The organism is Catenulispora subtropica, assembly GCF_039531675.1.
Classification (GTDB): domain Bacteria; phylum Actinomycetota; class Actinomycetes; order Streptomycetales; family Catenulisporaceae; genus Catenulispora; species Catenulispora subtropica.
In genome coordinates, this window is sequence record NZ_BAAAQM010000014.1 from 114,220 (window position 1) to 171,890 (window position 57,671).

47 protein-coding genes and 1 tRNA gene (2 of these 48 only partly in view) are annotated in these 57,671 nt (G+C 71.1%); 12 read left to right on the top strand and 36 right to left on the bottom strand.

Annotation, left to right across the window (positions count from 1 at the left end):
- The 10 genes from ABD466_RS14635 to ABD466_RS14685 form a co-directional block, all read right to left on the bottom strand.
- On the bottom strand, window positions 1–409 hold the 5' end (the start) of the coding sequence (locus tag ABD466_RS14635) for a GH1 family beta-glucosidase (protein ID WP_344657571.1). The gene continues 980 nt to the left of window position 1, outside the view; the window shows 409 of its 1,389 coding nt (coding positions 1–409); it begins with the start codon at window positions 407–409; the stop codon falls past the left edge of the window.
- A 22-nt stretch (window positions 410–431) separates the two neighbouring features.
- A complete protein-coding gene (locus tag ABD466_RS14640; protein WP_344657572.1) occupies window positions 432–1,427 on the bottom strand; it encodes an ABC transporter ATP-binding protein in 996 nt (331 codons plus the stop codon).
- A complete protein-coding gene (locus tag ABD466_RS14645; RefSeq protein WP_344657616.1) occupies window positions 1,424–2,347 on the bottom strand; it encodes an ABC transporter permease in 924 nt (307 codons plus the stop codon). The genes ABD466_RS14640 and ABD466_RS14645 overlap by 4 nt, the downstream gene beginning before the upstream one ends.
- Window positions 2,348–2,368: 21 nt before the next feature.
- Window positions 2,369–3,349, bottom strand: coding sequence for an ABC transporter permease (locus ABD466_RS14650; RefSeq protein WP_344657573.1), 981 nt, complete (start codon window positions 3,347–3,349; stop codon window positions 2,369–2,371).
- Window positions 3,346–4,437 (bottom strand): ABC transporter ATP-binding protein, encoded by a 1,092-nt coding sequence (locus tag ABD466_RS14655; RefSeq protein WP_344657574.1) that lies wholly within the window; start codon window positions 4,435–4,437, stop codon window positions 3,346–3,348. The genes ABD466_RS14650 and ABD466_RS14655 overlap by 4 nt, the downstream gene beginning before the upstream one ends.
- Before the next feature lie 38 nt (window positions 4,438–4,475).
- Window positions 4,476–6,176, bottom strand: coding sequence for an ABC transporter substrate-binding protein (locus ABD466_RS14660; protein ID WP_344657575.1), 1,701 nt, complete (start codon window positions 6,174–6,176; stop codon window positions 4,476–4,478).
- Window positions 6,177–6,328: 152 nt separating this feature from the next.
- A complete protein-coding gene (locus ABD466_RS14665) occupies window positions 6,329–7,333 on the bottom strand; it encodes a LacI family DNA-binding transcriptional regulator (RefSeq protein WP_344657576.1) in 1,005 nt (334 codons plus the stop codon).
- A gap of 294 nt (window positions 7,334–7,627) precedes the next feature.
- The gene (locus ABD466_RS14670) at window positions 7,628–9,955 is read right to left on the bottom strand and encodes a M9 family metallopeptidase (protein WP_425558648.1); all 2,328 of its coding nucleotides are present in this window, start codon (window positions 9,953–9,955) and stop codon (window positions 7,628–7,630) included.
- Between the two features lie 166 nt (window positions 9,956–10,121).
- Window positions 10,122–11,099 carry a LysR family transcriptional regulator gene (locus tag ABD466_RS14680; RefSeq protein WP_344657577.1) on the bottom strand — a complete coding sequence of 326 codons (978 nt, stop codon included), beginning with the start codon at window positions 11,097–11,099 and terminating at the stop codon, window positions 10,122–10,124.
- A gap of 64 nt (window positions 11,100–11,163) precedes the next feature.
- Window positions 11,164–13,083: a hypothetical protein gene (locus ABD466_RS14685; RefSeq protein ID WP_344657578.1), complete on the bottom strand. Its 1,920-nt coding sequence runs from the start codon at window positions 13,081–13,083 to the stop codon at window positions 11,164–11,166.
- A 162-nt stretch (window positions 13,084–13,245) separates the two neighbouring features.
- Between ABD466_RS14685 and ABD466_RS14690 the strand changes: the two genes are divergently transcribed.
- On the top strand, window positions 13,246–13,671 hold the full coding sequence (locus ABD466_RS14690; RefSeq protein WP_344657579.1) for a pyridoxamine 5'-phosphate oxidase family protein: 426 nt from the start codon (window positions 13,246–13,248) through the stop codon (window positions 13,669–13,671).
- 37 nt (window positions 13,672–13,708) lie between these two features.
- On the opposite strand, the gene ABD466_RS14695 is transcribed toward ABD466_RS14690, so the two are convergent.
- Window positions 13,709–14,176 carry an RrF2 family transcriptional regulator gene (locus ABD466_RS14695; RefSeq protein WP_344657580.1) on the bottom strand — a complete coding sequence of 156 codons (468 nt, stop codon included), beginning with the start codon at window positions 14,174–14,176 and terminating at the stop codon, window positions 13,709–13,711.
- Between the two features lie 90 nt (window positions 14,177–14,266).
- On the opposite strand from ABD466_RS14695, the gene ABD466_RS14700 reads away from it, so the two are divergent.
- On the top strand, window positions 14,267–15,025 hold the full coding sequence (locus ABD466_RS14700) for an SDR family oxidoreductase (RefSeq protein ID WP_344657581.1): 759 nt from the start codon (window positions 14,267–14,269) through the stop codon (window positions 15,023–15,025).
- Window positions 15,026–15,039: 14 nt separating this feature from the next.
- Here ABD466_RS14700 and ABD466_RS14705 read toward each other — a convergent pair whose 3' ends face one another.
- From ABD466_RS14705 to ABD466_RS14745, 9 genes are all read right to left on the bottom strand, one after another.
- Complete coding sequence (locus ABD466_RS14705) at window positions 15,040–15,474, bottom strand: ASCH domain-containing protein (protein WP_344657618.1); 435 nt, start codon at window positions 15,472–15,474, stop codon at window positions 15,040–15,042.
- 5 nt (window positions 15,475–15,479) lie between these two features.
- Window positions 15,480–16,133: a response regulator gene (locus tag ABD466_RS14710; RefSeq protein ID WP_344657582.1), complete on the bottom strand. Its 654-nt coding sequence runs from the start codon at window positions 16,131–16,133 to the stop codon at window positions 15,480–15,482.
- A gap of 18 nt (window positions 16,134–16,151) precedes the next feature.
- Window positions 16,152–17,459, bottom strand: coding sequence for a sensor histidine kinase (locus ABD466_RS14715; RefSeq protein ID WP_344657583.1), 1,308 nt, complete (start codon window positions 17,457–17,459; stop codon window positions 16,152–16,154).
- Between the two features lie 350 nt (window positions 17,460–17,809).
- Window positions 17,810–18,484, bottom strand: a complete 675-nt coding sequence (locus ABD466_RS14720) for a DUF6230 family protein (RefSeq protein WP_344657584.1) — start codon at window positions 18,482–18,484, stop codon at window positions 17,810–17,812.
- Window positions 18,485–18,597: 113 nt separating this feature from the next.
- Entirely contained in the window at window positions 18,598–19,287 is a 690-nt protein-coding gene (locus ABD466_RS14725; RefSeq protein ID WP_344657585.1) for a hypothetical protein, read from the bottom strand.
- On the bottom strand, window positions 19,284–19,790 hold the full coding sequence (locus ABD466_RS14730) for a DUF6114 domain-containing protein (protein ID WP_344657586.1): 507 nt from the start codon (window positions 19,788–19,790) through the stop codon (window positions 19,284–19,286). Before ABD466_RS14730 ends, ABD466_RS14725 begins: the two co-directional genes overlap by 4 nt.
- Window positions 19,784–20,587 (bottom strand): DUF6230 family protein, encoded by an 804-nt coding sequence (locus ABD466_RS14735; protein ID WP_344657587.1) that lies wholly within the window; start codon window positions 20,585–20,587, stop codon window positions 19,784–19,786. The genes ABD466_RS14730 and ABD466_RS14735 overlap by 7 nt, the downstream gene beginning before the upstream one ends.
- 17 nt (window positions 20,588–20,604) lie before the next feature.
- Complete coding sequence (locus ABD466_RS14740) at window positions 20,605–21,243, bottom strand: DUF6114 domain-containing protein (protein ID WP_344657588.1); 639 nt, start codon at window positions 21,241–21,243, stop codon at window positions 20,605–20,607.
- Between the two features lie 91 nt (window positions 21,244–21,334).
- Window positions 21,335–22,027: a hypothetical protein gene (locus tag ABD466_RS14745; protein ID WP_344657589.1), complete on the bottom strand. Its 693-nt coding sequence runs from the start codon at window positions 22,025–22,027 to the stop codon at window positions 21,335–21,337.
- Between the two features lie 308 nt (window positions 22,028–22,335).
- Between ABD466_RS14745 and lepB the strand changes: the two genes are divergently transcribed.
- A complete protein-coding gene (gene lepB / locus ABD466_RS14750; protein ID WP_344657590.1) occupies window positions 22,336–22,950 on the top strand; it encodes a signal peptidase I in 615 nt (204 codons plus the stop codon).
- A gap of 166 nt (window positions 22,951–23,116) precedes the next feature.
- Here lepB and ABD466_RS14755 read toward each other — a convergent pair whose 3' ends face one another.
- Window positions 23,117–23,713, bottom strand: a complete 597-nt coding sequence (locus ABD466_RS14755; protein WP_344657591.1) for a TetR/AcrR family transcriptional regulator — start codon at window positions 23,711–23,713, stop codon at window positions 23,117–23,119.
- 111 nt (window positions 23,714–23,824) lie between these two features.
- Here ABD466_RS14755 and ABD466_RS14760 point away from each other — a divergent pair, with 111 nt between their 5' ends.
- From ABD466_RS14760 to ABD466_RS14775, 4 genes are read left to right on the top strand one after another with little or no spacing between them, the layout of a single operon-like run.
- Window positions 23,825–24,991, top strand: coding sequence for an alkane 1-monooxygenase (locus ABD466_RS14760; RefSeq protein ID WP_344657592.1), 1,167 nt, complete (start codon window positions 23,825–23,827; stop codon window positions 24,989–24,991).
- The gene (locus tag ABD466_RS14765; protein WP_344657593.1) at window positions 24,988–25,176 is read left to right on the top strand and encodes a rubredoxin; all 189 of its coding nucleotides are present in this window, start codon (window positions 24,988–24,990) and stop codon (window positions 25,174–25,176) included. The genes ABD466_RS14760 and ABD466_RS14765 overlap by 4 nt, the downstream gene beginning before the upstream one ends.
- Window positions 25,173–25,361, top strand: a complete 189-nt coding sequence (locus ABD466_RS14770; protein WP_344657594.1) for a rubredoxin — start codon at window positions 25,173–25,175, stop codon at window positions 25,359–25,361. Before ABD466_RS14765 ends, ABD466_RS14770 begins: the two co-directional genes overlap by 4 nt.
- Window positions 25,354–26,577 (top strand): NAD(P)/FAD-dependent oxidoreductase, encoded by a 1,224-nt coding sequence (locus ABD466_RS14775; protein WP_344657595.1) that lies wholly within the window; start codon window positions 25,354–25,356, stop codon window positions 26,575–26,577. The genes ABD466_RS14770 and ABD466_RS14775 overlap by 8 nt, the downstream gene beginning before the upstream one ends.
- Here the strand turns inward: ABD466_RS14775 and ABD466_RS14780 are convergent.
- Complete coding sequence (locus tag ABD466_RS14780; protein ID WP_344657596.1) at window positions 26,556–27,209, bottom strand: hypothetical protein; 654 nt, start codon at window positions 27,207–27,209, stop codon at window positions 26,556–26,558. The genes ABD466_RS14775 and ABD466_RS14780 overlap by 22 nt on opposite strands.
- Window positions 27,209–30,643 carry a response regulator gene (locus ABD466_RS14785; protein ID WP_344657597.1) on the bottom strand — a complete coding sequence of 1,145 codons (3,435 nt, stop codon included), beginning with the start codon at window positions 30,641–30,643 and terminating at the stop codon, window positions 27,209–27,211. The genes ABD466_RS14780 and ABD466_RS14785 overlap by 1 nt, the downstream gene beginning before the upstream one ends.
- A 301-nt stretch (window positions 30,644–30,944) precedes the next feature.
- On the opposite strand from ABD466_RS14785, the gene ABD466_RS14790 reads away from it, so the two are divergent.
- Window positions 30,945–31,035, top strand: a tRNA-Ser gene (locus ABD466_RS14790).
- 168 nt (window positions 31,036–31,203) lie between these two features.
- The gene (locus tag ABD466_RS14795) at window positions 31,204–32,652 is read left to right on the top strand and encodes a plasmid pRiA4b ORF-3 family protein (protein WP_344657598.1); all 1,449 of its coding nucleotides are present in this window, start codon (window positions 31,204–31,206) and stop codon (window positions 32,650–32,652) included.
- A 42-nt stretch (window positions 32,653–32,694) separates the two neighbouring features.
- Here the strand turns inward: ABD466_RS14795 and ABD466_RS14800 are convergent, their stop codons facing one another.
- The 10 genes from ABD466_RS14800 to ABD466_RS14845 all read right to left on the bottom strand — a co-directional run bounded on the left by ABD466_RS14800 (window position 32,695) and on the right by ABD466_RS14845 (window position 49,391).
- Complete coding sequence (locus ABD466_RS14800; protein WP_344657599.1) at window positions 32,695–32,940, bottom strand: toxin; 246 nt, start codon at window positions 32,938–32,940, stop codon at window positions 32,695–32,697.
- Window positions 32,941–32,990: 50 nt separating this feature from the next.
- A complete protein-coding gene (locus ABD466_RS14805; RefSeq protein WP_344657600.1) occupies window positions 32,991–33,242 on the bottom strand; it encodes an antitoxin in 252 nt (83 codons plus the stop codon).
- A gap of 227 nt (window positions 33,243–33,469) precedes the next feature.
- On the bottom strand, window positions 33,470–34,981 hold the full coding sequence (locus ABD466_RS14810; RefSeq protein ID WP_344657601.1) for an FAD-dependent monooxygenase: 1,512 nt from the start codon (window positions 34,979–34,981) through the stop codon (window positions 33,470–33,472).
- A 478-nt stretch (window positions 34,982–35,459) separates the two neighbouring features.
- Window positions 35,460–37,442 (bottom strand): SWIM zinc finger family protein, encoded by a 1,983-nt coding sequence (locus ABD466_RS14815; RefSeq protein WP_344657602.1) that lies wholly within the window; start codon window positions 37,440–37,442, stop codon window positions 35,460–35,462.
- Window positions 37,439–38,587, bottom strand: a complete 1,149-nt coding sequence (locus ABD466_RS14820; RefSeq protein ID WP_344657619.1) for a VWA domain-containing protein — start codon at window positions 38,585–38,587, stop codon at window positions 37,439–37,441. Before ABD466_RS14820 ends, ABD466_RS14815 begins: the two co-directional genes overlap by 4 nt.
- Before the next feature lie 20 nt (window positions 38,588–38,607).
- Entirely contained in the window at window positions 38,608–41,052 is a 2,445-nt protein-coding gene (locus ABD466_RS14825; protein ID WP_344657603.1) for a DUF5682 family protein, read from the bottom strand.
- A 119-nt stretch (window positions 41,053–41,171) separates the two neighbouring features.
- Window positions 41,172–42,299: an ATP-binding protein gene (locus tag ABD466_RS14830; RefSeq protein WP_344657604.1), complete on the bottom strand. Its 1,128-nt coding sequence runs from the start codon at window positions 42,297–42,299 to the stop codon at window positions 41,172–41,174.
- Between the two features lie 38 nt (window positions 42,300–42,337).
- Entirely contained in the window at window positions 42,338–42,604 is a 267-nt protein-coding gene (locus ABD466_RS14835) for a hypothetical protein (RefSeq protein WP_344657605.1), read from the bottom strand.
- Window positions 42,601–45,996 (bottom strand): DUF4132 domain-containing protein, encoded by a 3,396-nt coding sequence (locus tag ABD466_RS14840; RefSeq protein ID WP_344657606.1) that lies wholly within the window; start codon window positions 45,994–45,996, stop codon window positions 42,601–42,603. The genes ABD466_RS14835 and ABD466_RS14840 overlap by 4 nt, the downstream gene beginning before the upstream one ends.
- Window positions 45,993–49,391, bottom strand: a complete 3,399-nt coding sequence (locus tag ABD466_RS14845; protein ID WP_344657607.1) for a DUF4132 domain-containing protein — start codon at window positions 49,389–49,391, stop codon at window positions 45,993–45,995. The genes ABD466_RS14840 and ABD466_RS14845 overlap by 4 nt, the downstream gene beginning before the upstream one ends.
- A 141-nt stretch (window positions 49,392–49,532) precedes the next feature.
- Between ABD466_RS14845 and ABD466_RS14850 the strand changes: the two genes are divergently transcribed.
- From ABD466_RS14850 to ABD466_RS14860, 3 genes are read left to right on the top strand one after another with little or no spacing between them, the layout of a single operon-like run.
- The gene (locus ABD466_RS14850) at window positions 49,533–51,791 is read left to right on the top strand and encodes a putative bifunctional diguanylate cyclase/phosphodiesterase (protein ID WP_344657608.1); all 2,259 of its coding nucleotides are present in this window, start codon (window positions 49,533–49,535) and stop codon (window positions 51,789–51,791) included.
- Window positions 51,788–53,017 (top strand): aminotransferase class I/II-fold pyridoxal phosphate-dependent enzyme, encoded by a 1,230-nt coding sequence (locus ABD466_RS14855; protein WP_344657609.1) that lies wholly within the window; start codon window positions 51,788–51,790, stop codon window positions 53,015–53,017. Before ABD466_RS14850 ends, ABD466_RS14855 begins: the two co-directional genes overlap by 4 nt.
- 20 nt (window positions 53,018–53,037) lie before the next feature.
- Window positions 53,038–53,544, top strand: a complete 507-nt coding sequence (locus ABD466_RS14860) for an MgtC/SapB family protein (RefSeq protein ID WP_344657610.1) — start codon at window positions 53,038–53,040, stop codon at window positions 53,542–53,544.
- Window positions 53,545–53,609: 65 nt separating this feature from the next.
- Here ABD466_RS14860 and ABD466_RS14865 read toward each other — a convergent pair whose 3' ends face one another.
- The 3 genes from ABD466_RS14865 to ABD466_RS14875 form a co-directional block, all read right to left on the bottom strand.
- Entirely contained in the window at window positions 53,610–55,514 is a 1,905-nt protein-coding gene (locus ABD466_RS14865) for an alkaline phosphatase family protein (RefSeq protein WP_344657611.1), read from the bottom strand.
- Window positions 55,515–55,662: 148 nt separating this feature from the next.
- Entirely contained in the window at window positions 55,663–55,950 is a 288-nt protein-coding gene (locus ABD466_RS14870) for a YiaA/YiaB family inner membrane protein (protein WP_344657612.1), read from the bottom strand.
- 60 nt (window positions 55,951–56,010) lie between these two features.
- A protein-coding gene (locus ABD466_RS14875; RefSeq protein WP_344657613.1) for a protein kinase domain-containing protein crosses the window boundary here: on the bottom strand, window positions 56,011–57,671 show its 3' portion. 823 nt of this gene lie beyond the right edge of the window; 1,661 of the gene's 2,484 nt are visible here — the last part of the coding sequence; its start codon lies beyond the right edge, outside the window; its stop codon occupies window positions 56,011–56,013.

A 57,671-nucleotide genomic window follows, 5' to 3' on the forward strand; every position in this document is an offset into this window, starting at 1 on the left:
CGCGGTTCGGCCAGCCTCCGGCGTCCTCCAGCTCCTGCGGCAGATCCCAGTGGTACAGCGTCAGCCACGGATCGATGCCGGCCCCCAGCAGCTCGTCGACCAGCCGGTCGTAGAACGCCAGGCCGCGCTCGTTCGCCGGGCCGGAGCCGGTCGGCTGCACCCGCGGCCACGCCACCGAGAACCGGTAGGTGTCCACCCCCAGCGTCTTGATCAGCGCCACGTCCTCGGGCATCCGGTGGTAGTGGTCGCAGGCGACGTCGCCGGTGTCGCCGTTGTCGATCGCCCCGGGCACGCGGCAGAACGTGTCCCAGATCGAGGGGGTCCGGCCGTCCTCGGCCACCGCGCCCTCGATCTGGTAGGCGCTGGTGGCCACGCCCCACCGGAAGTCGCTGGGAAGCTCGTGAATCATGGTTCTCCTAAACGGGGGTGGGTCAGGCGGCCGGGTGCAGCCAGCAGGCGACGGTGCGGTCGTCGGTGCCGGTCGCGTCGCCCGGGCGCGTCAGCGGCGGCAAGTCGGTGTGGCAGGGGTCGAAGGCCTTCGGGCAGCGCGGTGCGAACGCACAGCCGGGCGGCATGGCCCGCAGGTCCGGCGGCGAGCCGGGGATGCCGGCCAGGCCGCGGCGCGGGCCGTGCAGCGCCGGGAACGAGTGCAGCAGGCCGTGGCTGTAGGGGTGCATCGAGTCGGCGTAGATCTCCGCCGACGGCGCCTCCTCCACGATCCGGCCGCCGTACATGATCGCGATCCGGTCGCTGAACTCGGCCAGCAGCGACAGGTCGTGGGTGATGAAGATGACGGAGAACCCCAGCCGCTGCTTCAGCCGCACCAGCTGCCGCATGATCTGCCGCTGCATCACGACGTCGAGCGCGGTCGTGGGCTCGTCCATGATGACCACGCGCGGCTCCAGCGCCAGCGCCATCGCGATCATCACCCGCTGCCGCATCCCGCCGGAGAGCTGGTGCGGATAGCCGGCCAGCCGGTCCTTGGAGATGCCGACCAGGGTCAGCAGTTCGGCCGCGCGCGCCATCCGCTCGTGCTTCGGCGACTTCGGCCGGTGCTCCTCGATCACGTCGGTGAGCTGCGCGGCGATGGTCGCCACCGGGTTCAGCGAGTTCATCGCGCCCTGGAAGACGATCGACAGCTGGTCCCAGCGGAACGCCCGCAGCTCCGCGGGCGTCATCCGCAGCACGTCCACCGGCTCGCCGTCGTCCGGGTGGTAGACCACCGATCCGCCGGAGACGACGCCGGGCGGCGGCAGCAGCCGGGTCGCGCCGTAAGCGAGCGTGGACTTGCCGGAACCGGACTCGCCGGCCAGGCCGAGCACCTCCCCGCGGCGCAGCGTCAGGTCCACCTCGCGGACCGCGCGGACCGCCTTGCCGCCGAGCCCGTAGTCGACGGACAGCCCCTTGATCTCCAGGACCGGGGTCATCGGCCGCCTCCTTCGCTCGACACATCCGGGCTTTGCGACAGCACCGGCGTGAACCCGATCCGCATGCGCACCTTCCGGCCGTCGGCGGCCTTCACGACCGCGCGGCCGCTGCTGCGCAGCCGGGGGTTCACGATCTCGTCGATGCCGAAGTTCACCAGCGACAGCGCGGTGCCCAGCAGCGCGATGCACAACCCGGCCGGCACGAACCACCACCACGCGCCCAGCGCCAGGGCCTGCTGCCCCTGCGCCCAGAACAGCACCTCGCCCCAGTTCCACTCGGAGATCCCGGAGACCCCGACGAAGGCCAGCGCGATCTCGGTCATCACCGCGAACATCACGGTGCCGATGAACGACGAGGCGATGATCGCCGTCAGGTTCGGCAGGATCTCGAACACCACGACCCGCCACGTCGACTCGCCGCTGGCGCGCGCGGCCTGCACGAAGTCGCGCTGCCGCAGCGACAGCGTCTGGGCCCGCAGCAGCCGCGCGCCCCACGCCCAGCCGGTGCAGCCGATGACCGTGGCGATCGCCCAGTCGCCGGAGTCCGGCACCACGTTGGTGACGATCACGATCAGCGGCAGCGCCGGGATCACGATGAACACGTTGGAGACCGTCGACAGGCTCTCGCCGGCCACGCCGGACAGGTAGCCGGAGGTCACGCCGATCAGCACCGCGATCGCGGTGGCCAGGATCCCGGCGGCGAACCCGACGAACATCACGGAACGGGTGCCGACCAGGATCTGGCTGAAGATGTCCTGGCCCAGGTGCGTGGTGCCGAACCAGTGCTTGCCCGACGGCGCCTGCAGGATGTCCCTGCTGCGCTTGGACGGATCGTACGGCGCCAGGGCCGAGCCGAAGAACGCCACGAAGGTGAACACGGCCAGCAGCGCCAGGCCCACCGTGACCTTCAGGCTCGGCATCCGGAGATGGAAGCGCACGGTTCAGCCCTCCTTCCGGGTGCGGGGGTCCAGGGCCATGTAGGCCAGGTCGGCCAGGAAGTTCGCGGCCAGCACGGCGACCGTGACGACCAGGAACACGCCCTGGATCAGCGGGTAGTCGTGACCGGAGATGGCGTTCAGCAGCTGCAGGCCGACGCCGGGGTAGGAGAACACGTACTCGACCAGGAAGGTGCCGCCGACCACCAGCCCCAGGGCCATGCCGAAGCCGGAGACCGACGGCAGCAGGGCGTTGCGGGCGGCGTAGCGGGTCATCACCCGGCGGCCGGACAGGCCCTTGGCGTGCGCGACGGTGATGTAGTCCTCCGCGGTGACGGTGACCATCATGTTCCGCATCGCCAGAAGCCAGCCGCCGACCGAGGAGACGATGATGGTGGCCGCCGGCAGGATGCTGTGCCGCAGGGCGTTGCCGATGAAGCCGATCTGCCAGCCCGGGATCAGGCCCGGGTCGTAGCCGCCGGAGTTGGGCAGGAAGCTGTCCACGCCGGTGAACCACGCCACCGAGATCAGGCCGAGCCAGAAGTACGGGATCGAGGACAGGAACGACGTGGCCGGCAGCAGCGCGTCCACCCACGTGCCGCGGCGCCAGCCGGCGAACACGCCGAGCAGCGTGCCGATCAGGAACGCCAGGATCGTGGTGGTGCCGATCAGTCCCAGGGTCCACGGCAGCGCCGAGCCCAGCACCGTGGTCACCGGCTCCGGGAAGTTCTGGAAGCTGACGCCGAGGTCGCCGTGCAGGAGCTGGCCCAGGTAGTGGAAGTACTGCGAGGCCAGGCTCTGGTGCTTGTCCAGGCCGAACAGCACGGTCAGCGACTCGACGGCCTTGCTGTCGATCTGGCCCTTGCGCTGCGCGATCAGCGAGTCCACCGGGTTGCCGGGGATCAGCCGCGGGATGAAGAAGTTGATGGTGACCGCGGCCCACAGCGTGAAGAGGTAGAAGCCGAGGCGGCGGACGAAGTACTTCACGACGCGGCCCCCTCTGTCTCTTCGGTCTTCCCGCCCCGCTGGGCCGTCTTCTCGGTCTTCTCGGTCTTCTCGGTCTTCTCGGCGTAGAGCCAGCAGGCGGCCCAGTGCCCTGGCGCGTCCGTCAGCTCGACGCGCTCGGGGACCCGCTCCCCGCAGACCGGCATCGCGTGCGGACAGCGCGGGTGGAACCGGCACCCGCTCGGCGGCTCGATCAGGCTCGGCGGCTCGCCGCCGTCCTCGTCGTCGTCCTCGTCCCCGACGGCGCTGAGCCGCTCGGGGTTCGGCGCCGACTCGACCAGCAGCTGCGTGTACGGATGCGCGGGGCTCTGCGTCACCGTCTCCGAGTCGCCGCCCTCGACCATCCGCCCCGCGTACATCACCAGCGTCTCGTCGGCGAAGTAGCGCGCCGAGGCGATGTCGTGGGTGATGTAGAGGACGGCCAGGTCCAGCCGCTCCTTCAGGTCCCGCAACAGGTTCAGCACCCCGAGCCGGATCGACACGTCCAGCATCGACACCGGCTCGTCGGCCAGCAGCGCCTCCGGGTCGGCGGCCAGAGCCCGCGCGATCGACACGCGCTGGCGCTGCCCGCCGGACAGCTCGTGCGGGTACTTGTCGAGGTACAGCTCCGCCGGCGTCAGCTGGACCCGGCCGAGCAGTTCCTCCAGGGACGCGCCGTCGGCGTTCTTCCCATGGATCTTCAACGCTCGCGTGAGGTGGTACCGCACGGTGTGCACCGGGTTCAGCGACGCGAACGGGTCCTGGAAGATCATCTGGACCCGCTTCGCGTACGCCTTGAACGCCCGGCCGCCCTTCACCGCCGTCGACGTCCCGTCCAGGCGGATGTCGCCACCGGTCCGGGGGTAGAGCTGCGCCAGCAGCCGCGCGACCGTCGACTTGCCCGAACCGGACTCGCCGACGAGCGCGGTCACGCGGCCGCGGCGCAGCGTGAGCGTGACGTCGTCCACGGCGTGCACCACGCGGGGCGCGCGGGTCAGCGCCGCCCTCCCCCGGGCTCGCACCGGGAAGTGTTTGGTCAGTCCCTCGGCTTCCAGGACCACCGCGCCAGGCGGCCGTGCCGTGTCCGACATCTGATGCGCTCCTTACCTACTTCGTCTCGCTCCCCGGGTCAGGACGCGGGGGTCAGGTGCAGGACGATGTCGAGCATCCCCCAGCGGGTCGGCTGCGGCGCCGCGTACGCGTTCTCGGCGGTCGGCCAGCCGGTCCAGTTCTTGGTCGAGTACTCCGCGCCGAGGTTGCCGGCCGAGGTCGGGATCATCGGCATCTGCTCGACGAAGATCTTCTCCAGGTTGTTCATGGCGGCGGTCCGGCTGGCGTCGTCGGTGGCGTTCGCGTACGCCTTCAGCGCCGCGTCGGCCTCGTCGTTCTTGAACCGCCCGAAGTTCTCGGTGGCCGCGGTGCCGATCGGCCGCACCCCGGCCGAGTCCATGATCTGCTGGTACATGTCGTAAGGCGTGGTCCCGGAGTTGGTCCAGTGCAACGCCGTGTCGAAGTCCCCCTTGGCGATGTTGTCGAACCAGGCGTCGTCGTTGGCCTTGTCCACGGTCGCGTCGATGCCGATGGTGGCCAGGTTGTCCTTGATGATCGCCAGGTCGGTCTGGTAGTCGTTCCAGTCCGCCGGGTCGGTCATGGTCAGCGTGACCGGCTTGCCGTCCTTGCCGATCAGCTTGTCGCCCTGGTACGTGTAGCCGTTGTCGGTGAGCTCCTTCTTGGCGCTCGCGACGTCCGCCTCCGGCGCCTTGCCCTTGAAGTCCGGAGCGATGTACGGCTCGCCCTGCGGCGTCGGGATCCCGGTGATGCTCTCGATCTTCGGCTTGAAGTAGCCGGCCTCACCCTGGTTGAAGATGTCGTCCCGGTTGATCACCATGCTCATGGCTCGGCGCAGGTGCGGGTCGTCGAACGGCTTCTTGGTGGTGTTGAACCACAGGCCGTCGGCCGACAGCTGGGCCGGGAAGTAGAGCTTGAAGTGCGCCGGGTCCTTGGCCACGAACGTGGTCTTGGCGTCGGACATGAAGTAGTAGCTCCACTCCGCGGCCCCCGAAGTGAGCGCGGCGCCCATCGTGTCGTTGGAGCTGTAGGTGGTGAAGTTGATGGTCTTCACCTTCGGCGCGCCGTTCCAGTACCCGTCCCGCGCCGTCACGGTGACCGTCGAAGGCGTGGTGCTCTTGATCGTGTACGGACCCGTACCCACGGGGTTCGCGACCGTGTCCTTGCTCGGATCCGCCATGGCGGACCACTGCTTCTTGTTGATGACCTGGGTGGACAGGATCTTCGTCCGGTTCACGTACTGCGACCCGTCGAAGGACACGGTCACCTGGTTCCCGCTGACCGCCACGTCGGTGATCGCCAGCGAGTAGGTGTTGACCTCCTTGTGCTCCTTCTGGATCTGGAAGGAGTAGGCGACGTCGTCCGCGGTCAACGGCGTGCCGTCGGACCACTTCACGCCGTCCTTCACGGTCAGCGTCACCTTGGAGTAGTCCGGCGACCAGTCCCACTTGGCGGCCAGCCAGGGCTTGGGGTCCTGGTCCGGCTTGGCCTCGTCGCTCATCGCCAGCGGCTCCCAGATCAGCCAGGTGTAGCCGAGCTTCTTGGCGAACGACGAGTCCAGGAACGGGTTGTTGTTGGCCGGGAGCGTGGCGCCGTCCGGCATACCGACGTTCAGCACGGTCGCACCGCCGCCGGAGCCGCCGTTCGAGCCGTTGACGTGCTTGGCGCTGCCGCAGCCCGCGGCCAGCGCCACGGTGAGGCCGGCGGCGGCCAGGACGGCGAGCGGACGCCGGGCTGCGGTGCCGGGTGTCGCGAGGGTCATAGCTCCTCCTGAGCTTGGGCGGTCCACCCGGTGCCCACCCCCCACCGCCTGCATGAGGGTGTGCGGCATCGCGACGCGGCGCCTCGCCTCCGACGGCGGGGACGGCGCGCCCGGACGGATCCGGATCTTGGGATCTGCGCTGTCTGAGAGATCTAGGCCTGTGGTGCGGTGGAGCCCCGGACGACGAAGTCGGTCGGGATCACGACGGGCTCGGTCGGGAACGGCTCCCCGGCCAAACGCGCCAACAGCATCCGGGCCGCCAGCACCCCCATCTCCCGCAGGGGCTGGCGGACCGTGGTCAGCGGCGGCGTGGTGAGCGCGGCGAGGTCGACGTCGTCGAACCCGACGACGGCCACATCACGCGGCACCACGCGCCCGGCCTCCCCCAGCGCCTGCATGGCGCCCGCAGCGGAGAGGTCGTTGTGCGCGAACAAGGCGTCGAACTCGACGCCGCCGGCGACGGCCCGCGCCACGGCGGCACGGCCCGACTCCAAGGTGAAGTCCCCGTCGAGCAGCGCCTCGGCCGGCACGGGGAAGCCGGCCTCGGCGAAGGCCTCGGTGAAGCCCTCGGTCCGCTCGGTGACACAGCCGAACCCGGGCGTCCCGGAGACCACGAGCGGTCGCCGCCGTCCCAGCTCCAGCAGATGCAGGGCGGCCTGCCGGCCCCCGGCACGGTTGGTGGTCGCCACGGAGGGGAACTGCGGCCGCGACTCCCGGTCGTCGATCAGCACCACCGGCAACCCGGCCGCGTGCAGCTCCGTGATGTAGTCCAGGGTCCCCTCAGGCTCGATGACCAGCAGCCCGTCGAAGGCCTTGGCATCGACCTGCGACGCGAACTGCCGCATCGACCCGTCACCCTGGTTACAGGTGAAGAGCATGAGACCGTATTTCCCGCTCTCCACAGTGTCGACCGCGCCCTGCAGCACCTGCCCGGTCCACGGCCAGGTCAGCGAGGGCACGAGCATCCCGATCACCCCGGTCCGCCCCCGGGCCAGCGAGACGGCACGGGCACTGGGCACGTAACCGAGCTCGTCGATGACCCGGCGCACCCGCGCCTCGGTGGCCGCGTCCAGCTCACCCCGGCCGTTCAGCACCCGCGACACCGTGGTCTTGCTGACCCCGGCCCGCGCCGCGACGTCGGCGATAGTGATCGGCATGCCCTGGACTCCCCACCCGAGATGACTGCTGGTCGATGACGGTCAGGATTGTGGCACGGTGCCATCCGGCACCGGTTCCGGTACCGGTTGCGAAACCGGTTCCGGGGGAAGAGTCAACACCGCCGGAACCGGTTCCGCAATCACGGAGTGATAACGGATTTCCCAGACGGCCACACGGCCGTAACACGAGCGCCCCGCCGGCCCGTCGCCGCACCAGGTCAGGTAGACAGGATTCTGATACACAAAAAAGAGACGGTGGGGCCGCCCTCAGGCGGCCCCACCGCGGAGTCTGTCTCAGTACGACGTGGTAATCGTCACCCCGCTGAAGGCAGTCTGCCCATAGAGGCTGATGTACTCGTAACCCGACGGCGGATTGCTGATCGTCAGGCTCTGCGTGGTCCCGCTGTTGAACGACCCCTGGTAATACGCACTCGGTGTCGCCCAGTTGTACGGGTTGTAGAGCAGGTACGCGTTGCCGGTGCCCCCACTGGTGGTGATGGACAGGGAGGCGGTCCCAGCCGGAACGTAGATGTAGAAGTAGTCGATCTGACCAGCAGCAGCCGACTCGTCGGTCCGCGAGCAGTTCTGCCCCATAACCCGCGTGTCGGAACCGGGGCAGGACTGGGTCGGCGGCGGATTGTTCGTCTGGCACGCGCCCGCCGCACACTGGTCGAGCCATGCCGTGAAGTCCGCGTCGTACCGCGTCCCGATGCCGTTGTAGACCGCGTAGGCGCCCTGGTAGTCGCCGGTCCGGAACTTGGCCAGCATCGCGTACACATCCGACGCGTGCTTCTCGAACATGTACCGCACCGCGAGGTATCCCCACGGATAAGTCCGCGTCTCGTCACTGTTGTCGTATGTGCTCTGGAACAGAGTGCTCAGCGCATACCGGTGCGTCGAGGCCTCACTGATCGCTCCCGTGTCCGGCACGTTCCGGTAGCTGTACGAGACGTATTCCGCCACGCCCTCGATCCACCAGATGTCCGGGACCGTGATCTGCGTGCTGAAGTCACCCTTCATGTCGTACTCGGCGTCCAACGCGTGCGTGAACTCGTGGTTCAAGTTCCACACCCGGGCCACGAAACCGTTGTCGTTCGGCCACTGGTACATGATCGACCGCACGATGTTGTTCGGATCGGTCGGATCGCCGGTGAGCGTGATGCCGCCGTTGTTCGTGTCGACGCCGTAGATGACGCCGGCGTAGGTCACGTAGTCGTTCCGCGACCCGAACACCGTCAGCACGAAGTTCCCGTCGTTCTGCCCGGGTATCGGACCGCTGTCCTTCACCAGCCCGTGGAAGTACGCGTACTGGCCCAGGATGCTGTTGCACACGGCCGTCAGGTCGGACGAGGTCAGAGCCTGCGAAACCACGGTGTGGCTGGAGTCGCAGTGCGTCGTCGTGGTCAGCACGGCCGCCGTCAGCTTGTTCGCCAGGTCACACACGTTGTAGTAGGAGCAGTTCGCCTGGTCGTAGTAGTCCGCGTTCCCCGCCACCGCGACCCACAGCCCCGCCGTCGGCCCGGTCATCGACGAAGCGTCGAGCAGCCCCTTCATCAACGGCCGGACCTTCGCCTGCAGGGCAGCGTGCTGCACGAACCGGCTCAGCTCCAGTCCCGCGTTGGAGTCCAGGAACGAGTTGTCGCCGCCGAGCAGGTTCAGGTGGTTCAACGCGAAGCTGTTCAGCGTGTCGATGATGCTCGGATCCGCCGTCACCGCCGTCACGAACGCCGGGAACTGGTGCCCCCGGAACAGCGGCGTGTAGACGTTGTTCACCGCGTTCAGCATCGTCGAGTACGCGTCGTACGAGCTGTTGTACGCGTTCAGGATCTGCTTGTACGTCCCCAGGTACCGCGCCTGCTCGTCCGCACTGTCGGTCAGGATGATCGTCTCACCCAGCACCGGCCCGTTGTTGTCGTTCACGTCCAGCAGGTGCGGACTGGCGACGAACGCGTCCAGCGCGCCCTCCACCGCGGTCGCCAGCGCCTGGCTGTAGTTCGGAATCGACCCGTTGCTGTAGTACTGCACGTAGTACCCGGCCCGCAGGAACAGCACCAGCTGCTGCACGCTGGTCGAGTCGTCGCCCGGGTAGCTGGACGCGCCGGTGTGGAACGCGTTCGCGATCGTGATCATGTTGGCTTCGCTGAAGATCGTGACGGCATCGGAACCCGTCACCGTGAACAGGGTGTTCACGCAGTCAGTCGTGGACGCCTTCACGAACGTGGCGAGCGTGCTGCCCGACCGGGATGCGAAGTCCGCCGGCGTGCAGGACTGGGCCGCCACGGCAGCCTTCGTGCCCCCCGCGACAGCACCGGTCTTGGCCTTGGCAGAGGCCTTGTTCCCATCCATCTGGTGCGGAGCGAGATCGCCGACAGGCTTCGCGGACTTGGCGACCGCCGAGCGATCGGAACCGGCCGTGTCCGACGACCCCACCGGCGAACGCGAGCTTGATCCCTGACTCACTGAGCCTTTCGCAGCCGCCGGCGACAGCGCAGCGGCTTGCGACGACGCCGCGGCCGCCGGCCCCGTCGCGACTCCGGCCACGACCGCGACGGCGACGAGCGCGGCGGCGAGGCTTCCGGGCATGCGTGAAAGCTTTCCGGGCATGCGTGATCGGTGGCGCATCACTACTCCTTGATAGTTGACACGCGCCTCAAGACGACGCGGGAGGAGGCGCTGGCCGCAATCTGGCACCCCCACAGCCCCCTGACAATGCGCTACGGGGATAGGACTATGGCACGCGCACCCATAACTCTCGTGTCGTACCTGTTCAGCAGTGCAATGTCACAGATTAAAGATGCGCCCGCCCCGGGTTCGCCTTCGCCCGATACGTCCCCGCCGCCCACGCCTGAAAGTGCGCCGAGCGCCCGATCAACTGTCGATACGCCGCCGTCGCCGACGCGAACAGCGCTTCGGCGACCTCGTCGCTCAATCCCGCCCGCCGCCACACCAGCAGATACCGGCACCACAAGGGCGTCCCGACCAGCGGCTTGATCACCACCCCCGGCGACGGCCGCAACGTCGCCTGCACCATCGAGATCCCCAGCCCGTCCGCGATCATCGCCTGGAGCTGCAGCTGGTCCCCGAGGAACTCGTGCACCGCCGCCGGTTCGAACCCCGCCGACCCGCACGCCGCATAGAAGACGCCGGGCCACCCCGCCCCGTCGTCCGGTGTCACGAACCACGCCTCGCCGGACAAGTCGGCCAGGGAGACCTCGACCCGCCGCGCCAGCGGATGCCGCGCCGGCAACGCCACGAACGACGGCTCCGTCACGATCCCGCGGTGCGCCAGCCGATCAGAGTGCGGCAGCTCGATGCTCGGATAGTCGGCGGCCACCCCGGCGTCCAGCGCACCGTCCTCCAGCAGTTCGACGATGTCCGTCGACGAGTACACGCTGCTCACCGACACCGCCAGGTCCGGCAGCACGCTCCGCAGCCGACTGACCAGCCCCGACAACATCGGCGTGTTGGTGGCGGCGAACCGCAGCATCCGGCCGCCGTCCGCCGACACCGCCGGTCCTCGCCGCCCGATCGCGTCCGCCCGCGCCAGTACATCGCGCGCCTGCGCCACCACCTCGACCCCGTACGCCGTCGGCTCCACGCCCCCGGCCCCGCGCAGGAACAACGGCTCGCCGAACAGCCGCTCGATCCTCCGCAGCTGCGTGCTCATCGCAGGCTGCGAGAACCCCAGGACCGCCGCCGCGCGTCCGACGCTCCCCGCGTCCGCGATCGCGCACAGGGTGCGCAGGTGGCGCAGTTCCAGTTCCATGGCATCCTCCCCTGTGGCCGTGCAGGGTGAGGATAGATCCGCAGTCAACCGCTGGGGAGATCCATCATGGGTGGAAAGCGCGCACGGTCGCCCCGGTGTCCAGGATCCCGACCGCCGCCCCCGCCGACCCGGCCGCCATCGCGGCCGCCTCGCTCATCGGAGTCGCCGCCGTGTGGTCCGGAGCGGGCACCGTCGTGCGCACAGCCCCCGACGCGTCCGCGACCCCGAGCTTCACCACGTGGCGCGAGCCGGCTACCAGTAGATACGTCCGTCCGTCCGGGCCGCGCCAGCGCGTCTGCGCGACAACGTTCTGATCAAAGCGAGTGCAGGACTTGCCATCCTCCTCAGTCCCGGTCACAGTCGCGGGCACCCGCGCGGCCGGGGGCAGGAACTCGCCGGTGGAGGTGCCGACTCCGGTCCAATCGTCGGCGCGCAAGCACACCCACGTAGCCACGCCCTGGTTCGCGGGGAGCGTCTGCTGCGCGAAGCTCCACGTGTTGATCTGCTTCACGTCCCGCCCCTGCAGTGACCCGAGCCCGCACACCACGCGCGACTCGGCGACCAACGCGTCCGGACCGGTTCCCTCGCGCGGGGCCAGCGCCGGCCCGGCCTTCGGCGGCGGCGTATACGTCAGATGCGTCCCGGTCACACCGCCGAGATCCGCCAGCAGGAACGTGTGATGCTCCGCGATCTGCGGCGACGACTGCATCTGCAACACGGGCCACGAACCACACGTGCTCACCACCGGACGCGGCACCACTCCGGTCACGCCGTCGGGAAAGGCCATGCTCTTGGCCAGGACGTCCGGCGCCTTCACGTCCCGCACCGCCACCGTGTCCACCCACGGCGCCACCAGCCACCGGTCCCCGGCCGCCGTCGACCGCAGCACCACGGCACCAGCCGTCGTCACATCGGAGTCGTCGGCACGGACCACGTCCAACCGAACCGGGTCGTCGGCCGTGGGATGGTCGGGAACCGTATAGCGGGCCAGGCGGGTCGTGTCATACAGCAGCACGACAGCGGCGCCGTCCACATGTCCGTTCCACAGAACATGCACCGGCGACACCGGCGGTGCCTCCGAGGCACCCGGGCCGAGGCGGAAGACGTCCGAGTGCGGCACGGTCCACGCCTCCAGCGCCTGCCCGACCTTAGTCCCGGACTCCGCGTCGTCTCCCCGGGCGGGCCACACGCCGAAGTCGATCCGAGCGCTCTCCCGCCACGCGTCCGCGGCGACGCGAACAGACGCCTGAGCCGCGGCATCCGCCGTCCCGGCCGTTCCCCCGGCCGCCCCGTCCGGACCCGACCCACTGAACCCGACCACCGCCGCGACGCCCAGAGTCAGCGCCGCAGCCGTCGCACCCGTCGCGGCCCGCACCCGCAGCCTCCGCCTCGACAGGTCCGTCGGCCTCGTCCGCAACGTGCACGGGTCGAACTCCGAAGACTTCAGCACTTCGGCCAGATGCTCGGCCGACAACCGTTCCGCACTCGCCAACGCGGCCGGAACCCCGCTCGCACCCGCCCGGGTCAGCAAAGCCCTGATCTCGTCCGCGGGCAGCCCTTCCAGCGCCAGCAGGACATACGCCATCCGGGCCGTGGTGGTCAGCTCGCGCAGCGCGGCGTCCATCTGCATCTCTTCGGAGCCGCCTCCGAGCGGGAAGAGTCGCAGCCCCCAGACATAAGGCTGGTACAGCACCCGTGACCGCCGGCTTCCCCGCAGCACCGACCGGACGACCACCGCACGCAGCACGGCGTACGAATCACCGCCGGCCTTCCGCAGCCGACGGCCGCGCGGATCCAGCCACCATCCCCCACCGCCCGGCAGAGCCCGTTGCACTATCGCGTGGGCCGCCAGCACCCGGCCATGCCGGTCTCCCTCCGGCGGCAGCGCCAGGTAGGCGATGCGGACGAGGCGGGAGTAGTGCAGCACCAGCGCCGCTTCGAGATCCTCGCGCCCGTCCGAGGGGCGGTCGCGGTCGTCGAGCACGAGGCCCTCCCTTCTCCGCCGTGGAGAACGAGTAAGCGAGCGTTTGGTCACTGCCTCCGACCGGCCCGTCCGTTCCCTCACCGGAGCAGCGTAGAGCAGAACTTGTCAGGATCTTGATGAGGGTGCCGGGTCCTGTCCGACCCGTCGGCGAGAATCCCCTCCATGGCAACCTGGCAACAGTTCGCAGACTCCGCCCCCGACCTCGCCGCCTCCGTCCGGGCCCGCTTCACCGCGACCGAACACCATGTCCTGGCCACCCTGCGGCGCGACGGCTCGCCCCGCGTCAGCGGCACCGAGGTCGACTTCGCCGCCGAGGGCCGGCTGCGGCTCGGCTCCATGCCGGACGCCGTCAAGGGCCGGGACCTCAAGCGCGACGGTCGCTTCGCCCTGCACGCCAACCCGGGCGACGGGTCGATGGACGGCGGCGACAGCAAGGTCTCCGGCATCGCGACCGCGGTCCCGAACGAGGGCTCGGACCTGTTCGACCTGGACATCCGCGAGGTCGTGCACACGACCGTCGAGGACGGTCAGCTCCGCATCCGGTTCTGGACGCCGGAGGCCGGGCTGCGCGACATCTGGCGCAAGTAGGACGTGGCCCTCCGCGGCCCGACCGTCGTTCGGCGCCCTACCCCATCAGGATCCGGCGCGTCCGCGCGGGCGCGTCGGCCGGAATCTCGTCGAGGATGTCGGCGAGCGAGACACCGGCGAGACTCCGCCGCCACGCGTCATGCGCGTCCGCCATCTTCCGCGCGAGAACACACGTGTCCTGACAATCCTCCCGCGGCAACGCCCCGCGCCCCTGCTGCCGGATCTCGCGGCACTCATACGGCCGGGCCGGGCCGTCGACCGCTTCCACGATCTGCAACAGCGTGATCTCGGCGGCCGGCCGCGCCAGCCGGAACCCGCCGCGCGGACCCGTCGACGCCGCCAGGACCCCGGCCTTGGTCAGCGCCTGCAACTGCTTGGCCAGATACGGCGCCGGCAGGTCGTAGTACGCCGCGAGCTGCGCCGCCGAGGCGGTGTCGCCGGACTGCAGCTGGGCCAGCGACGCGGCGCAGTGCAACACCCATTCGGTGCTCGTGGGCAGCTTCATGCCGGCGATTCTATCTCAGAGATTGCGGATCTATTTAGTCCGAGATAGGGTCGGAGGCGCACCAGGAGTCCGAGGAAGGGGAGAACCCTCATGCGCATCGCCGTCGCCGGCGCCACCGGCAACATCGGAAAGCTCACCGTCGCCGCCCTCACCCGGGACGGCCACGACGTTGTCCCGATCAGCCGGTCCCAGGGCGTGGACCTGACCACCGGCGAGGGCCTGGACGCCGCCCTGGCCGGCGTGGAGGCGGTGATCGACGCCACCAACGCCCCGGGCGCCGACGCGGAGGCGACCGTCGCCTACTTCGGGACCGCGACGGCGAACCTGCTCGCCGCCGAACAGCGGGCCGGGGTCGGGCACCACGTGCTGCTGTCGATCGTCGGCATCCACAGCATCGAGGGCAACGCGCACTACGCGGGCAAGCGGGAGCAGGAGCGGCTGGTCGAGACGGGACCGGTGCCGTTCACGATCGTGCCGGCGACCCAGTTCCACGACTTCGCCGAGATGATCGTGACCTGGAGCGAGCAGGACGGGGTCGCGCCGGTCCCGCCGCTGCTGGTGCAGCCGATCGCGCCGGGCGACGTGGCCGAGGTGCTGGCGCGGGTGGCGGTCGGCGCGCCACTGGGCCGGCACGCGGACGTCGCCGGCCCGGAGACGCAGGACCTGGTCGACATGGCGCGACGCACGCTGGCGGCGCGGGGGCGGAGCGTGAAGCTGGTGCCGACGTGGGACGGGCCGCTGTTGGGACTCACGATGTCCGGGAACGTGCTGCTGCCGGCGAAGGACGCGTGGCTGGCCCCGACGACGTTCGACGCCTGGCTGGAGCAGCAGCGGGCGGCTCAGGCGTAGGTCTCGGCCCCCCGTCAGCCGGCGATCAGCGCGACGACCCGGAAACGTTCGAGAACGGCTTCCGTGTCGTCGTCCACCGTGAACTCCGGATCGCCGACGTTCTCGCGCATGGCGTCGCCGTGCCAGAAGTCCTCGTGCCCGGCCCGCCACTCCGCGACCGACGTGTAGCCCTCGCCCTCGGCGACCGCGTGCTCCAGATCGACGGCGCCGACCCGCGCGAAACGGACCTCGGTGGTCTCGATGACCGCGATCGGCTCGCCCGCGGAGTCGATCACCACCGAGCGCCGGCCCGGTTCCGGGAACGGCTCGTCCGCCAGCCGGTACTCGAGCACGAGCGAGGTCGTCGAGGTCTTCGAGCCGTCCAGGATCGCCGCGTTGAGCTGGTCGCGCAGCGGGCCGGGGAACGCGAAGGCGGTGACGGGCAGACCGGCGGCCTCGTCCGGGGTCATGGTCATCAGCTCACTCCCAGATAGCGGAGAACGGCGAGCACCCGGCGGTGGTCGCCCTCGGTCGGCGGCAGATCGAACTTGGCGAAGATGCTCGCGATGTGCTTCTCCACGGCGCGCTCGCCAATGGCCAGCGACCCGGCGATCGCGGCGTTGGTGCGGCCCTCGGCCATCAGGGCCATGACTTCCGCCTCCCGCGGCGTGAGCGTCTCGGTCTCGCCGCGCCCGGGACGGCGGTTGGCCCCGACCAGCTGTGTGACGACCTCCGGGTCCAGCGCGGTACCGCCGGCGGCGACCCGGTTCAGAGCGTCGACGAAGTCGTCGATGTCGACCACCCGCTCCTTGAGCAGGTAGCCGACGCCCCGCGAACCGTGGGCGAGCAGGTCGGTGGCGAAGCGGGCCTCGACGTACTGGGAGAACATCAGGATCCCCAGCTCGGGATAGCGGCGGCGCAGCTCGGCGGCCGCGCGGACGCCTTCGTCGGTGTGGTCCGGCGGGAGGCGGATGTCGATGACCGCGACGTCGGGCCGGTGCTCGTCGACCGCGGCGAGCAAGGCCGGGGCGTCACCCACCGCCGCCGCCACTTCCTGGCCGCGTGAGGCGAGGAGCTGCACCAGGCCGTCCCGCAGGATCGCGGTGTCCTCGGCGATGACGATGCGCACGGGGGGTCGCCTTTCGCGTCATGGTGTGGTCGGCAAGTCGACCGTCACCACCGTAGGCCCTCCGTCCGGGCTGTGGATCACGACGGTGCCGTCGACCGTGCCGATGCGGTCGGCGAGCCCGGCCAGTCCGCCGCCGGGACGCGGACGGGCGCCGCCGCGGCCGTCGTCCTCCACGCGCGCGTGGAGGCGGTCGCCGACGACGGCGACGTGCACGGTCGCCTGACGGGCTGAGGCGTGCTTCGCGGCGTTGGTGAGCAGCTCGGCGACGCAGAAGTAGGCCATGGCCTCGATGGCGGGCGCGGGCCGGGGCCCGGGGACGTCGACGGTCAGCGCGGTCGGGATCGGACCGTTCGCCGCCAGGGTGCGCAGGGCGGGTTCGAGGCCCTGGTCCAGGGCCGGCGGGTGGATGCCGCGGACGAGGACGCGCAGCTCGGCGATCGCGGTCTTCGCGGTCTGCTGCGCGGTGTCGACGAGGCCGCGGCTGTGCGCGAGCCGGTCGGCGTCGGCGGAGTCGCCGGCGAGGCTGTCCTTGAGCAGCACCAGCTGCATGCCCAGGGCGACGAGGCGGGCCTGGGCGCCGTCGTGCAGGTCGCGCTCGATGCGCCGCAGCGTGGCGGCGGAGTCGTCGACGGCATAGCTGCGGGAGCGCTCCAGCTCACGCACGCGGACGGACATACGGCCGGGGCTGATGATCGTGCGGTAGAAGAGCATGTCGAGCTCGGCGAGCTTGCGGGCGGTCCAGGCGGCGAGGCTGATCAGGAGCACACCGGCCACCGAGACCAGGAACGAGCGCGGGAGCGTGTCGATCCAGAAGCCGAAGGGATGCAGGCCGCGGCGGACCGTGCCGTCGGGTTGTCGCGTGTAGAGGTCGTCCCAGTTCCGGAGCAGCGGCCAGAGCGTCCAGAGCAGGCCGTAGATCCACAGGCCGACACCGACCACGAGGTTCAGGAGCGCGAGCGGGACGCGGATGAACAGGAAGGCGAGCTCCATCCAGCTCCCGCCGTCGCTGAGGAGGAAACGGCGCCAGGCGAGGATGCCGGAAGTGGTGCGGTCGGCAGGCGGTTCGAGTGTGGTGCGGAACAGCTTGTGGACGAGCCCCCGGTAAAGACGGCCGAAGGCCCGCGCGGTGCTGATCGCGGCGGCGATGATCCACAGGCCGAAGGGCGTGATGGACAGAGCCACGCCGACCAGGAGCAGAAACGTGGTGACAGCGAACCCGACGACCCAGAGGAGGGTGCTGGCGATGAGGTAGAGGGAGGCGGCTGCGAAGGTGATGCGCGGTGGCGAGCGGGTCGGGTTCGGGGTCGACGCGGCAGAGACGGTCATGATCGTCGAGGCTATCGGGCGCCGCAGCCGGTTCCCAGCGTGCTGGTACGAGGGCGGGGGTTCGGTTTACCCCACCTCCGCGAGGGTCCCCGGTGACGATTCAGTGGGGTGGTAGCGTGGATCCTTGGCAATCCGCCATATAACGACCCCGCGAAAGCTGATGCGAAATTGGCATCAAACGTCGAATCCGTCGTTCAAGCTGAGACGGGGCAGTGGATTTCCATGATTCATAAAACACTCGACCATGCGGTCGACGGCACCCGGTAATCCGTCGGACAGCCTTCGCCGATTTAGCATCGAAGACAGAATGCGAACTATCCGGCAAAGGGTGCAGCTCAGGGCGGCTTCACCTAACCCGGCCGACCACTCGGCACCGCCGGCGCCGGACAGGTCGTCCCCTTCGGCGCGACCGTCAGCGAAAGGTTCGGCAGCTGCAGACCACCGAGGATGTTCAGTTCCTCGACGTTCGCGGTGATCGGGCCGAACTTGGCGACGCCGGCTTTGATGCCCCACCAGCCGAACTGGCCGCCGAGGCCGGTGCCGCCCCAGCCGGTGAGTGGGGGCGTGCCGACGGTGATGGCGGAGGAGTCCGCGCCGATGAGGACTTCGGGGTTGGTGAAGCCGCCGGAGGTGTTGACCACGCCGTTGAGGTTGAGCTGGCCTTTGGCCTGTGTGAGGTCGATGACGATGTTGTCGGCTTTGATCTCCCAGGTGCTGGCGTCCTTGTCGGTGGCCGTGAGAATCAGGACGACGCTGAAAGGGCCTATCGACTGGGGTTGGGCCACGCAGAGGCCGTTGATCTGTCCGTGGGCGAAGGCCATGCGCAGGACGTTGCGGGTCGCCGTCGTCCCGTCGGCCTTGGTGTATTGCTCCGGGGCGAGGACGAGGCCGAAGTCGGTGCCGTAGAGGGATGTGGTGGCGAGGACTCCGTCGGTGCCGCTTTGGACGTTGATCTGTGTGGCGATGGCTCCGCTGGCGACGGCGGCGCCGAACCCGGCCGTGAGGAGCAGCGCCGGGGTGAACACGAGGGCTGCGGTTCCCCACCGGGTGCCGCGGCGAGGGGTCGTCGGATCTTCGCTCAGCTCTACGAGCGTCGCAAGTCGGGTCCGCAACCGAGAACTCAGCGGGCCACGCGATGTCATGGACTCGTCACCGTCAACGTGGCCGCGGGAATCTGCACGGGGTCCGGCGGAGGCGTCGTCCCGGTCGCATAGGACCTGATCGCGTACACAGTCGCCTGGAAGTCCTTCACCGTCGACGACACGTTGAAGAACGACGATGCGGCGTCCACCAGGCCCGCGTCATTCGGCGGCGGGTTGCTGGAGCAGGTGATGATGATCAGGTGCAGCCAAGGAACGCAGACCTGGGTGATGTTGCCCCAGAAGTCGGTGGTCACGCCCTGGGCACCGAGCTGCATGGAGCTGGAGGCGGACGCGAGGGAGAGGGTGTAGGCCCCGGCGCCGTCGGTGGTCGACAGGTGCAGGTTCGTGACACCGGTCAGCGACACGAAGGTGTAGTGGTTCATCGTCTTGCTGAGACAGGCACCCGCCGAGTCATAGCCGGCCAGGTTGATGGTGACGTTCTGATCGGTGCCGAGGCTGTCGGCGGTGAGGCTGTCCGCGGTGATGGTCATGGGGTGGGCACTCGGCAGGAAGTCCGGTTGGTGGCTGCCGGTCGCGGGCGTGCACGTCGCTGCCACCGCATGGGTGGTGCCGGCGCTGGGAACGACGCTGATCACCGTCAGAGAGACCGCCACGACCAGGGTCCGGAGTCGCAGGCTGTGCTTCCTGAACGCGTTGTGTTTCTTGAGCACGTCGGCCTTCTTCACCGGCTCGCTCCCGGCACGCTTGCAGCACGCTTCCGGTCCCGGCGCCTCGGCTTCTTGTCCCCCCACCCGAGCGTCATCGAAGCGCCGATCACCCCCACCAGCATGCCGACGAAGAAACCGCCGAGGTTCGAGCCGATCAGGGAGGCGATCGCCAGGAGAGCCCCGATCACGCCGAAAGTGAAGCGCTGCTTGGGGGCCATCCACACGACGAAGCCGCACGCCATCAGGCCGCCACCGAACAGGTAGCCGCCCATGCTGGCCAAGCCGTGCGCGATCAACAACTGCAACGGCGCCATGGCGTAGTGGAGGATCACCCACCCGCCGACCATCATCCAGGTACCACCCCAGAAGGGACGCGTTCGGCGGAAAGCCCGGAACCAGCGACGCGCGCCGGCTACGCGCTGCCACAGAGAGCGGGATCGCCTTTTGCGAGTGGGTAGCGGGCCATCCACTTCATATTCTGCATCACTCAGCATGGCGACATACCCTTCATCGCTCAGCATGGCGACGCCGGCGGGGTTCCGGTGTAGACGTTCACATTCAGGTTCGGCAGCGTCAGCTGGCCGACGATGTCCGCGTCATAAGCCGTCGCGTTCAGACCCGCCAGGTCCACCTTCGCGCCGGCGGCGCCGCCGGTCGCCGCGGAGATGCCGAAGGCGCCGACGGTGACCGGGGCCAGGCCGGGCCCCGATGACGTCTGGGTGCCGAGCGGGTTCCCGTCGACGGTCACGGTGTCGGCGCTCTGGCCCAGGACGGCGTTCGCCAGGTTGGTGGTGCCGAGGGCGCGGAGTCCGGTCGTCTGGAAGAACAGGTCGTTCGCGCTGATCGGGTTGGTCACCGCCGGTGGCGCGCCGGTGAAGGTCGGGGTCGCGGCGGTGATCGTGGGCAGCACCTGGTCGCCGCCCTTGAGGACCAGCTCCACGTTGATCGGCACGGACGAGGTGCCGAAGTTCTGCGTCACGATGGCGCAGAAGCCGTTCAGGCTCGCCTTCGCGAAGCCGACGCGGGCCATCGGGGTGCCCGAGGTGCTGCCGGACACCGTCTGGTTCACCAGGGCCGCGCCGAAGCCGCTGGTGTTGTAGACGGCGTTCGAATACAGCTGGAACTGGGAGTTGCTCACCGACAGGTTCACGGCGAGCGCTCCGGAGGCGACTTCCACGCCCAGACCGCCGATCGCGGTCATCGACGGGACGAAGGCGCAGGCGCCCCGGCCCCAGCGGGTGCCACGCCGGGTGCCGTCCTCGGCCGTCTCCAGCATCCGGCGGTTCCACTCGCGCACCGCTCCGGTGACGCGGACCATCGGACTGACGCAGCGCCTCATACCCCGACTCCGGTCTCGATGCCTCCGGCCCCGGCGGGTGCCTGGATCTTGCGGAACCAACGCCGCTTCTTCTCAGGCTTCTGCGGCATCCAGCCGAACGCCATCGATCCGCCGAGGACGGAGAAGAACATGCCGACGAAGAAGCCGCCGAGGTTGCTCAGTGGGAAGGACACCACGCCCAGGACCACCGCGATCGCGCCCCCGACGTAGCGCTGCGACGGCAGCAACAGGACCAGCAGGGCGATCAGCCACAGGGCGATACCCGCACCCATCCCGTAGATGCCGCCGACGCCGACGTGCGGAAGGTACTTGGGCGGGGACTTGGTCAGATAGAACAGGATCAGGCCGCCGACGGCGATGAAGATCGCCGCGTAGAAGGGCCGGGTGCGGCGGAAGGCGCGGAACCGGCGATAGGAGCCCAGCGCCGCCTTCGGCGCCAGGAGCCCACCGGCCAGGAGTGCCACCGCGCCCAGAGCTGCCATCGCGTGGACGACGCCCGGCTGACGCCCGAACGGGCTGATCACCACGTAGAACACCAGGTACGCGGTGACCGCGTTCCATATCGCCGCGTAGCGGGGGCTGGTGCGGAAGCGGCGGAAGCCCGTGACCTGCTCATCGGCAACCGGTTCTGACATGACGTGCCTCGCAAATGAGGGTTCGAACGATCTCGGACGTGGAGGGATCGGAGTCGGATGGGACTCGGACCCCCGAGTCCCATCCGCGTGATCAGTTGCAGACCGGCGCCGCGGTCGAGCCCGGGCTGTTGCCCGGCTTGTTGATGCCGAGGCCGAAGTTGGTCAGCGTGGTCGTGGTGGTGATCGCGGCCTGCTGCGGGGTGGCGTTCAGGGACGCGATGTCCGCCGAGGCCTGGGTGGCGTCCAGCTCGAACTGGCCCGCGCCGTCCTGGACGCCCGCGGCGGCGTTGTTGGTCGCCGCCTCGCCCAGGTAGACCGCGCTGGTGTTGGTGTTCGGCGTCAGCGTCACCGACGGGAGGTTGAGGCTCGACGTGTTCAGCGCCAGGCCCGAGAACTTGGCGATGTTGGCGTCGTTGTCGACCGTCGCGTAGGTGTTGTTGCCGTCGTTGGGCGTGTAGATGTACAGGTCCACCGGCACGCTGACGGTGCCGATCGTGAACGTGTGCTTCGCGTGCACGCACAGGCCCTCGATGAACGCGGTCGGGATGCCGACCTCGCTGCTCGCGGCGTTGCCCGAGCCCACGGTGTCCGGCAGCGCCACCACGCCGCCGGGCGCAGCGATGCGGCCGGAGCTGATGTTCATCTGGTCGGTGGTGAGCGAGATGCTCGACGCGAGTACGCCCTCGTACATGGCGGCGGTCATGCCGACCACGGCGGCCACCGCCGGCAGGCCGACGATCGCCGAGCGGCGCCAGCGGGTGACGCCCTTCGCTTCCTGGCTCATTGCCTGGTCCTCCCTCAATCTGGTCCGGAACCTCCGAAGAACCTCCGCCGGCGAGTCACCCGAGGACCTGTTCACTGGCCGGGATCAGGGGGTTGAGCATCGGGTGTGAGGCAGCTCACGGCGTGGTGAGAGGACCATGTCACCAACGTTTCCGGGGGTCGACGAACGGGCGTTCGCTTTACCTTCCCTTTGCCGAGTGTCACATCGGGCCGATCGCGCCGGCGGAGACAGCCCTCTTCTCAGCCGCCGCGTCGCGCGTCTACATTGACCGACCATCTGTTACCGAACGGTAGGGAGGGACCCGTCCGATGAAGACGCGCGTTCTGAAGATCGTCGGCGCGGTGGTCGGCGGACTCCTGGTGCTGGTGGCGACGGCGGTCGGCGCGCTGGCCACCCAGAGCCGGACCGTGGACGGCCACAGCATGGAGCCCACGCTGCGCAACGGCACCCGGTTCCTCGTCGCGCCGGGCTCCGGCCAGGAGGTGCACCGCTTCGACGTGGTGGTGTTCACCGAGTCGGCGCGGAACACCACGATCGTCAAGCGGGTCATCGGGATGCCCGGCGACCGGGTCGAGATCCGGTCCGCCCCGGACGACGGCTACCAGGTCCTGCTGCAGGAGGGCGGATCAGGACCCTGGCAGCGGGTGCGGGTGCCGGCCTGGTCCGGACAGGATGCGTTCGGCGGCGCGTGTTGCCGGGACGACGGGTCGGGCGCGGTCGAGCCGCGGGCGCAGACGGTCCCGGCGGGGAGGTTCTTCTACCTCGGCGACAATCCCGACGGCTCGGCGGACTCGCGGAAGTTCGGCTGGGGCGAGGTCGCGAAGGTCATCGGCCGCGTCTCGGCGCACACCTGGCCGCCCACGCTGAGCTGGGGCATCGGCGGCGAGCCGACGCTGGAGGCGATACCGGCGCCCGTTTCGTGAGGCTCCGGGGGAGTCGCGGCGTTCGCGGGAACGCGAAAGTCGCGGCGTTCGCAGCGTTCGCGGGAGCACGGCAGTCGCCGCCTTCGCGGAACCGCTGGAGTCGCGGCCTTCGCGGAGGCACGGCGGTCGCCGCGTCCAGGGAAGCGCGGCAGTCCGTGAGCGCTAGTCAGTCCATGTCGGCGAGCAGCGCGACCCGCGTGACGATCCGCGCGATGCGGCGCGCGGTCTGGTCCGGCGGCGCCACCGGCTGCACGATGTTGCTCACCGTCAGCCGCACCACGCACTCCACGGCGAGTTCGCGCGACTCGGCGTCGACCTCCGGCCAGGCCTGCGCGGCGTAGGCGCCGAGCATCGCGGTCGCGGTGTCGAGCAGCGGCTCCGAGCGCGTGGTGAGGTGCGCGATCAGCTCCCCGTCGCCGCCGCGCTGACTGGTGATCACGGCCTTCAGCAGGTCGTTGTCGGCCGCGGTGCGCAACGTGAACTCGATCCCGGCCCGCACGCCCGCGCGCAGATCGTCGCCGTGCTCGTCGAGCACCTCGCGGATGCCGTCGAGGAACCGGTCGACTTCGCGCATCACCAGCGCCTGGCCCAGCGCGTCCTTGCTCCCGAACTCGGTGTAGACGGTCTGCCGGCTCACGCCGGCGCGCTCGGCGACGTGCGCCATGCGCAGGCCGGTCCAGCCGGCGTCGGCGACCAGGCCGTACGCGGCGTCCAGCAGCCGGTCCCGCAGGCTGGTGCGGACCGAGTCGGTGTAGCGAGTCATCCCCACGGATTCTATGCGGCCCGGTCCGGCCGACTACTTGACACTCTCGAAGTTACTGTCTAGTTTCTGGACACTACCAGCCCGAATGTAAAGTGAATCAGGGAGCGGATCATGACGGCCATCGCCGCGTCCGGCCCCGCCGACACCTCGTGGCGGGACGGCAAGAGACTCCTGTGGCCGCTCGGCCTGCTGGTCCCGACGATCCCGTGGATCGCCTGGGGCCTGGCCGCGGCCACCGGCTGGGGCGTGGCCTGGTGGGCCGGGCCGATCCTGGTGTTCGGGGTCTTCCCGTTCTTCGACTGGGCGATCGGGAAGGACTCCGACAACCCGCCGGACTCGGTCCTCGCCTTCCTGGAAGCGCAGCGCTACTACCGCTGGTGCACGTACCTCTACCTGCCGCTGCAGTATGCGGGGCTGGTGACCGCGGCGTGGATCTGGTCCACCGGAAGGCTGGACACGATCGACGCGGTCGGTCTGGCGGTCAGTGTCGGCACCGTCGGCGGCATCGGCATCAACACCGCGCACGAACTCGGCCACAAGAAGGACGAACTGGAGCGCTGGCTGTCGAAGGTGGCGCTGGCGCAAACCCTGTACGGGCACTTCTACATCGAGCACAACCGCGGCCACCATGTGCGGGTGGCCACGCCGGAGGATCCGGCGAGCTCACGGCTCGGTGAGAGCTTCTATCGGTTCTGGCCGCGTTCGGTGGCCGGCAGCTTCCGCTCGGGCTGGCACCTGGAGAAGGCGCGGCTGGAGCGCATGGGCCGCAAGCCGTGGACGCTGCGCAACGACGTGCTCAACGCGTGGGCGATGTCGCTGGCCGGGTTCGGCGCGCTGATCGCGGTGTTCGGCGTGCGGATCGTCCCGTTCCTGCTGATCCAGGCGGTGTTCGGGTTCTCGCTGCTGGAGGTCGTGAACTACCTGGAGCACTACGGGCTGCTGCGCCAGAGGAACGGCGAACGGTACGAGCGCTGCGCGCCCCGGCACAGCTGGAACAGCAACAACATCGCCTCGAACGTGCTGCTGTACCACCTGCAGCGGCACAGCGACCACCACGCCAACCCGACCCGTCGCTACCAGGCGCTGCGGCACTTCGACGACGCGCCCGAGCTGCCCAGCGGCTACGCGACGATGATCGTGCTGGCGTACGTGACCCCGCTCTGGCGCCGGGTCATGGACCCGAAGGTGGTCGCCCACTACTCCGGGGACGTCACGCTGGCGAACCTGCAGCCCCGCAAGCGGGAGAAGCTCATCGCGAAGTACGGGGCGCGGGTGTGAGCGCGTACGTCTGCCCGGTCTGCGACTTCGTCTACGACGAGCGCCGGGGCGCGCCGCGTGAGGGGTTTCCCGCCGGGACGCCGTGGTCGGCGGTGCCGGACGACTGGACGTGTCCGGACTGCGGGGTCCGGGAGAAGATCGATTTCGAGCCGCAGGGCGGCGGATCCGCGGAGGCCGGCGAGTGAGTCAGGAAGCGTACAAGATCTGGGAGTGCCAGGTCTGCGGATTCGTCTACGACGAGGCGCAGGGCTGGCCGGACGAGGACATCGCGCCGGGGACGCGGTGGGCGGACATCCCGGACGACTGGTCGTGCCCGGACTGCGGGGCGGCGAAGGCGGACTTCATGATGGTCGAGACGAGCCGTGTCTGAGCGCGGCCACGCCATCAGGCCGGCGCGGTTCGCGCAGCCGGAGCACACGGTGATCGTGGGCACCGGCGTCGCGGGGGCGACGGCGGCGCTGACGCTGCGGAACGAGGGGTACCGGGGCCGGATCACGCTGGTCGGGGCCGATCCCGAGGCACCGTACCGGCGGCCGCCGCTGTCGAAGGAGGTTCTCCGCGGCACGGTGAAGAGCGAGCGCATCCGGCTGAAGCCCGACGCCTTCTGGAGCGAGAACGCGATCGAGCTGCGCACCGGCACCTCGGTGACGGCGCTCGACACCGACGCGGCGACCGCCGCCCTGGCCGACGGCACGGTGCTCGGCTACCGCAACCTGGTGCTGGCCACCGGCGGCAGCCCGCGCCGGCTGCGGGAGGCGGCCGGGGTGCCGGGGGTGCACCATCTCAGGAGCCTGCGATCCGCGACGGCACTGGCGGCGGCGCTGGCGGGCCGCGATCCGGTGACGGTGATCGGGGCCGGACTGGTCGGCCTGGAGATCGCGGCGTCGGCCCGGGCCCTGGGGTGCGACGTGTCGGTCCTCGAGGCGGCGGACCGCCCGATGAGCCGCGTGCTGCCGGCATGGCTCGCCGACCCGTTGAACACTCTGCACTGGGACCGCGGCGTGGAGATCCACACGGGGGTCACCGTGGTGCGGATCGAGCACCACACCCGGCGCGGCGGCTACACCGTCAGCGCCTCGGACGGCCGGACGTGGACGGCGGCCACGGTGGTCGCGGCGGTCGGCACGGTGCCGGAGACGTCGCTGGCCGAAGCGGCCGGGCTGCTGGTCTCCGACGGCATCGTGGTGGACGAATACGGCCGGACGTCGGCCTCCGGCGTCTTCGCCGCGGGCGACGCCGCGAACCTGCCGGACACCCTGCATGGCGGACGGCACCGCGGTGAGCACTGGAACGAGGCGATGGAGCAGGGGGCGGCGGTCGCCAAGACGATCGCCGGGACGCTGACGCCGTATCCGCGGCTGCCGTGGTCGTGGTCGGACCAGCACGGCGTCACCATCCAGGTCTGCGGACGGCCGGACCTGGGCACCGAGCACGAGGTGCGCGGGGATCCGGAGGCGCGGGACGCTTCGGTGGTGTTCCGGCGGCTGGGCCGGGTCGTCGGGGTGGTGGCGATGAACCGGCCGGCGGAGTTCCGGGCGCTGCGGCAGCTGGCCCTGGCCGCGACTCAGCCCTCTTCGACCTCGTAGACGCGCTGGGACAACAGCTCCCCGGCCGTCGCGATGTCGGTCTGGAGGTCGAACCACACGCGGTCGCTGCGGTGCGCCGGGTTGTCCAGACCGGAGGCGGCCCAGGTGAAGACGCCCCACAGGATGTCCCGCCGGCCGTCCGGCGACCGGACCGAGAGCCCGAAGGGTACGGCCACACCGGTGCGGACCAGGATGAGCTTCTCGTCGTCGCCGGGGATCTCGCGTCCGCCGGAGACGACCTTCGGCTCGTCGGTGACCTTCATCCATTCCAGCACCGCACCGGGGACCTGGTCGGTGAGGAGTTCCTCGACGGAGCCGCGGATGGTGGCGACCGGCTCGCCGGGCAGCCAGTTCCAGAAGTGGTCGAGCGCGGTGAGCCTGGTGAAGTCGTCGACGGGTGTGCCGTGGTTCGGGTTCTCCGCGTACTCGCCGGTCAGCACGCCGTCCGGGCCGATGATCCAGCAGCCGTGGACCGCCTCGGCGGGCACGTAGCCGTTCGGGTCGCCGCCGACGAGGTCGCCGTCGATGACCGCGACCGAGCCGCCGGGGTTGGCGGCGGCCTCGGCGATCAGGCCCGGGTCGTCCGGGGGCGTCCTCCGGGAACGCGGCCAGTCGGGGACGCTGTCGCTCATCAGTCGGACACCTTGCCCATCAGGTCGAGGAGGCGGTTCGCGCTCTCCTGGCCGACCTCGCGGTCGGTGAGGTGGACGGCGGCCGCGCCGGAGCGGAGGGCGTGGACCAGGTCGGTGTCGGCGGCCATGCCGGCCGGCACGGTGTAGAGGACGGTCGGCGCGAGGTGCAGGCGCTCGTAGGCGCGGAGCCACTCGATGACACCGGAGCGGCGGCGCCGGACCAGCGTCAGGTTCATGACCACGAGCTGCGGATGCTCGGCCGAGAGCGCGGACATGGCGTCGTTCTCGGTGGCGGCCTGCACCACGCGCATACCGTCGCGCTCCAGGGAGATCGCGAAGGCGGCGGCCAGGTCCGGGTTCTCCTCCAGCAGCAGCACCCGGGGCGAGGCGACCTGCTCCGGCGTCAGGGCCCTGAGCAGTGCGGACGGATCGGCGCCGCGGCGGGCGGTGGCGGCCACCGAAGCGGCCGGGACCGCGCCCAGGCCGGCGGTGACGAACAGCGGGATGCCGGAGTCGGCGGCGGCCGCCCGCAGGGTGTGCAGCGCGGCGCGGGTCACCGGAACGCCGACCGGGTCGGCGAGCAGCGCCACCGGTCGCGAGGGCCCGGTCTCCTGCAGCTGCGCGGGGGCCTTGAGCGCGGTGGGGGCGTAGCCCTGGGAGACGAGCAGCTGCTCGGCGCTCGGCTCCGGCGTCGGCCAGACGAGGAGCGTGGGCGGCGTCGCGGGCTCGGGCGCGTCCGGGGGCGGCCAGGCGGCCATCGCGGACGGCATCGCGGGCTGGGGATCCGGCTCGGCCGGGTTCGGCCAGGCATGGGGCTCGCGCGCGGAGGGTTGCGCGACCGGCGGTGCGGGCGTCAACGCCTCGAAGGGCGACGGTGCCGGCGCCTGGGGCTCGGCGAGGAACGGAACCGGGCGCTGCGGTTCGGCGAACGGCGACGGGGCCTCGGCCAGGAACGGCGGGGACGGCTGCTGCTGGTCGATGCCGTATGGCGACTGCTGCTGCTGGTCGATGCCGTATGGCGACTGTTGCTGCTGGTCCATGCCGAACGGGGACGACGACTGCTCGACGCCGAACGGAGAGGACGTCTGCTGCTCGCTGAGGAACGGCGGAGCCTGGGCGCCGAACGGGGAGGCGTTCTGCGGCTCGGTCGGGAAAGCGGGCTGTGCCTCGCCTCCGAAGCCGCTGGCGAACGGAGCAGGCTGCTGGGGGTCGGTACCGTACGCGCCGCCATACGGGTCACCGCTGATACCAGAGCTCTGGGCCTCGCCGGCGCCGTGGCCGTGCCGCGCGCCGGTGGCGTGCGTCCCGGTCGTCGGCACCTCGTCGCGGAACAGCGGCATGCCGTCGTCGGTGCCGAACGGCGCGGGGCTCGGCGCCGGCTCGCGGAACAGGTCTCCGTACAGCGAGGACGCCTGCTGCGCCTCGGGCGTGAAGTTGCCCGACGTCGCGAGCGCCGCTTCCTCCTGGTACGAGCCCGAGGTCCGCAGCGGCGAGTCGAGTTCGAAGCTCGGCGCGGGTTCGACGTGCTGGATCAGGTAGTTGTCGCCCGGCTGGGCGGCGCGGCGGCGGCCGCGCGGTTCGGCCGGGGGCGCCGGGTCGGCGGCCGGTGCCGCGGGGGTGGACGGCGGCGGCGCGGCGTAACCGCGGACGCCGTCGAACCAGCCGTTGTCCGCCGAGGGGCCGGCCTGGCGAGGGATCGTGGTGGTCGTGGCGACCGCGGAGGCCCCGGACACGCTGGAGGCGTTGGCCAGGTTGGATGCGTTGGCCGCACCGGACAAGGACACGACCGACGCCTGCGACCCGGATGCCGACCCCGATGCCGCCGCGGGTGAAGCCGCCGAGGCCGCGGCCTCCAGCCGTCGCCGCCCGCCGTGCGCGGACGCCGCCTCCGGTGGGTCGAGCTCGCGCACGACCGGGATGATCCGCGTCTCCTCGACCAGGTTGCGGGACGCGGCGGGGGCGCCGGAGGCCAGCTCGTTCTCGCCCTCCGGACCGACCGGGAGCTCGATGACGTAGGTGACGCCCTTGCCCTCGACACGGTGGACGGTCAGCTGGCCGCCGTGGCGTTCCACGACCGTACGCGCGAAGCCCAGGTGCTCGGGGACGCCGCCGATCTCGGCACCGCGCACCTCGATGCGGGCGATCGGGCCGCGGCGGGCGGCCGCGACCACGACGGTGCTGCCGCGCGGGGAGGCCTGGACGGTGTCGACCAGCAGGTGGCGCACCGCCTGGGTCATCCGCTCGGCGTCGATCACGACCTCGGCCGGGCCGGTGTGCACGGCCAGGTCGATGCCCGCGGCACCGGCCAGGTCGGTCGCCGCGTCGGTGGCCGCGTGCACTATCCGGCCCAGCTCGGCGGGGCGCTTGCGCAGGCCGGCCGGGCCGGCGGCGACGTCCAGCAGGTCGTCGACCAGGCGCGCGGCCTCGGCCAGCTCGGCGGTGACGTGCGCGAGCTGGTGGCGGGCCGAGGGGGTGAGGGCGTCGCCGGAGGCGGCCAGGCGCGCGAGTTCGTTGCGGGCGGCTTCCAGGGGGCGGCGCAGAGCGCCGACCGACTCCGGGCTGATGCCGCCCTCGGCGCCGTTCGCCGCGCCGGGCGCGGCCGCCGGCGGCGTCAGCACCGGGAAGCGGAAGCGGGCGAGGTCGACGAAGGTGACGACGGCGCCGACGAGGGTGTCGCCCTCCAGCACCGGCGCCGTGGACAGCTCGACCGGGACGGCGGCGCCGCCCTTGGCCGTGAGCTGCAGGCCGGCCTCGGAGCCGAGACGGTGCTTGCGCCCGGTGCGCAGGGTGTCGGCGACCGGCGAGGGCTCGCCCGACGCGACACCCCCGAGCAGCGCGTCGAACTCCAGACCGCCGAGTTCGGAGGCACGGTATTTGAGGATGCGCGCGGCGGCCGGGTTCACCAAGACCACCCGTCCGGCGGTATCGACGCCGACGATGCCCTCACTGGCGGCCCGCAGGATCAGCTCGGTCTGCCGCTGCTGACGGCGCAGCTCCGCCTCCGCGTCGGCGACCCGGGAGACGTCGCGGACCACCACGACCTCCAGGCCGCCGTGCGCCGCGGGCAGGAAGGAGCGGACGACCTCGGCCGGGAAGGCGGTGCCGTCGGCGAGCTTGGCGACCATGCGCGTGGGGACGCCGACGTCGTCACCACCGGCGCCGGAAGCGTTGCCCGCACCGGAGTCGCCCGGCTCGGTCCACACGCCGGCGGTCGAATCGGCCGAGGCGACGCGCGCCAGGGCGGTGCCGAACCCGGAGAGCAGATCGGTGACGGGCCGCCCGACCAGCGGGGCGCCGGGCGCCTCGAACCAGCCGACGGCCACGGCGTTGGCGTTGACCACGCGCCCGCCGCCGTCGATGAGCAGCAGCGCCTCGGGCAGCGAATCGAGTATCGCCGCCAACCGGGCGACACCCCGAACCGGTGAACGGTCCATCCCAGCCGTGGCCCTCCTCGTGGCGTGCGACAGGCGCCACTCCCGCCCCGCCGGAAAGGTTCCGCGGCAGGATCCACGCCCCCGCACCGCCCAGCCCGCGGAAGAGCGGACCATGACGAAAGAGGGTGGGGAGGGTCACCGGTAGCCGACTATCCCACAAGCCCCCCGGCCCCGTCTCCCCCGCCACCGAGTTCCCGCCCGTCCCAGCCCCGCGCCCAAAGGCTTTTGTCTCCGCCGAGACGACCGGGTACGCTATCGGCGATCGTACGGAACACCGGGGTTCTGGTGGGCTGTGCGCTATGGAGGCGTCGCCTAGTCCGGTCTATGGCGCCGCACTGCTAATGCGGTTTGGGGCTTAAACCCCATCGAGGGTTCAAATCCCTCCGCCTCCGCACTCGGTCGGATGTTCGAGATGAACATCCGACCTTTTTGCTGCGACCTGGATGAATGCCCAGGTCAAGGCTTCATGGCCGCCTTCCTGGTGCGACGCGGCCGCCCTGCGGAGATCGTCTCGAACGATGTTCGGAACAGCGTTCGCGACAAAGACATGACAACGGAACGTGCGGTTTCGTTGGGGAACGGCCGTCCGTGCAGGTCATCACACTGCTGAGTTCAATTACCTGACATTTGTGAGCGGGCACCTGTCTGTCCCTCGACCGAGTGACGGCGTGACGCGAGTAAGTGTCTTCGTGAGGACGTGCAACGATGACGGTGTGAGTGGAATGCCGGATGTCGCGGGGTCGGATGAGATCGATTTGGCGCTGCCGGAGCAGGTCCAGGCTCTTGTGGAGTGGATCGGCGCGGGGCGCAGGCTGACCCAGACCGGGCGGCTCACCTTGGCTGACGCCCGTGCGCTCGTGCCGTTGCTGGGCACTGGCGACCGTCTCGATCCGGTGATCGGTGGACGGGTGTTCCGTACCAGGTCCAGTCAGGAGCTGCCGAGGCTGAATCTGCTGGTCGAATGGGCCAAGGCCGCCGGGCTCGTCCGCGCCGTGGGCGGCAAGCTGGTGCCGGTGAAGAAGAACGCGAAGCTGCTGTCCGAACCGGAGCGGCTGCGGGCGGCGCTGTTCGAGGCGTTCGCCAAGATTCCTTCGGATGCCGTGGTGCCGTCCGGGTGGATCACATCGCTGGTGCTGCCGGGTTTCCGGGAGACCTGCGCGGAATTGAGGTTTCAGCTCGCCTCCGCCGACTGGGTGACGCTGGAGGTGTTGAAGAGCGCTGTGTGGGCGGATCTCGCTCCGCGGTTCGTCCTGGATCATCTGGACGCGGAGCGGCTGGCACGACTGCGCGAGATCACCGCTCGTGACACCGCCCACGTGGTGGCGCTGTGGCGTGCTCTGGGAGCGGTCGAGGCCGACGAAGGACGCGTCCGGTTGTCGGAGGCGGTGCTGCGCGCTGTCCTCGCCGAGCGCGGCGGTGCCGAATCCGGCGAGGAACTGTTCCGACTACGCGTGATGCTCGACGATACCGATCCGCAGGTATGGCGGCGGGTGCTGGTGCCGGCGTCGATCCGGCTGGACCGGCTGCACGGGGTGTTGCAGGCCGCGCTGGGTTGGACCGACTCGCACCTGCACGTGTTCACCGTCGGCGAAGCGCGCTACGGCTGGCGTGATCCGGACTTCGGCGAGGACATCGCCGCCGAGGACACGGTTCGCCTGGCCGATATCGCCCCGCCCGGAACGATCGTCGGTTATGAATACGACTTCGGCGACGGCTGGGAGCACGAGATCCTCGTCGAGGCCGTGGTGCCCGCCGAGCCCGGCATGGTGTACCCGCGTTGCGTCGACGGGGCGGCGGCGTGCCCGCCGGAGGACTGCGGCGGCACCTGGGGCTACCGCGACCTGCGCGAGACCCTGGCGGACCCGGGCGCCGCAGATCACCAGGAGATGCTGGACTGGCTCGGGATCGAGCACGCCGGTCAGTTCGATCCGGCGGCCTTCGACGTGGATGCCGCGAACCGCCGGATCACCGCGGACTGGATCACGCGCGGCACGCGTGGGCGCGGATGATGCTTGGACTGGTCATGACCAGGTGCGATCGGCTGGCGGACGTCAAGGCGCGATCAGCGCGGTGACCAGCTTGGCCGTTTCGGCGACCTTGGCCGCATCAGCGGTTCCCAGATACCTGCCCAACGCGGAGGTCGGAAGCCAGTGCACGAGTTCGGGCAGCACGATGCCTTCAGGGGCGGGGATCTGCACAACAAACGCAGAGTCGTCGCGTAGATCCCCGGCGATGAACGGACAGGCCAGCACTCGTCCTGTCTCCGCCTGGATATGAGCCCAGTTGGAGACGACCATGACGAGGCGTCCAGTGGCATCCGCCCGCTCGACGATGTCCCCCGGTCGAGTCACCGGCCGTCACCGCTTGGCGACTCTGTGGCCAGAGCAAGGTTGGCTTTGTAGAGGTCGTCGGCGTAGGCATCGATGCCGAGAGCTGGAACAGTTCGCGTCTTGTAGTCGACAAGGACACGGCGCAGATGGTCGGCCCGCAAGGTTCGTTCGATGTATTCCGACCGGTTGAGTCCAAGCGCCGCGGCGTCTGCATCGGCGTCGGCGAGCACGTCAGACTCTATCGTCGCTGAGATCTTCTCTTTGGCCATACGGGCATCCTACTAAAGGTAGGACACAGAGCGGGATGATGGTCTGCCAAACGAGACCGTCCCCGCGTGGTTCGAAAGCCTTGTCCTGCTCGCCCGGCGTAGGTCATCGGGTCGCCGTTGCCGTTGCGGAAGATTCGGCTGGCGGAGGTCGAGCCGAAGATCTCGAGATGTTCCTGCAAATGGGTGACGAGCGTCGGGTGCAGCACTTCCGTGTCATGCGGCGGTCTTCACGAACTGATGGTGCGCAAGGACGCCGCCGCCTGAGCATCTTCGTCCGCTGCCGAAGGCGGTCCGAACCAGCGGGTGAGGGCGTCGGCGAGTCCGGTCCTTGACGGTCCGCCGACCCAGGCGACGTACCCGTCCGGCCGGATGAGTACCGCCTCAGGTGCGGGAACCGGACCGAGCACGGGAAGCTCCCACGGACCCGCGTACGCGGCGTCGACCGACCGGACCCGATCGCTCCACGGAGCGATCGGGAGGGTACCGGGCTCGCCGAGGTTGAGCAGCACCGGCCGTGCCGCGTGGAGCAGGGTGAACACCCGCAGCGGGCCGTCAGGGGTGACCAGGTCCAGGTCGGGCATTCGCCGGCCGAGCAGCGGGTGGCCGGCGCCGAGGTCGTAGTGGATGTCCAGGCCGCTCATCATTCCGGCGATCTGCTTACGCGGCTCGTCCAGGCTCAGCAGCCCGGCCATGATGTCCCGCAGGGCTTCCAGCCGATCGCCGGTGCCGGTGAGCGCACCCTGCGCCATCGTGTTCTGCAGTACCCGGGCTGCGACCGGGTGCCGCTCGGTGTGGTAGGTGTCCAGCAGGCCTTCCGGTGCGGTGCCGCGGACCTCCTGAGCGAGCTTCCAGCCCAGGTTCACCGCGTCCTGCACGCCGACGCCCAGTCCTTGTCCGCCGATCGGGGCGTGGACGTGTGCGGCGTCGCCGGCCAGCAGCACCCGCCGATTCCGATAGGCCGCCGCCTGCCGGGCCATGTCCGTGAACCTGGAGATCCAGGTGGCACTGCGCAGCCCGTAGTCCGTTCCGAAAACTCCCATCAAGGCTTCGCTCAGGTCGCGCAGGGTCGGCTCGCCGGACTGTCCGGCGTAGGGCTCGGTCACCAGGACTCGCACCGGACCGCCCGGCTGTGGCCGGGACAAGGCCTGGACCCCGGCGCCCAGTCGACGGATCCCCCACACCGGCTCCTCGTCCAGCTCGACTTCAGCGATCAAGCTGCTGGTCGAGGCCTCCCAGCCGGGGAAGGCGATGCCGGCGGTCTTGCGGACCAGGCTGCGCCCTCCATCGCAGCCGACGAGGTACTGTGCGCGCAGCGGGCCGCCCTCGGACAGGTCGACATCGACACCGGTCTCGTCCTGGGTGAAGCCGGTGACCTCGACCTCGCGCCGGATCGGCACGCCCAGCTCGCCGACCCAGTCGGCCAGAATGGATTCGATGCGTTGTTGCGGCAGTGCGAGCCCGTAGTTGTGGCGGGTGGGAAAGTCGCTGATGTCCAGCCGGATCTGGCCGAACCCGTTGATCTGGGCCAGCTTTCCCTGGGACAGGAACCGGTCCGCGATACCGCGCTGATCGAAGACTTCGATAGTGCGCGAGGAGAAGCCCAACGCACGTTGGCCGACGACGTCCTGGTTGGGACGCCGCTCCACGACGGTGACCTCGATCCCCGCCAAGGCCAACTCTCCGGCGAGCGTCAGCCCCGTCGCGCCGGCGCCCACGATCACCACGGCCGGCCCGGTCATCGTTGCACGCTCGCCGCCGAAGCGCCGGATGCGGGCGCGGCGATGACCCTGCCGGATCGTTCCTCAGACGGCTGGACAAGCATCATGCGACTCCCATTTCCCAGCTCCTGGCTTCGGTGCACGATTCTGCGGCAAGCACAGGGCCTTGCCGCAAGCCCCCCGACACGCAATATCCTGATACCGGCGGAGTGTGTAGTCGATCGGCACGCCCCATCCGTTCGGCGGCCGTGGCACGGAACGCGTCGGACAAGGGGAAGACATAGGCCGCCGCGGCTTCCCCGACGGTGCCGACACACCGCGTGAGCAGCTCGGATCCGGCGCCCTGAAGGAAAGCCCTCGCGTCCGGCACGCTACCGTCCCACAGCTCGGTGCGGATCACACCGGGCTGGACCACGACCTGGCCGCGCTGCTCGCGCTGATCCTGTCGGCCGCGGTTCGCCCGGCGTATCAGAAGACCGTCATGCTGAGCTCAGCCGCCCTACCGGCACTCCGCCGTCGTGATCAACCGGATCGCGGCGTCGGCCCACGCGTCGAACGCACCGCGTCCCGGGTCCGGGCCGAGGGTCTCGCTGAGGTTGCGCAGGTCCTGGGCGCTGCGGGTGAGGCCGACGGTGGTGAGGGTGTGGGCTGCGGCTTCCAGGCGGGCGGGGAAGGTGGGTGGCAGGTGGCCCGCGCCGCGGTGGGTGGTCTCGGCGAGGAGGGAGAGGGCTGAGTCGATGGCCTCGGTGAGGGGGTCGGGGCGGGGGGTGGTGGCGGCTGTCAGGTCTTCGGTGCCGTCACCGGCGGCGAGGTCGGGGACGATGACCTTGCCTTCGGAGACGACCGCTATGGGGGTGAGGATCAGGCCGCCCCGGCCGCGGCGGATGGTGGCGGAGATGTAGCGGGGGGTGCGGGTCAGGGCTTCGGCCAGGGCGTCGAGGGCGGCGGGGGCTACGGCGCGGTGTTCGGCGACGAGGTGGGCGGTGCCCGCCGTGGTGCCGTGGAGGGTGGCGGTGAGGCGCTGGCTGCCGGGGTGGTAGCCGAGGTCGGTGACCTCCGCTATCTCGACCACGCGGACGTCCTCGGCGTCGACGCGGGGGCGGATCAGGCGCGGGGGCAGGCGGTCGAACTCGGCGGCCAGGGCGTCCAGGTCGCGGGCCAGGAGGGCGGGGGGAAGGTGGTCCCAGGCGCCGCCGGACTGGCTGACGGTGGTGCGGGCCACGCGGTTCACGGCCAGGCGCAGGCGGCGGTCGGCCCGGCGGTGCGCGGTCTCGGTGACGACGTTCCCGCCGGCCAGGACGCCCACGGTGCTGCCGGCCAGGCGCCGGTCGGCGAGGCCGGCGCCGGTCGGGCGGCCGGGACAGCGGTTGTCCAGGGTGAGCACGACGCCCGCGGCGGGGTCGGCCAGGAACACCAGGACCCTGACATCGTCGCCGACCGGCTGGACGCGGCATCCGAGCGCGGTCAGCCGCAGCCGCCGCAGCGCCACCTCCGCCGCCTCGTCGGTGCCGAGCACGCGCGAGCGCGGCTGGCCCTTCGCCGACGTCGCGGCCCGGGAGCGGGCCACGAGCTCGGCCAGCAGGTCCGCGACCAGTTCCGGCCGGTGGCGCGCGGCCCGCTCGGCGTGCGCGGCGAGCTGATCGGCCAGGTCGTCGGCGGCGAGCAACGGCCACCGCAGGTCGGCGGCGTCCAGGTCACGCCGCACCCGCGCCAGCCGTGGCGTGAAGCCGGCGGCCAGGTTCGCCACCCCGGTGAGGAAGATGTCCGCGGCGAGTTCGACCGCGCTGCTCAACGGATCTGAGGACGCGACGGTCTGGGCTTCTTCGGACGGGGCCGTGTCCCCATCAGCGGCGGAACCGGCGCCGCCGACCGCGAAGTGCCGGTCCCCCACCTCCCCGGCCCGCTCGGCCCACGTCCGCCACGCCCACACCGCGAGCGCGATCGCGTCCTTGTCGTCCCGCGCATCGCTGCGCGCATAAGCCAGATCGCGCGGCACGAGGAACCGCACCGAGCAGTTCGGCAGCTCGACCCACGGCACCGGCTCCTCAGCCGTCGCGACGTGCACCCGCGCCAAGTAGCCCGCCGCCAGCCGACGCCGCGCCGACGCCATCGACCGTTTCCCGAGCAGCGCCTCCACGTCCGCGTCGGCGAAGTCGCCCGGCGACCATGCCTGGGCCGCTCCGGAATCAGAATCCGGGGAAGCGGACGAAGCATCTGAGGCCTGATAGGCGAGCACGACCGCGACCACATGCCGGCACGCCCCCGACGCCCCGCAACTGCACTCCGCCGCTTCCAGCCCGCCCGGCGGCAGCGCACACCCGACGCCGTCCGGGAACGTCCCCCGCACCACGTCCCCTTCGGTGGCGACAGCCGGTCCGGTCCCGGCCGCGACCTCCTTCGCAGCCCTCTTGTAAAGCCCGCGATTGGTCAGCGACACCAACGCGTCCTCGGTCAACGCCAGCAGATCCGCCCGCGCGCTCACGCGTTCACCGCCTCCGCCACGAAGGCCGCCAGCGCCCCTGGCGTCATCGCCCCCACGAAGGCCCCGAGGTCCGCGAGCTTCTGCCCCATGTCCCGGTCATACGCGGGCGTCGCCTCGTCGTCCAAGGCGCACAGCGCCAGGAACCGGCACCCCTGCTCGATCAGCGCCTTCGCGCCACGCAACACCCCGCCGGGGCTCACGCCCTCATAGAGGTCCGATATCAGCACCACGATCGTCCGCCGCGGATTCTCGACCAGCTCGCCCGCGTACCGCACCGCCTGCGCGATGTCCGTGCCGCCCCCGAGCTGCACCTTCATCAGCAGGTCTACCGGATCCGTCACATCCTTCGTCAGATCCACCACCGCCGTGTCGAACGCCACCAGGTGCGTCCGCACCCCCGGCAGCCCCCACAGGCACGCCGCGGTCACCGCCGAGTGGATCACGGACGACACCATCGATCCGGACTGGTCGACCAGCAGGATCACCTGCCAGCTGTCGACCCGGCGCCGGGACCGCGTGAAGAAGTGCGCGTCCTCGATGAAGAGCTTGCGCTCCTCCGGCTGGTAGTGACCGAGGTTGCCGCGCAGCGTCCGCTTCACGTCGAAGTTCCGCGCCAGCCGCACCTGCGACGGCCGCCGCAGACGGGTGCCGGAGAACGCGTGGCGCACCTCGGTCGCCAGCCGCCGCATCAGCTCCTCGACCACCGCCGCGACCAGTTCGCGGGCCAGCTCCAGCACCTTCGGGTCCATCAGGTGCTTGGTCCGCAGCACCGCCTTCAGCAGCGCCGGGCTCGGCTCCACCCGCTCCAGCACGCGCGGGTCGGTGACCAGATCATGGATCTGGTACCGGTCGACGGCGTCCCGGGTCAGCCGCTCCACCGTCTCCTTGGGGAACAGCTTGGTGATCCCCTCCAGCCAGTCGACCGTCGTCAGCACCGACTCCTCGGCGCCGCCCCCGCGGTTGCCGTCGCCCCGGCCGCCGCGCGCGCCACCCTTGCGCACGCCGCGCTGCGCCAGGTCCTCGTCCCGGCCGTACAGCCACTGCATCGCCGCGTCCCGCTGCCGGTCGCGGGCGCTGAGTTCGGAGAGCTGCGACGCCGGCGCGCCGAGGATCATCCGCCACCGCTCCAGCGCCTGCGCGGACACCGGGTCCTGCGACGTTCGGCTCACGAGGTCAGCCCCTCCCGCTCCAGCACCGCCTGCACATGGCTGTCCAGCTCCCGCCCGCGCGCCAGCGCCAGCGGATCGTCGATCCGGCCGCGCAGCAGCGTCCGTCCGGCGTGGTCCTCGCCGCCGTGCAACCGCACGACCTGGTCGGCGATCGTCTCCCGCTCCCGGGGCGGGAAGTACTGGAACGCCTGCCGCAGCGCGGGCAGCGCGACCAGCAGATCGTGGTCGGTCATCGCCGCCACCAGATCGTCGATCACCGGCAGCACCGAGGCGCCCTCGAGGCACTGTTCGCGCGCGACGGCGAACAGCCCCGCCAGCCAGTCGCCGAGCACCGCCGGGGCGCCCGCGGCCCGGATCGTGCGCTCGGCGTCCGGCGGCGGCGTGCCCAGCGACCAGCCGAAGCCGAACGCGGCACCGCGCAGGTCCGGGGGCGCGGCGTCGTTCCCCGCGATCCGGGCCATCACCGCGCCCGCGCGCGCCACGTCCAGCCCGAGCTTCCCGGCCGCGTGCCGGACGGCGTCGCGCACCGCGCGCACGGCCGCGATCCGGCGTGGCTGCGCCGGCGCGGGGTGGCCGCCTCGGACACCGTGGCGGCCACCGCCCTGACCGGCTTGGCCGCTCTGGCCGCTCTGACCGCTCTGACCGCTCTCGCCGCCCTGACCACCACCGCCGCCGCCCTGCACCAGCTCCAGCAGCCACAGCAGCCGGTCCACCGCCGCGACGACGACCACGCCCAGCGTCGCCGACTGCTCGGCGTCGAGCAGCCGGTCGTGCCGCCACAGCCCGAGCACCGCGGTGAGCACCCCGCCGAGCGCCTCGGCGTCGCCGTCGGCGGCGACCGATCCGGCGAGACCGGTCAGCACCTGCTCCGACAGGTCCTCGATCCCGCACAGCACCGCGTCGAACAACGCCCGCGCCGCGGCGTCCAGACCCTGACGGGCCAGCACGCGCTCGCCGATCACGGCCCGCGCGGCCAGCTCGACCGTCGGACCGTGGCCGCCGGCCTCGATCAGCGCCGACAGCCGGTCCGGCTCCGCCGTGATCCGCCACTCCTCGGTGAACGTGCTGTCCTCGGCCGCCGGATCCGGGCCGGACAGCCGCTCGTAGCCGGGGATCCCCAGAACCCTGAGACGGTGCAGCAGCCGGCTCCCGTCCCGCTGGGCCGCGACGGTCAGGTCCAGCCTCGCCTGACCCGGCGCGGTCAGGCCGTGCCGCTCCAGCTCGACCTCGGCGTCGTGCACCAGCGGCGGCGTCGGCGTGTCCGGGTGCAGGCGTCCCACCTGGTCGCCGGACAGGGCCGCGACCATCTCCACGACCGCGGGATGCGTACCGGCGGTGAGCCCGCCGCGTCCGGTCCACGGCAGCGGCTGGTCCAGCGCTTCCCCGACCAGCGCCGACACCAGGCCGTCGAGCAGGTCCGCCCGCGCCGGGTGCCGATGGCCGCGCACCGCCGCCAGCCCCTCACCGGTCACCCGGGCCGCGATCAGGTCGGCCGTCGAGACCCGTTGGTTGCGCCGGCGCAGCCGCTCCACGACCTCCCCGGTGAGCGAGCCCGCGGCCCCGCGCGGCCCCAGCTCCCACAGCCGCTGGTAGTAGGCCGGGGAAGGCATGCCGGACTGGTAGCCGTCGAAGGCGTCCAGACGCCGGAACGAGTACGGGACCAGGTAGCTGACCGCGGCGGTGTCCGCCTCCGGCGCCGGGATCTCGGGCCAGAAGGCGTCGTCGACCTGTCGGTGGGAGAGCTCTGCGATCCGCCGGAGCAGCGCCGGCCGATGGAATCCGCCGCAGACCACGAGCACGGGCCGGTCCGGTGTGTCGCGCAGCGCGGCGGCGATCCACCGCGCCATATAGGCCTCGCGGACTTCGTCGGTCGAGGGCGCGCCGTCCGGATCGCCCGACGTGTCCCCGCCGCCGTCGACCGCCTGGCGGATCAGGTCGAAGTACGTGTTCAGCCGCTCGCCGAGCTCGGCGGCCGGCACGTCCGCGGCGTCGATCTCCGCGAGGTGGTCCCACAACGTGTCCGAGTTGTCCATGCCGAAGGTCCGGCACAGTCCGTCCACAGCCTGTGTGTAGCGGCGTTCGGCGTCGGCGTAGCGGTTGGTCCGCTCGGCGAACGCCGGGTGCCATGCGGGCAGATCGATGAACCGCACCTCGGCACCGGCCCGCGCGCCCTCGGTCAGGGCGATCCACTCCGGCGAGTACGCGCAGAACGGCGACCACGACGCCCGCGACTGCTGTTCGCGGCGCGCCGACGTGAACACCGCGATCGGCAGCTCGTGGCCCAACAGGAACTCACCGATCCGGTCGTTCATGTCGGCCGGTCCCTCGATCAGCACGTGGGCCGGCCGCAGTCGCTCGATCGCCTCGCGCACCAGGCCCGCGCACGCCGGGCTGTGGTGCCGGACCCCGACCACGGTCAGCAGCGCGGGGGCCTCGGGCACCTCCGGGGCCCCGGGAACCGCCGGCGCTGCGGGCGTACTGGGTACCGCGGGCGAGCTGGGTGCCCCGGTCGTGGTGGATGCCTCGGCCGCCTCAGAGGTCTTCGCCTGCATCGCCCCGCTCACCCCGGCAGCAGGTGCCGTGCGCCGTAGAACTCCTGCCACTGCGCGCCCTGGCGCCGCCCCGCGTGCTGCTCCAGATACGTCCGCAGTCTCGCCAGGTCGTCCGAGTTGTCCTTCGCGGCGGTCCCGGCCAGGCACTCCACGATGTCCGCGGCGCTGCCGGCGTCCCCGCGCAGGAACCAGCCGCGCAGTCCCACGGCGTGCGCCACGGAGACCGCCTCCGCGGTGCTCATCACCGAGGACAGCCGCTCCATCGCGTCGCCGCGCTCGGTCCGTCCCTCACGCAGCTCGCGGAATGCGGTGACCAGTACCTCCAGCACATCGCGGCGCGGCGGCACCGTGACGCCGGACCCCCGCAGCAGATGCGTGGCCTCCTGCTCGACCAGCGCGAGCTCGGTGGCGAAGTCGGTGATCGCGAACACGGTCTCGAAGTTGAACCGCCGCTTGAGCGCCGCGCTCATCTCGTTCACGCCGCGGTCCCGGGTGTTCGCCGTCGCGATGACGTTGAAGCCCTCGCGGGCGAAGACCAACGCGTCCTCGCCGCTGAGTTCCGGGATCGCCAGCACCCGGTCGGACAGCGGCGAGAGCAGACAGTCCTGCACTTCCAGCGGGCACCGGGTGATCTCCTCGAACCGCACGACCCGGCCCTCGCCCATGCCGCGCAGCAGCGGCGCGGGCACCAGCGACTTGGTGGAGGGCCCGTCGGCGACCAGCAGCGCGTAGTTCCACGAGTACTTGATCTGGTCTTCGGTGGTGGCCGCGCCGCCCTGGATGGTCAGCGTCGAGTCGCCGCTGACCGCCGCCGCCAGCAGCTCCGACAGCAGCGACTTCGCCGTGCCCGGCTCGCCGACCAGCATCAGGCCTCTGCTGGTGGCCAGCGAGACCAGGGCGCGGTCGATCAGCGAGGGGTCGCCGACGAACTTGCGGCTGACGCCGGCCGCCTCGTCGCCGAGGATGAACCGGCGGGCCGCGCGCAGGCTCAGCGCCCAGCCCGGCGGCCGTTCGCCGTCGTCGGCGGCGCGCAGGCGGGCGAGCTCGTCGGCGTAACGGACCTCGGCGGCCGGGCGCTGGACGCGCTTCGCGCCGACGGCGTCGGCGGCGTCAGCGGTCTCAACGGCGTCAGCCATCTCAGTGGTCTCAGCGGTCCCAGCGCTCTTCTTCGCACTCACTGCGCGGTCACCTCGGTCAGATCGCGGAGGATCTCGAATGCGGTCACGGGGTCCAGTGTGCCGAACGGGGCGCGGGCCCCTTCCCGGGGGCGCCAGTCGGCGACGCCGTTGTCCCACGACTGCCCACGCCGCCGGCCGGTATCCAGCACCGAGGCCTGTCCGCCCCTCCCGGCGACCCGGCCTATCAGGACATTGATCGATTCCTCGCTGCCGACCTCGGTGATCACCGTCGACGGCACGGAGGTCTCGTCGGAAGTACTCACCGCGGGATCAACCCATCCAGGTCGTGGAGGATCACCGACGCGGTGACGGCGTCCAGTTCGGAAAGCGGCAGCGAATGCCGCTCGAACGACGGGTTCTCGCCGGTCACGCTCAGCCAGGTCCGGGTGAAGCGCTGGTAATCGGACTGCGCCGGGGCGCCGGCCATGATGCCGGGCGCGAACTCGGCGACCATGTACCGGTCGTCGCCGACCGGCCGCAGGATCGCCGACCACAGCGCGCCGTCGCCGACGGGGCCGCGGATCCAGCCGCGGGACTCCAGGCCGGCCACCCGGGCCGCGGGGACGTTGACGCCGTCGAAGGGGTCGAGCTCGCGACCCGCGCGCTCCTGCCGGGACAGTGCCAGCACCGGCTGTCCCAGCTGGTCGAACGGCTGCAGGATCTCGTAGTCGGCGAACATCTCCGACCACTCCCCGAGCGCGGCTCCGAGGTCCACGGTGTGCGCGACGCCGATCACGGCACCCGCGGGCACCTCGTACGCCGCGTCGTGCACATCCGCGTAGCTGAAATCCTCGGCCACGCGGAACGAGCCGACCAGCGTTCCTTCCTCGCCGTAGACGCCCCAGACCAGGCGGCTGGTGATGTGCCGGAGCAGGGGATGCCGGACCAGATGGGCGGCGAAGTCCTCGGGCTGCCAGCGCCGACGGTAGGACATGGCCTTCTCCAGCCGCTTGATCTGGTCGGCGGCCACGGTCCGGACGTCCTTCTTCAGCGCGGTGAACGCCTTGTAGGAGGCGCTGGCGATCTCTTGGTCGTCCTTCATGGCGGGCTTCGGCAGGGCCTTGACGGTCTTGCCGGTCTGGTCGGCGACCCGGGGCCGCAGCAGTTCGTCGAAGCCGACGTCGAAGTAGCGCGAACCGTAGTCCAGCCGAAGTGTGCCGTCCGCCCCGAGGCCGAAGTCGGGGACCACCCGGTCGGCGAGTTGATCCGCCGACAGGTCCAGCTCCTCGGCGACGTCCTCGAACCGCTTCCGGGCCCGTTTTCGGACCGCGATCGGCCGCGCCTTCGCGGCGAGCTCCGCCAGCCGGGACAGCGCGCGGTCGCCGCCGATCACGGCGAGCACGGTGAGGGCGTCGAAGGCGAGCTGCTGCCGTCCCTGCCCGCCCCAGTCCCGGATCAGCACGACCAGCCGGTCCACGACGGCGTCGTCGCCGAGCAGGCCGAGGGCGTCGAAGGCCCACTTCTCCTTCCCGGGTGCGCCGGCCTGGTCCCAGCTGACGAACAGGGACCACGCGAACTCGCCGAGCGAGGCGGTGTCGCAGAACTCTTTGACGATCTCCAGGCCCGGATACGGCGCACCGGGCTTGGAGATGGCGAGCATCTCCAGGACCGCCTGGGCCGCGCTCAGCGGCAGTGTGGCGCCACCCGCGGTGCCCGCAGCGCCCGCAGCGCCCGCAGCGCTCTCCTTCGCGCGGATCGGCGCGAGGACGGCGGCACGGGCCCAGATCGGCGGTGTCGGCATGGTGCGCGGATAGGCGCCAAGCCCGTCGTCGGCCAGCACCTCCTTGGCGGCGAGCCCGACGCCCTCGCCGTAGGTCCCGGTCGCGATCGCGACGACGTCGGTGCCGTCGGCCTCGATGAGGCGCAGCGCCGCGGTGGCGTTCTGCCGGGCGCGGCCGCGCTTGCCGAGCGCCGTCGGCAGCAGGCAGCGCGCCGCGGCCTCGGGGTGCCGCCGCAGCCAGGCCACGGCCAGGCCCCGGACGGAGCGCAGCCGCCCCATGCCGTCGATCATGAACGCGGCGATCTCCGGGTTCACGAACGGCTGAAGCAGCCGGGCTTTGTCGGCCGGCCGGCGCGGGATGCCCATCACCGCCGGGATCGCCAGGCTCTCGTAGCGGGCCACGAACAGGTGCGCGCGCTCGTTGGCCCAGTGCAGCTGGGGAGTCCAGGTGGCGAGCATCGGCCGCACCACGTCTTCCGGAGCGAAGGCCGCGAAGTAGGCGGTGAGCATGTCGTCGCTCACAGCGGTGCGGACGTGCTCGGCGAACGCCGGCCAGCCCTGTTTCGGCACCCATCCCGCGCCGTGGCCGGCCAGGATGCGCTCCCGCTCTCCGGGCAACCAGGCGATCTCGGTGTCAGGTGGCGCCGTCAGCCCTTCGACGACGACCGCCTTGACCGGCTTGCGCTTGCGGTCCCGCCACGGCGGCGCGGCGAGGATCTCGGGGAGTTCCTCCAACCCCAGGCCCGCGGACGACGACTCCCGATCCAGGATCGCCTCGACCCGGCGGCCGGCGGCGGCGCTCATATACGGCACCGCGGCGCGGGTGAAGTCCGGGTCGGCGAGCGCCGCCATGGCCAGGACGCGGCTCACATCCGGCCCGGGTTCGGCCTCGGCCAGCACGCGCAGCGCGCGGTGCGGGAAACGCCTGGTCGCGGTGTGCAGCTGCGTCAGCACACCGGGCGCGCCGATCCGCTCGATCAGAGCGGCCACCGCCTCGTCCCGGGGGACACGAGCGATCAGGTCGGTGATCCGTCCCTGGACCGTGGACAGCGCTCCGCGCGCGCCGGACGCCGTCGTGGTCTGGTAGCCGTCGTGCCACGCGAGCAGGAACGGCAGCGCCTCGGCGCCGGCCGCCGTCAGGTAGGTGAGCTCGATGTCCGGTTCGCCGCTCCAGAACCAGGGCCGGCCGGCCCGGATCAGCTCGCCGACGGCGGCGGCCTGGTCGGCGGTGGTGACCGAGGGCAGCAGGGCGGTGGCCGGCACCTGGCCGCGGCCGGCGGCCTGGATGTCGGCCCAGAGCCAGTCCTCCCGTTCGGCGAACAGGAACGTGGTCAGGGAGCGGCGAAATCCCGAGGGGTCGTCCTCGCGCAGGCGGGCTGCCGTGCGAAGGGCCGCGGCGTAGTCCTGCTCCGAAGCCGAGCGCACCGATTCCAGCAGGTGCAGCACCGCGTTCCACCGGGCGAACAGGTGCGGGGCCTCGTCCGATCGGACGAGCCGGCGGGTGAAGGTCGAGGTCGGCCGCAGATGGCAGTACTCGGCGAAGGCCTCGATCGCGTAGGGGAGTCCGTGGACCGTCTCCCACACGGGGACGGCCTGCCGGAGGCCGAAGGGCGGATGTCCGTCGAGACAGGCCTCGACGACGGCCGCGGCGAGCGGTGAGAGCAGTTCGAGGCCGCCGAAGTCGGCATGCTCCACCAGCCGCACCAGCTCCGGGTCGCTTTCCGGGTCCGCCAGGCTCTGGTCGACCAGGTGCCACCAGACCTGGGCCGCGTCCCGGCGGCGCTCCAGGAGGCCGAGGACGGCGCCGGAGTGGCTCTTGCGCGCCAGGGACATCGACCGGTTGCGGACGATCACGGTGCCGCCGTAGGGCGCGGGGAGTTCGAAGACGTCCTCAGGGTCCTGAGCCGCCGCGCCGCGCACCCGGGAGCCGGTCACGGAGCCGTCACCTCGGTGAGGTCGCGCAGCACTTCCGAGGCCGTGACCGGGTCCAGGACCGAGAACGGCGAGCCCGCCTCCCGATGGTGGCGCCAGTAGCCGGTGTAGCCGTGCTGGGTCTGCCCGATCCACACCTCCTGGAACTGCTGGTCGTCGGCCTGTCCGGCCCACCCGGCACCGAATCCGGGGTCGAGGTCGACGACGACGGTGAGGCCGCCGGCCAGATCGCGGAGCATGTGCCCCTGCCAGCCGGCGTCGGCCGGGTCGCTGCGGTACCAGCCGCGGCGCTCCAGGCCGAGCACTTTGCCGGCGGGGGTCTTGAGGCCGTCGAAGCGCCGGAGCGAGCGGTCGGCGGCCTCCTGTTCGGTCAGGACGAAGACCGACCGGCCGAGCTGCTGGAAGGGTTGCAGGATCTCGTAGTCGGCGAACAGCTCCGACCAGCGGGGCAGGTCGCCGGCGAGGTCCACCGGGTGCGCGACGCCGATCGCCGCGTCGGCGGGCAGGGTGCACGGGTCGTCGCCGACGTCGGCGTAGCTAAGGTCCTCGGCGACGCGGAACGCGACCCGCGGCGCGGAGCCGCCGGGCCCGTAGTCCGCCCACACCAGGCGGCGGACCAGGTGCCGCAGCAGCGGATGGCCGACGAGGTACTCCTCGAACTCGGCCCCGGTCCAGCGGCGCCGGGTCACCATGGCCAGCTCCAGACGGGCTATCTGGTCGGCGGCGAGGGTCCGCACATCCTTCTTGAGGCCGGTGAAGCGCTGGTAGGCGGCCGGGGCGAGCTCGGCGTCGTCCTTGACGCCGGGCTTCGGCAGGGCCTTGAGACGCTTGCCGGCCTCGTCGGTGACACCGGGCTTGAGCTGCTCGTCGAAGAAGACGGTGAAGCGGCGCGGCCCGTAGTCCAGCTCCAGCGCCCCGTTCCCGTCCAGGCCGAGGTCCGGGACCAGCCGGTCGGCGAGCTGCTCGCGGGTCAGCCGGAGGTCCCGGGCGATGGCCGCGATCCGCCCTCGCGCCGTCTCCTTCAGGCCCTTGAACTTGACCTTCTGCGAGATGCCGTAGAGATGGATCAGCGCGGTGTCGCCGCCGATCGCGGCGAGCACGTCCAGCCCGGTCACGGCGCGGGCGTGGCCGCCCTCCCCGGGCCAGGCGCGGATCAGCGGGGACAGCCGGCGCACGACGTCGTCGTCGCCGAACCAGCGCAGCGCGTCGAAGGCGAAGGACTGCTTGGGCGGGTGCTCCGCGGTGCGCCAGTTCTCGAACAGGCCCCAGGCGAACGCGGCCAGGGAGCGGGCGTCGCAGAGCTCGTGCACGGCGGCCAGCCCGGGGTAGGGCGCGTCGGGCGGCGAGATGGTGAGCATCCGCACGACGTTCCGTGCCGCGTCCGGCGGCAGCGCCCGCTCGCGGCCGGCCACCAGCAGCTGGGGCAGGGTCTGCGGCTCGGCCCAGGCGGGCAACTCGGGCATGGTCTTCGGGAGGGCGGCGTACAGCGGGTCCACCGACAGCAGGACGGCGATCCCGGCCTCGGCGGCCGCGCCGTACCCGGCGGCCGCTTCGCGGACCTCGGCCACGAAGCCCTCGGCCGCCAGGAACCGCAACGCGCCCTCGGCCGCCTGCCGGGGCTTGCCCGCCTTGTCGAGCGCCGCGGGGACCAGGGCGCGGGCGGCGACGCCGGGGTGGCGGCGCAGCCAGGCCTGGGCGATCGGCCGGACCGACTTCAGGCGCGCGTTCCAGTCGGCGGCGAGCGCGGCGATCCGGGAGTCGGCCAGCGGCAGGATCAGCTCCGCGTTGGTGGCGGCGTCGATGCCGACCACGTTCAGCACGGCCGGCACCGCGTCGGCGCCGAAGCGGGCCACGGCGGGTTTGGCCCAGGCCCGCGCCTCGTAGGCGTTGCCCTTCTCCGCCGCGCCGAGCGCGATCCTGGCGCCGTCCTCCGGACCACGCACGATGAGCAGAGCCACGACGTGCCAGTTGAAGCGGTTGCGGACCTCCCGCACCATCCGGTCCCACTGCATGTCCGGATGGTTCCGGCTCTCGAGGACGTCGGTGCGCCAGAGGTCGCGCTCGGCGTCGTCCAGCCAGAGGACGCCGGTCTCGGCCGGCGGGGTCAGGCCCTTGACGACGATGGGCTTCGCGACCTCCCGCGCGTGCTCCCAGGGTGGCGAGACCAGGATGTCCGGCAGCGTCGCGGAATCGGCCGCGGGCAGCGGCTCGGCGGCGCCCAGCAGTCTCTCCACCCTGGCCCGGGCCTCGTCGTCGAGCCCGGACGCGACCTCGCGCGCCACGTCGGGATTGCTGATGACGTGCATGCGCAGCACCCGCTCGGCGGCGGCGCGGGGCAGCGGCTCGGCCGGCGGCTCCGCGGCGAGGATCCGGACGCCGCGCTCCGGGAACCGCGTCACGGCCTCCACCAGCACGGCGGCGGTGCCGCGCTCGCCGAGCATGCCGAGCAGCGCGCGCAGGGCCTCGTCGGCGTCGAGGCCGGCCAGCAGCCGCTGGATCCGCTGCCGCTCCTCGACCTCCCAGTTCCCCTCGGACCAGATCTCCAGGGCGGGGACCAGCCCGGTGCCGACGGTGGCGAAGAGCGTCGCGGTCGCCGCCGGGCACTGCCGCAGGACGTCCGACCAGACCCAGCGCGCCAGCCCGGCGGCCTGGTCGCCGGTGGTCACGGCGCCGAACAGGAGCCAGGCCTCGAGCTCCTGGTCGGACTGGTTGCGATGGTGGCGGACCCGGCGGATCTCGCGGTCGGCGGACTCGGTGTGCTCCGGGAAGAGGAACGCCGTCGCGGCGCTCTGCGCGTCGGCCGGATCGGCCAGCCCCTGGACCGCGGCCCAGGCGGCCCCGTGCTCGTCGCCGGAGGCCGCCGCGAGGTGGCGGCGGACCTGGGCGATCGTCGCGAACCGCTCGTTCGGGAAGGAACGGAGGCCGGTGCCGCGGCGCAGCGCGGGGGCGTCGTTGCCGGTGTGCAGCACGAAGACGGCGAAGGCGGCGAGCTCGACGGCGGCCTCGGCGGCGAACGGCACGCCCCGGGCCGCGACCCAGGCGTCGGCGAGCGTCTCGGGCCGCAGGTTCATCGGCCCGTCGTAGAGGACGGCCGCGGCGGCGATCGCGGCCTGTCGCGGGCTCATGGCGGCGAGGTCGCCGCACCCCGGCGCGGAGGCGGCCTCGACCAGGTCCTCGGCGCTGCCGCCGTGCCGGATCGCGGTGTCGAGCACCGGCCGCGCCTCGGCGACCAGGCGACCGAACTCCGCGACCGCGTCCGGGCCGGCCTCCGGGCCCGGGACCGCGGCGGCCGGCCCGTCCGCCGCGGTGTCGCGCCGCGGAAGGACCAGCGCCCGCAGGTCCACGCGCTTGTCGAACAGACCCGCGGCAGCCCCCACCGGATCCAGGACGTTCCCCACAAGCCCTCCCAAGCCTCGCCCGTCCAAGTGGTCACGACTGTAGCGAGGCACGCCGACAGGGGCCGGGCTCAGGACGCGCCCGTCATCCGCGCGCCACCCTCAACTTGCTGACCCGTTCGGGTGCATGATCCCCTCGAATCTATGGCGCTCCGGTTCGCGGCATTCATGGGGCTGTGGACCGTGTTCTACTACTCGGTTCCCAGCTGGCATCTGCTGACCTGGACCGTCATCGGCCTGGGCGGTGTCGCCGGGGTGGTGTTCGGCGTGCGCCGCTACCGCCCGCGCGCCCCGCACGCCTGGTACCTGCTGGCCGGCGCGATGGTGACGCTGGTCGGCGGCGACACCTCGTACAACCTGCTGACCGACGTGTTCGGGCAGGTCGAGCCGTTCCCGTCGGTCGCCGACGCGATCTACCTGACCACGTACCCGCTGGCGGCCGGCGGCCTGCTGATCATGGTGCGGCGGCGCAGCCCGCACCGGGACCGCGCGGCGCTGATCGACGCGGTGATCCTGACCACCGCCGCGGCGCTGCTGCTATGGGTCTACATCATCACCCCGACGGTGGCCGACCAGGACAACACGTGGTTCCAGAACGCGGTGTCCATCGCCTACCCGCTGGGGGACATGTTGCTGCTGGCGGTGACCGCGCGCCTGGCCACCGCCGGCGGGCTGCGCGGGCCGGCGGTACGGCTGCTGCTGGTCGGCGTGCTCGGCCTGACCGCCTCCGACGTCGCCTACGGGCTGGTCCGGCTGTACGGGACCTGGCACGTCGGCTCGGCCGCCGACCTGGGCTGGGTGGTCTTCTACGTCTCCTGGGGCGCGGCCGGGCTGTCCCCGTCGATGACCGCCCTGACCGAGCCGGTGGCCCGGGCCAAACGCAGCACCAGCTGGCAGGTCCTGCCGCTGGCGGTGGCCGCGCTGGTGGCGCCGACCGTGCTGATGATCGAGTCGCTGGAGGGCGACCTGCGGGACGGCCCGGTGATCGCCGTGGTCTCGGCCATGATGTTCCTGCTGGTGCTGTGGCGGCTCTACCTGGCCAGCCGGGAGACCCGCGAGCTGGACAACCGCGCGCACACCCGCGCCATGGTGCGCGAGCTCAAGCACCGCGCCTACCGCGACCCGCTGACCGGCCTGGGCAACCGGCTGCGGTTCCAGGAGCGCGCCGAGCGGGCCCTGACCCGGGCCCGGGACTGCGGCGGCGTGGCGGCCATGCTGCTGATCGACCTGGACAACTTCAAGGAGGTCAACGACACCCAGGGCCACCGGACCGGCGACGAGCTGCTGAAGGCGGCCGGCCAGCGGATCGCCGGAGCGGTGCGGCCCGGGGACCTGCCGGTGCGGCTGGGCGGCGACGAGTTCGCGGTGCTGCTCTCCGACGGCGCCTCCGAGGCCGCGGCCACGAAGCTGGCCGAGCGGCTGGTCCGGGTGCTGGCCGAGCCGTTCCGGCTCTCCGGCGCCCCGGTGCCGGTGCGCGCCAGCATCGGGGTGGCGACCAGCCCGGGCGGGGCCGGCGGCACCGAGGAGGTGCTGTTCCGGAACGCCGACCTGGCGCTGTACGCGGCCAAAGCGGACGGCAAGGGCACCTGGCGCGTGTTCGAGCCGACCCTGTACGACGCGGCGCTGCAACGGCTGGCGCTGCGCACCGGCCTGGACCGGGCGCTGGTGGCCGGGGAGTTCGAGCTGCACTACCAGCCGATCGTGGAGCTCCAGGGGCCGCCGCGGGTGGCCGGCTACGAGGCGCTGGTCCGGTGGCGGCACCCGAAGCTGGGGCTGCTGGCGCCGTCGAGCTTCGTACCGCTGGCCGAGGAGACCGGGCAGATCGGCCCGATCGGCGCCTGGATCCTGCGCACCGCCGTGGCCGACGCCGTCACCGGCGGGTTCGGCTACGTCGCGGTCAACGTCTCGCCGAACCAGTTCATCGGCGGCGGCTTCGTGGACACGGTGCGCAGGGCGCTGGACGAGGCCGGCCTGGCGCCGAACCGGCTGACCGTGGAGATCACCGAGACCGTGTTCCTGCACGAGGCCACCGCCGACGCCATGGTCGACCTGCAGGCGCTGTCGCGGCTCGGGGTGCGCGTCGCCATCGACGACTTCGGAACCGGCTACTCCTCCCTCGGGTATCTGCGGGACCTGAAGTTCGACGTGATCAAGGCGGACAAGACCTTCGTGGACGGGATCGTGGAGCTGGCCGACCACGAACGCCTCCTGCGCGGGATCGTGCATGTCGCCCGGACCATGGGCATCACCGTAGTCGCCGAAGGAGTGGAGACGGAGGCGCAGCGGGACCTGCTGCGCGACATGGGCTGCGCCTACGCGCAGGGGTACCTGTACTCGCCGGCGGTGCCGCTGGCGGAGACGGCCGGGGTCCGGACCGTCATCGAGAAGGGAGACGGCCGATGACCCGGCACGAGATGTGGTCCGAGCTGGCGCGGCTGAAGGACAGCACGCCGTTCTACGACGCGGTGATCGACGAACAGGACCGGAACGAGCCGCGGCGGATCCGCATCGGGGACACGTGGCTGTCCGACTTCGCCTCGTGCAACTACCTCGGGTTCGACGTGGACCCGGAGATCATGGCGGCGCCGGCGGAGCTGATCGCCCGGTGGGGGACGCATCCGAGCTGGTCGCGGCTGCTGGGGAATCCGAGGCCGTACCTGGAGATCGAGGAGCAGCTGACCGACCTGTTGCAGGCTCCAGACACCTTGGTGCTGCCGACGATCACGCACATCCACATGACGGTGATCCCGGTGCTGGCCGGGAAGGGCACGGTCTTCTGCGAGGCCCAGGCGCACCGGACGATCTACGACGGCAGTTCGGTGGCGCGGGGGAACGGGGCGACGCTGCACCGGTGGCGGGCCACGGACCTGGGGGCGTTGGCGGTGGCGTTGCGGCAGGCGCCGCACGACAAGCCGCGGCTGGTGTGCATGGACGGGATCAACAGCATGAGCGGCAACGAGCCGGGGCTGGCGGCGATCGCGGACATCTGCCGGGCCGAGGGGGCGCTGCTGTATCTGGACGACGCGCACGGCTTCGGGGTGATCGGCGAACGGTCCCCGACCGAGACCTCGCCCTACGGCAGCCTGGGGAACAGCATCGTGCGCCACCTCGGCGAGTCGTACGAGGGCCTGGTGCTCGTCGGCGGCTTCTCGAAGGCCTACTCGTCGCTGTTGGCGTTCCTGGCGCTTCCGACGCAGATGAAGGAGTACCTGAAGTTCGCGGCGGCGCCGTATCTGTACTCGGGGCCGTCGCCGACGGCTTCGCTGGCCACCGTCCTCGCCGGCCTGGCGGTCAACCGCACCCGCGGCGACGAGATCCGCGGCAGGCTCTGGCACAAGACGGCACGGGTGATCGACCATGTCCGGAAGCTGGGTCTGTCCACACCGAACACCAGTGGCTTCCCCATCATCGAGCTCCCGGCGCGCGAGCCCTCGGACATCGACGAGATCGCGACCGTGCTCTGGGAGCGCGGGATCTATGTGACCTTGGCGGCCTACCCGCTGGTGCCCCGGGACCAAGCCGGCTTCCGCATCCAGGTCACCGCGGCGAACACCGAGAAGGAGATCGACCAGTTGAACGAGACCATCACGGAGCTGGCGCCGCTGCTGCGCCCCGCCGCGGGGCGCTGACGTGGACGCGGGGTGTTGAGATGGACTGGATGAGCTGGGAGCAGTTCTGGCGGCTGTGTGTGGCGTTCTTGCTGACGTATCTGCTCGGATTCGAGCGGGACTTGCGCGGGTCGCCGGCCGGGGACCGGACGTTCTCCATGATCGGGGTGGGGAGCGCGATCATCGCGACGCTGGCGAAGGACGGCAACGCGCCGAACGCCCTGGCGGGTGTGGTGACAGGGGTCGGATTCATCGGCGCGGGCGTGGTCTTCCGGCCGAACCTGGCGCTGTCCACCCGCTGGCACATCATCGACACCGTCAAGGGCGTGACCACCGCGGCCACGATCTTCGCGGCCGCCGCGATCGGGGCGGCCTGCGGGTTCGACCGTCTGCTGCTCGGCGCCGGCGGAACGGTGCTGGTGCTGCTAGCCCTGGAAGTACGGCACATCCCGCTGTTGAGGTTCGCCGACGGGCGGCGTTGGGCCCCCTACTTCGCGAACGACGAGGCGATGCCGACCGAGGCGAAGCGGAACAGCGAGAAGGCGTAGCGGCGGCGACCGAGCCGTGAGCGCGAGGACTCGTGGGCTCAGCCGCCGCCGTCAGCGCCGGATGGCTAGTTCACGGTGAGCGCCGTGTCGTCGACGACGAACGACGTCTGCAACGAGGAGTCCTCGGTGCCGGTGAACTTCAGGGTGATGGTCTGGCCGATGTAGCTGTTCAGGTTGAAGGAGTGCGACACGTAGCCGCTGGCCGCGTTCAGGTTGCTGTACGTGGCCAGGGTCGCGAGGACCGTCCCGGAGGAGTTCAGCACCTGGACGTTGAGCTTGTCGTAGGCCGTGGTGGTCGTGGTTTCGGACGTGTCGATGTGCAGGAAGAACGAGAACGTCGCCGTCGTGCAGGTCGTCGGGACCGTCACCGTCTGGGACAGCGTGTCGGTGTGGGTGCTGCCGTAGCCGTCCAGCCACGCCTTCCAGGAGCCGGAGTGGGCGGCCTCAGAGGAGCTGTTGTCGATCACGCCGGAGCTGGCGGTCCACGGTGCGGCGCTGCCGGTCTCGAAGCCGGGGTTGCCGAGCAGCTGGGCCGCGGTGCAGCCGCCGCTGACCGGGTTCACGGTCCACGAGAAGGTGGTGCTGCCGGAGGCGGTGCCGGAGCTCGCGGTCACGGTGACGCTGGAGGTGCCGGCCGTGGTCGGCGTGCCGGTGATGGCGCCGGAGCTGCTGATCGACAGGCCGGCCGGCAGACCGGTGGCCGAGTAGGTCAGCGACTTGCCCGCGCTGTCGGTGGCCGAGATCTGCAGGGTGCTGATCGCGGTGCCGGCGGTCGAGGTCTGGCTGCCGGGGTTGGTCACCGAGACCGTCTCCGTGGTGACCGGGTTGACCGTCCAGCTGAACGTGGTGCTGCCGGATGCGGTGCCCGAGGACGCGGTCACGGTGACGCTGGAGGTGCCGGCTGTGGTCGGGGTTCCAGTGATAGCCCCAGAAGCACTGATCGACAGGCCGGCGGGAAGACCCGTGGCGGAGTACGTCAGCGACTTGCCCGCGGAATCGGTCGCCGAGATCTGGAGCGTGGAGATCGCGGTGCCGGCGGTCGAGGTCTGGCTGCCGGGGTTGGTGACGGAGACCGTTTCGGTCGGCGTCGTGTTGAACACGTCGGTGATCGGCGTGGCCGAGGAAGCAGCGCCGGCGTAGGGCAGGCCGTACATGTCCTCGATGGTGCGGAGCAGGTTGTAGTGGTTGATGTGCTCGGAGTACGTGCCCTGCTTCACGTTTGCGCCGTAGAAGATCGTCGGGATCTGGTTGCTCTGTGAGGAGTCGTCCTCGTCCCAGGTGACGACCAGCAGGCTGTTGTGCGTCTTGGCCCACTGGGCGTACGCGTCCAGGTTGGTGTGCAGCCAGGTGTCGCCCTGCGCGACGGTGCCGTCGTGCATGTCGTCGTTCAGGTTCGGGATCACCCACGAGACCGTCGGCAGCGACGCGTAGTCCGCCGAGGACGGGAAGCTGGTGAAGGGGAGGTTGTCGGCGGCGGGGACGTTGCTGAAGTTCACCCACGGCGCGTGCTTGCGGGCGTAGGCGCCGGAGGTGCACGCGGTCGACCCGGCCGAGGGCAGCCCCTCGGAATAGCCGGCGAACGTGTCGCCCGCCGCGATCAGCTGAGCGCCCTCGTTCGCGGTGCTGAAGGTGTGCGGGCACGAGTCGTCGGTCACGCCCTGGTTGCTCCCGGAGAACAGGTCCAGGTAGTTCGGCTCGGACGGGTGCTCGATCGCGAACGACTGCGTGAAGCTCGCACCGCCGGCGGCCAGGGTGTTGTTGATGTACGGCGCGCTGGACGAACCGATGACCTCGTCGTACGAGTGGTTCTCCTCCATGACCAGCACCACGTGGTCGTAGCGCGGGACACCGCCGGCGGCTTGGGCGGGAGCGGCCGTGGCGGCGAGGCCGGCGAGCGCCAGCGCGGCGCCTGCCGCGGTGGCGGCGGCGCGGCGGGCGAGCGGTCTGAGGGGACGGTGCTTGTGGGACACGTGATCTCCTCCAGGGTGGACTGCGACAGCGGCGCCCGTCGTCGGGCACCGCCGTATATCACTAGTCTGCGATCATGGCGAGGAGAAGAACCGGCATTGAATCCTTTGCCTGGTTATTGCCAATCATCCGCCGATTGGTCCAGCCGTGTCAGGCCACGTCCTTGTACGGATCGTGCTCGGTGATCAGCTTGTCCAGACGTGCCCGGTCCACCCGTCCGATCAGCTGGCTCTCCTCCTGCTTGTCCCGCATCACCTTGGACAGGGTGATCGCCGAGGTGATCGTGTACAGCAGGCCCAGGCCGAGGAAGGCGCGCTCCCAGGCGTTCACCGGGAGGTAGGCGATGCCGACGACCGTAGCGCCGGCGGAGACGAAGAAGGAGGCGACGGCCTGGAAGTAGTACGCGGCCGTGTTCCTGTTTGCCATCGGCGTACTCATGCTCCGATGATGCCGTCGGGCCAGGTCATCGGGCGTGAGTACGGGTACTCATCCGCGTACCTATTGCTCCCGGCGGTATCCGAGTACCGCACCGCTGGCGGTCAGGACGTAGACCGCCGGGGTCGCGGGATCGGCGATCACCATGTCGGCGCTGCTGCCGGTGGGCCCGGGCGGCATGGCGTACTGCTGGACCACGGTGCCGTCGGACCGGTTGAGGACGGTCAGGGCCAGAGAAGTGGCGTTGGAGGGGGTGTTCACCTCGACCCAGATCTTGTCCCCGACGACGACCGGGGCACCGAGGATCCCGTTGAACTCCTTGGACTTCGCCCAGAGCGTGGCGCCGGAAGCCGTCTTGGGGCTGGTGTCCAGAGCGATGACGGAGCGGGCGTTGGTGGCGTAGACGACACCGTCGGCCTGGGCGACCGGACCGGTGTAGCGCTGTTGCGGGGGGACGGTCACGTGGTTCGGCGCGTCCGGGTCGGGGTGCGTCCACTTCCAAGTGCCGCCCAGGTCGTAGGCGTGGATGGAGCCGCTGTGCATGTCGGTGAGATAGACGTGGTCGGTGGTGCCGGTGACGGTCGGGGTCGGGGACGCGGCGTCGTTCTCGGTGCGGTGGGTGAAGGGCGTGTGCCAGAGGTCCTTGCCGGACTTCGGGTCCACGGCCTTGAGCACGCGGAGGGAGGTCTGGTCGGAGATGGTGAGGTAGAACTGGCCGCCCTGCCGGGGGACTGTGGCCTGGATGCTGATGCCGTCGTCGGTCTTGGTCATGTCGGCTGGCAGGTTCGTCAGCAGTTCGGCCGGCTTGTGGACCCAGAGACGGGACTGGGACGCCACGTCGAAGCCGGCCAGGCACGGCGGGTTCTGGGGGTCGATCATCGGAGCGCCGATGATCAGGACGCCCTCCAGCATGCCGAGGATGCCGGAGAACGGCATGCTGTTGGTGGAGTTGGAGGCTTGCAGGACGCCGCCCTTGCTCCACGCCTGCCGGCCGTCCTCGACATGCCAGGCATAGACCGTGCCGGAGCCGTACGTGTAGATGTACTGGTCGTCGACGGCGATACCCGCCCCGCTGGCGGCGTCGACCCCGCTGATGTTCGCGGGATCGAAGACGCTCTTGCCGGTCTCGGTGTCCAGGACGACCAGGCTCTGCTGGGGGTTGGGGTTGTTGGACGTGGCGGTGTAGACGCCGAACATGCGGTTGCCCCGGATCACCGCTCCCCCGCCGCGGTTCAGGTCGGTCCCGGACGACCAGTCCTCGCCGTACTTGCCGGTGGCATGGGGGGACGGCGGCGTGTGCGGGGTGGCGGGCGTCGACGGCGCCGCGGTGCCGGTGGCGAGGTTCTGCCCGCCCGGAGTGGCAGCCGGCGAGGTGGCGCCGGCGTTCTGCGCCGCGTTCTTCCTGCTGTGGCGCGCCGAGGCGAACCAGGCGCCACCGCCGGAAGCGGCCATGGCGCCCAGGCCCACGAAGCCGGTCAGCAGACGGCGGCGGGTCGGATGCGAGCCCTTGTTCGCAGGGTCCGCGGATGCTGACGCCACCGGGACGGGAGTGGTCGGCGCGGAGGGTGCGTGCGTCGACCCCTCCGTGCGGCTCGCGGCGGTGCGTCCTGAGCGCACCGGGTCGTCCTCGGGCCGCTCGTGCGTCGGCACCTCGGTCGAGCCGGTCGACGGCGCCGCGGCGTAGTTGCGCATCTCCCGGTGGACGGCGGCGGGGAGCCAGTCGA

Coding starts and splice junctions, on each gene's coding strand:
- ABD466_RS14640 (WP_344657572.1), bottom strand. CDS start 1,427: ATGACCCCGGTCCTGGAGATCAAGGGGCTGTCCGTCGACTACGGGCTC.
- ABD466_RS14645 (WP_344657616.1), bottom strand. CDS start 2,347: ATGCCGAGCCTGAAGGTCACGGTGGGCCTGGCGCTGCTGGCCGTGTTC.
- ABD466_RS14655 (WP_344657574.1), bottom strand. CDS start 4,437: ATGTCGGACACGGCACGGCCGCCTGGCGCGGTGGTCCTGGAAGCCGAG.
- ABD466_RS14660 (WP_344657575.1), bottom strand. CDS start 6,176: ATGACCCTCGCGACACCCGGCACCGCAGCCCGGCGTCCGCTCGCCGTC.
- ABD466_RS14665 (WP_344657576.1), bottom strand. CDS start 7,333: ATGCCGATCACTATCGCCGACGTCGCGGCGCGGGCCGGGGTCAGCAAG.
- ABD466_RS14670 (WP_425558648.1), bottom strand. CDS start 9,955: ATGCGCCACCGATCACGCATGCCCGGAAAGCTTTCACGCATGCCCGGA.
- ABD466_RS14680 (WP_344657577.1), bottom strand. CDS start 11,099: ATGGAACTGGAACTGCGCCACCTGCGCACCCTGTGCGCGATCGCGGAC.
- ABD466_RS14690 (WP_344657579.1), top strand. CDS start 13,246: ATGGCAACCTGGCAACAGTTCGCAGACTCCGCCCCCGACCTCGCCGCC.
- ABD466_RS14695 (WP_344657580.1), bottom strand. CDS start 14,176: ATGAAGCTGCCCACGAGCACCGAATGGGTGTTGCACTGCGCCGCGTCG.
- ABD466_RS14700 (WP_344657581.1), top strand. CDS start 14,267: ATGCGCATCGCCGTCGCCGGCGCCACCGGCAACATCGGAAAGCTCACC.
- ABD466_RS14705 (WP_344657618.1), bottom strand. CDS start 15,474: ATGACCCCGGACGAGGCCGCCGGTCTGCCCGTCACCGCCTTCGCGTTC.
- ABD466_RS14715 (WP_344657583.1), bottom strand. CDS start 17,459: ATGACCGTCTCTGCCGCGTCGACCCCGAACCCGACCCGCTCGCCACCG.
- ABD466_RS14730 (WP_344657586.1), bottom strand. CDS start 19,790: ATGCTGAGCGATGAAGGGTATGTCGCCATGCTGAGTGATGCAGAATAT.
- ABD466_RS14735 (WP_344657587.1), bottom strand. CDS start 20,587: ATGGTCCGCGTCACCGGAGCGGTGCGCGAGTGGAACCGCCGGATGCTG.
- ABD466_RS14740 (WP_344657588.1), bottom strand. CDS start 21,243: ATGTCAGAACCGGTTGCCGATGAGCAGGTCACGGGCTTCCGCCGCTTC.
- ABD466_RS14745 (WP_344657589.1), bottom strand. CDS start 22,027: ATGAGCCAGGAAGCGAAGGGCGTCACCCGCTGGCGCCGCTCGGCGATC.
- lepB (WP_344657590.1), top strand. CDS start 22,336: ATGAAGACGCGCGTTCTGAAGATCGTCGGCGCGGTGGTCGGCGGACTC.
- ABD466_RS14755 (WP_344657591.1), bottom strand. CDS start 23,713: ATGACTCGCTACACCGACTCGGTCCGCACCAGCCTGCGGGACCGGCTG.
- ABD466_RS14760 (WP_344657592.1), top strand. CDS start 23,825: ATGACGGCCATCGCCGCGTCCGGCCCCGCCGACACCTCGTGGCGGGAC.
- ABD466_RS14780 (WP_344657596.1), bottom strand. CDS start 27,209: ATGAGCGACAGCGTCCCCGACTGGCCGCGTTCCCGGAGGACGCCCCCG.
- ABD466_RS14785 (WP_344657597.1), bottom strand. CDS start 30,643: ATGGACCGTTCACCGGTTCGGGGTGTCGCCCGGTTGGCGGCGATACTC.
- ABD466_RS14800 (WP_344657599.1), bottom strand. CDS start 32,940: ATGGTCGTCTCCAACTGGGCTCATATCCAGGCGGAGACAGGACGAGTG.
- ABD466_RS14805 (WP_344657600.1), bottom strand. CDS start 33,242: ATGGCCAAAGAGAAGATCTCAGCGACGATAGAGTCTGACGTGCTCGCC.
- ABD466_RS14810 (WP_344657601.1), bottom strand. CDS start 34,981: ATGACCGGGCCGGCCGTGGTGATCGTGGGCGCCGGCGCGACGGGGCTG.
- ABD466_RS14830 (WP_344657604.1), bottom strand. CDS start 42,299: ATGGCTGACGCCGTTGAGACCGCTGACGCCGCCGACGCCGTCGGCGCG.
- ABD466_RS14850 (WP_344657608.1), top strand. CDS start 49,533: ATGGCGCTCCGGTTCGCGGCATTCATGGGGCTGTGGACCGTGTTCTAC.
- ABD466_RS14855 (WP_344657609.1), top strand. CDS start 51,788: ATGACCCGGCACGAGATGTGGTCCGAGCTGGCGCGGCTGAAGGACAGC.
- ABD466_RS14860 (WP_344657610.1), top strand. CDS start 53,038: ATGGACTGGATGAGCTGGGAGCAGTTCTGGCGGCTGTGTGTGGCGTTC.
- ABD466_RS14870 (WP_344657612.1), bottom strand. CDS start 55,950: ATGAGTACGCCGATGGCAAACAGGAACACGGCCGCGTACTACTTCCAG.